The sequence below is a fragment of the Peristeroidobacter soli genome (assembly GCF_004138485.1).
GTDB lineage: Bacteria > Pseudomonadota > Gammaproteobacteria > Steroidobacterales > Steroidobacteraceae > Steroidobacter > Steroidobacter soli.
The window spans coordinates 288,358-346,028 of the sequence record NZ_RYEV01000006.1 but is presented as its reverse complement, the minus strand read 5'-3'; the positions used below and the strand labels follow the sequence as shown (position 1 = coordinate 346,028).

The following is a 57,671-nucleotide window of genomic DNA, read 5'->3' as shown; positions in this document are numbered from 1 at the left end:
CTCCCAAGGCATATCCGAGCTGACGGTCGCTTCGTCGTAAACGAGCCAGCCCATGGCGCCGTTCTCATGTTCCAGCACCGCGTACTCCGTGCTCATCCTGGCGCCGCTGTAATTGCCACGGCCCAGCACTCGACGGATCGAGCTGCCCAGAATCCAGGGAAAGATGTCGAGCAGATGCACGCCGTGATCGAACATGCCGAAGCCGCCACCACCCGGAGTGCCTTCTGGATAATGCGCACTCGACATCGGCGTGAACTGGTCCGCGCCGGCGCCAGTCACACCGCGTTCTTCGATCAACACCACGTCGCCGATCACGCCGCTCGCAATCAGCTCACGAGCGCGGACTATCGTCGGCAGGTAGCGATAGGACGAGCCGTACATAAATTGCACGCCGTTGCGTTCGCAGACCTGAACCATCGCGAGCGCATCCTGCAGATTGTTGGTCATCGGCTTCTCGCACAGGACGTGCGCACCGGCGTTCGCGAGCAGTTCGGTATTGGGGCGATGGGACGCGACCGTCGACAGCACGCAGCCGATGGCCGGCCGAACGTGCCGAAGCATTTCTTCGCAGCTGGTGAAGCCCGGCACCGACAGCTTCTCGGCAACTTCGCGCGTTCGCTCGGCTCGCGGATCGACCACCGCTGCGATTCGAACGTCCGGCAACTCACGATAAGCAGCAATGTGCCCATCGGCAACCATGCCGAGGCCGACGATGGCAATGGGAACAGGAGACTTCGTCATGCGCTCAGCGTCGCATCGGTCGGAGTAAGCAGCATCCCGTGCAGGTAACGTGCTCATGGCTCACCTCGCGTGGCGGCCTTCACGGCATTCGCGATGCCAGATTCGATGCGTGCCCGATCGCCGACCGCCACGACCACCACCTTGGACGGCTGCAGATATTGCCGGGCGACGCGCTGGATATCCGCCGCGGTCGTCGCGCCGATACGAGCGGGCAGCGCCTGGTAGTAATCGAGTGGCAGCTCGTAAGTGAACAGCTGTCCGACCGTGCTCGCCATCCTGCCAGTGCTTTCGAACAAGCTGACCAGTGAGCTTTCGTAGGCCGTCCTGGCAAAGCGCATTTCCGCGTCCGACACCGGCTCCTCACGCAGCCGGCTCATCTCGTTGAACAACTCCTGCAAGGCCGGCACGGTGACATCCGTGCGCACGTTGGTGCCGACGACGAACGGTCCGGGCTCACGACGAAACGCAAACTGTGAGCGAGCCATGTAGGTGTAGTTGTGCTTCACGCGCAAGTTGGCCGTGATCCGGCTCTCGAAGATCTCACCGAACACGAAGTTCAGCAGACGCAGCGGCACGAGATCCTGACTGGTCCTCGCCGCCCCCACCGTTCCAACGCGAAGTGCCGTTTGAGATGCGTTGCCAGCGTTCTCGACGAGATAATGCTCCTTGGGCGCGCCAGCCGCTGCACGTGCCACCTGCGCGGCCTTGCCTCGCCATGCACCGAAATACTTCGTCGCTAGCTCCCGCAGCTCTGCAAGCGACGCATCGCCCGCCACGACCAATGCGGTGTTGTCCGGCGTATAGCCTTCCTTCCAGAACCGGGCGACCTCGCCGCGAGTCATCGCTCGCAGCGATTCTTCCGTGCCAATCTCGTCGTAACCGTAGTTATGAGTTCGCGCAAACAAGTCGTCGTTGAACAAGCCGCTGCGACGATACGGCCCTGCTCCGCCGTACAACGTATCGGTAAACAGATAACTCGCTCGCGTATCTACGTTGCTGCGTGCCTGAGCGATCCGAGCCAGCTCTTCCGCTCGCAGCGAATCGAGCTCAGCCTGCGAGAACGAGGGATTCATCGCCGCATCCGACAGCAACCCCAATGCTCGCGGCAGGTTCTGCTTCAACACACGGATGCCCAGCGCGGCCGCATCGCTGCTGATGTCGGCTTCCACCTTGGTCCCGAGCTGCGCCGCTTCGAGGGCGAACTCGCGCGAAGTGCGATCTCGCGTTCCTCTCAACAGGAGTTTGGTCGTGACGGCCGCGAGACCGGCGCGATCCGCAGGACTGTCGCCACTGCCTCGACGTACGATCAAGTGTGCGGAGATCGCCGGGATCTGGTGCTGTTCAACGAGCCACACCTGGAAGCCGTTGTGGAGCACGACTCTCTGCGGCGCAGGCGGCTTCACTGTCGATGGCGATCCGAGGGGCGGCATTTCGAATTTGTCGTGCTCGGCCAGATGTGACGACGCCGACACGACTTCAGCCGAGGGCACCTCATCGACCACCTTCTCGCCCGGCACGGCGTAGATGACGACACCCGAGCTGGGCGTCAACGTGGCCGCGGCCTGGCGAAGCGAATCCGGCGTGACCGCGCCAAAACGCCTCATCACTTCACGCAGACATCCGGGATCGCTCATCAACACGTTGCATTGATTCAGCTGCTCTGCGACGCCGCCATAGGCTGCATCCATCGTGAAGTCGCCGAATCCATTGATCTCGCCGAGCTTCTCCAGGCCCCGAACGATACTCAGCAGGGTCGCGTTACGCGCCTGCTCGAGTTCGCTCTCGGATGGGCCGGCTTTCTGAAACGCAGCCATCTCGGCGGCGATGGCATTCTCGAGACGCTGCAAGGTCACGCCGGGAGCGGCAGCCGCTTTGATCGTCAGCACCGAGCCTCGCGCGAACGGCAGGTGCTCCACCACGATGCTGTTGGCCAATTTCTCCTGTCGCACGAGGCGGTCGTACAGTCGGCTCGACGAACTGCCGAGCATCGCGGACAGCATTTCTATTTCAGCATTGCCAGGCTGATACCAACCGGGCGTGGCCCATGCGACGGTGACTCTCGGCACCTCGACCCGATCAGTTACCGTGATCCGCTTCTGTCCGCCGACACGCGCCGCTGCCGCTTTCGCACGCGGCGGAACGGTGCCCGCCTTGATGTTTCCAAAGTACTTTTCAACCAAAACCCGCGCGTGCGCCTTATCGATGTCGCCGGCGATCACCAGACTGGCATTGCCCGGCACGTAGTACCGCGTGAAGAACTCACGCATGTCCTCGAGACGTGCAGCCTCGACACCTGCATGCGTACCCAGATATTTCCAATGATAGGGATGGCCGGTCGGGAACAATTGCAGGAACACCGCCTCGTCTGCGAGTCCGTACGGCTGGTTCTCGATGTTGAGGCGACGCTCATTGCGCACATTGGAGCGCTCTTTCGTCAGCAGCGACGCATTCAACCGTCGCGGAAAGTTGCGCCAGCGCTCGCTCTCGAGCGCGAGCAACGTTTCCAGCCGATCGGACGGCGCGGTCGTGTAATAAGTGGTCCGGTCGGGATCGGTCGTGGCGCCGTCCTGAGTGGCACCGATGGATTGCGGACTCGGGATGCTCTCCGGCGGCGAGAACGCATAGAGATGCTCGAACAGGTGGGCGAAGCCGGGCTTGCCGGCCGGGTCGTCACCCGATCCGACCTGGAATCGCAGGTTGGTCGCCACCACCGGCAAGCGCCGGTCCTGCACCAGGATTACCTGCAGTCCGTTCGGCAACGTCAGCTTTTCGAACGACAGGTTCAGCTCGACAGCGGGCGCAGCGGGCTGCGCGGGTGAGACACCCGCGACAGCACACAACGCCAACGTCAGAAGCCCGTGCCTCAGACGCATGTCGCGCTCCGTTAGTAGCTGATAGTGAGACGGAGGAAGGCGCTACGCGGCGCGCCGTAATAGTTGCCGAAACGCGGATCGCGAATGTTCTCGTAATACGTCTCGTCGAACAGGTTGTTGATGTTCAACGTGATCAGCGCGCTATCGGAGATCTGATATCCGCCCCGCAAGCTGGCCACGACGTACGAATCCTGAACCACGCCAACCCCGGTCGACTCGCTATTCCAGGTGAGCCCGCCACCGACGCTGAAGCCGGCGAGCGCGCCTGCGTCGATTGCATAGTTGGTGAACAGCTTCACGCTGTTTTCGGGAATCACGGGAATGAACTGCGTGCCCACCAGCGACGGATCGGTGTCACGCAGGGTTTTGTTCTTGTTGTAGGTGTAGCCGCCTTCGAGCGTCCACGAGCGCGTCAGCTTGCCGTTGGCCTCGAGCTCGAAGCCCTCGCTCTGCACGAGGCCGGAGCCGACCGAGAAGTTCGGATCGTTCGGGTCCGCGACCGCGCGGTTGCTCTGCCGGATGCGATACAGCGCGCCCGACAACAGCAATCGTCCGCCGATCAGATTGCCCTTCATGCCCACTTCATACTGCTTGCCGATCACCGGGCCGACCGGCGCGAAGTCGGCTTTGCGCTCGGCCTGCGGCTGAAACACGTCCGCGAAGCTGGCGTACGCGTTCCACTGCTGAGTGAAGTCATAGACCAGGCCGACGTACGGCGACACCTTGGCATCCACCGAGTAGACACCGGTGGGAATGGCATCGAACTCCTGGTAGTCGTACTTCACCCAGGCCACGCGAGCACCCAGCACGCCGGTGAGCTTGTCGGCGAGCGACAGACGCGTCTGACCATAGATGCCGTATTGAGTCTGCACTTCCTTGCCCGAGAAATATTCTTCGCCGCCCGGCGTCAGCGGCAGATCCGGCTGCGTCGGAATCACTGGATTGTAGTAGTCGAAGGTCAGCCCGGTGGCGGAGTCGGAGTTCGAGCGATACTCCCATTCGGACCGCTGATAGTCCGCGCCGAACAGCACACCGTGCTCGCGACCGAACAGCTCGAACGCACCCACCACGTTCAGATCGGCGGAGAACAGATTTGCATCGTGTGCACCGTGGTAACCGGACAGCGCGATGGTTCCGTTGGTCGCCGTGATGGGACCGCGCCCCCACAGGTACTCCTCTTCACGATCGAGCTTGGTGTACTGCACGTTGAGTCGCGCATTCCAGGTCTCGGTCAAGCGCTGCGCGAGCTCGGCGTACACCTGGCTCGACTTGGTTTCGAAGTAGTTCTCGTTGCCGCCCGCATAACTATCGCGCGGCAGATCGATCAATCCGACGCCGGCGATACCGGGCAAGCCCACCTGCACAGTCGATCGATACTGATCGTAGTGCGCGCCAGTCGTGAGCGTGGTGCTGTCGGTGATATCGAACGCCACCGAGCCGAAGAACAGTTTGCGATCTTTCTGATAGTGATCGATGAATTCGCCCGCGTCCTGCCAGGCCGCGCCCGCTCTGCCGCGGATGCTGCCGTCGTCATTGAGCGGACTGTTCACGTCGAACTCCGCCCGCATGAAATCCCAAGAGCCGCCTTCCACTGCCGAGGTCAGCGCAAAATCCTTGCCCGGCCGCTTGCGGGCCAGATTCAAGCTGCCGCCCGGGCTGCCCGAGCCGCTGAACAATGCCGACGGTCCGCGCAACAGCTCGACGCGCTCGAACAGAAACAAATCAGGCACCGAATACGGTGCATTCACACCGCTGCTGCCCGGCACACCGTCGACCAGAAAGCTGGAGATCTCGAAGCCACGCGCGAAGAACTTCGGATACGCGGACACCGTCTTGGTCGTGGTGACGCCGGGCATCTCGCGAAACAGATCTTCCACCGACACCAGTCGCTGCAACAGGAAGCGCTCGGAGTCGACGACCGTCAGCGAGCTCGGTGTCTCGAATACGGGCGTGAGGTCTTTGGCGCCGGCGAATTGATCGCTGCGTCGGCCCAGCACCAGGATCTCGGCGATCTGGCTCTTACCATCGGCCTGGTCGGAGTCGGCTTCGGCGGCGTGGCCGATGGGCAGCTGCGCATTCGCGGCCAGCAATGCCGAGAGGATCGAAACTTTCTTCAGCAATACATTGGACATTCGCTTTCTCCCCGTGCGGTCCGCGGACGAACGTGGCCTCGTCGCGGTACTCTGTCGATGCCACGGGAGCTTCACATCGGTACCAGTAAGCCGCATCCCTCGCGGGTAAGCGTGCTCGCGAAATCATGCGGGGACAGTGGTCATGCCTCGACTGCGGACCAATGTCTGGAAAGAAGGCTCGGCACGCAATGCCGCCAGCATCGGCAACATCGGCGTGCACAGCGCCCAAGCGGCGCCGTGAGAGGTTGCCACTCGGAAGTATTCGACGGCGCGTTTCAGCTGACCGAGTGTAGTCGCAATGAGCATCGCGCCCTCTGCGAATGCAGCCGATTGGCCCGCGCTCGCTTCGAGTGCGTGCAACTGTTGTAGAGCACGATCTCGCTCGCCCGAAACGGCGAGCACACTGCCGTAAACGCCGCGATAAAAAGGTGCGCCCGGCGCAAGATCGACGGCACGTCGCGAGTATTCGATCGCGCCGGGCTTGCCGCTCATGATGAAGTTCATTGCCAGCATGCTGTACGAGCCCGCGGCCGAAGGGTCCATCGCGATCACTCGCTCGAGCTGCACCTGAGCTTCCTCGTAGCGGCCCGCCAGGTGCAGTAACTGACCCAGCTGCGCATTGACCACCACGCATGCTGGCGCACGAGCCACGGCCAGATGACCGACGTGCACCGCTTCACGCAAGCGACCTTGTGAAGCCAGGAAGTCGGTGTACCAGTGCAAGGTCAACGCGCTCGAATCATCGAGCCGCATAGCTTCGAGCAACGCCCGCTCGGCACTGTCGAACCGAAGTTGAGCGAGATGAATCAGGCCGCGCGTCGAATAGGCGTCGGCGAGATTCGCGTCGAGGACCAAGGCTCGATCGATATAGGCAGTGGCTCGCTCCGCCGCGGCCACCGGCTCCACACCGCCGTAGAACGCTTCGAGGATGTCACAATGAGCCATGCCGACCAGCGCCGGCGCGCAGCTGGGATCCAGCTGCAGTGCCTGGCGAAATCTTGCTCTTGCGCCCGGAAATGACGTCGCGTCGCGAGCCGCAACCAATCGCTGGCCTTCCAACAACGCGTCGAATCCGGAAGACTGCCGATAATGTTTCCAGGTCTGACGCCCCCAGAAACCAGACTCAGTCGACTGCAACTCTCGCAGCAGCCGGCCGCACAATCGCGTCTCGGCTTCCAACGCATCGACCAGCGGCGCTCGCTCACTGGCGGCCCAACATATTTCCTGACTACGTGGATCCACACAGCGCACGCTCAGCAGCACTTCCCGCTTCACGACGCGCACGGACGATTGAATGATGAACGTGAACCCATCGGCATCGGTGCCGAGCGACGCCTCGCGCGTGCTCACCTTCAATTGGGGTGCGCTGCCGAGCGTGTTCAACAGCGTGTCGCGAAAACAGGCACCGAGTTCGACAGCGCGAGGCCCGGATGACAACAAGGTCGGGGCGGCCAGGGCAATAGTCATGCCCGTGCGCGTCATCGTGCTGTTGGCAAGCTCGGAGGGAAAATCGCACGGCTCGTAGGGCACGGACAGGCCGTAGCCATGGCCCGGCACGGTATGGATCGTTTCCTGACCCGAGAAGAACGGCGCCAGCGCGCGACGCAGCTCCACCACCAGCATGGAGAGCGCCTTGTCGCTCACGTCCCGATCGGACCACAATCCTTCGAGCAGGGTGTCGCGCCCGACCGGCTTGCTGCCGGCGTGGCCGAGCATGATCAGCAGCTCCAGCGCTTTGCGACTGACTTCGAGGCGCACGGCCCCTTGCATGAGCGCCGGCTTGCGCTCATCGACGATCAATGCACCCAGCCTGGCTTTCACTGCTTCGCCCTCGAGCAGTCCCGCTTATCTCCAGACCTGCGAGCAGATACGCAGGTAGTTGCGGCCCAGAATGTCCTCGACTGCGCTCTCAGAGTAGCCGTTCGCGAGCATCACGCCAATCAATTCGACGATCTGCTCGGGTACCGCGTAATTGAAGCCGGGCCAGGCCGGATCCTTGGCCATCGGCCATTCCTCGGGCCGTGCCCGCACGAAGGCATTGACCGGCTCGGCGTTGAAAATCACATCGAACCCCAGCCCCACGTGCGCCGGCCCCAGCAACTGAACGTAATGATCCAGGTGCCGGAACAACGTCTGCGTGCGGCACTTCGGGTCGCCGAGGTATTCGCTCGAGCCGGAGATGCCCACCAGACCGCCGGTGGCCGCGCAAGCGCGCGCCTGCTCATCGTCGATGTTACGGAAGGACGAATGGATGGCATTGGCATTGGAGTGGCTGAACACCATCGGCTGTTGCGCGATGGCCAGCGCATCGAGCGAGGTCCGCCGGCCGACATGACTCAGATCGACGAGCATGCCGATGCGTTCGGCTTCACGCACGAAGCGCCGGCCGTAAGGCGTGAGCCCACCGTCTGCCGGTTCGGCGCAGCCGCTGCCGGCGCAGTTGGCGCTATTGAATGCGAGCAGCGTCTGACGCACACCGAGTGCATAGAAGGCGTCGATGAGATTCAAATCGCGTTCGAAACAGCGCGTACCTTCGAACTGCAATACCACCGCGAGCTGGCCGGCGCGTTTCGCGGACACGATGTCCTCGACTTTCTCGACCAACTTCAGCAACGAAGATCGCGACTGCAGCTCGTGGCGTGCCCAGGCCGTGATACGCAATGCCTCGGCGCTGTTGTGAGTGTCGCCGGCGAGTGTGACGCCGACTGCGCTGACCCCCGCCCTGGCGAACCGTTCGAGCTGTTCCCAACCGTTATCGGCACTGCCCAGGCCCGGCAGATCCACCGGCCAGACGTTGTCCCAGACGACGGCGGACTGCAGCAGACGCTGCGCGGCGGAGACGTGAATTTGTTCAGGATGCATAAGCTGGACTCTTCGATCTCATCATCCAAAGGAACGTGCCCGCGACCACCGCCAGCACGACAATGCCAAATTCGGGCGCCATCCAGCCGGTCTCGGCGACAGCGGAGATCAAGGTGTAGGCGGACATCGAGCCTGCAACGCCCGCACCAAGTCCAGCGACGCAGCGTTGGCGCAGCGTCGCCGCGTGCCGCCACGCTGCCAGGCTGACCAGGAAATACACCAGCCCGAAACAAAGCGCCGCGACGTTGACGATTGGCACGAGCGCCGCGCGACCCGCGAGAGCGAGAATCACCGCAAGGGTTGTGATGAACATCGTCGCCGAGCGGGGTTCCGCAGCCCGACCGCTCAGCTGCTTACGCAATTGATTCAACACCCGCACCGACGCGGCGAAACAGGCGATCCAGGCAGAGCAGATGCCCAGCAGTCCCGAGATCAGCACCAGGTTGGCAAACGTCGCACTCGACAGCCCATTACGGAAAGCAGTCGCCGCCGGCAGCGGCGCGGCAATCAGCGTTTGCCAGGGCACGACATAGGACGCCGCGAGCACGACGCACACATAAAACATGCAGGCCGCCACGATCGCGACTCGCATCACCCAGCCAACATCGGTCAAACGGACGCTATCGGCACGCTCGTTGGAAAGAATGGCGACCACGTGAAAGCCCGCGAACCACAGAGGCATGGTCGCGACCAGCGTCGCAATGCCGGTGTAGATCGGCTGACCGTCGGTGGCTGCCGGCAGCAGCGGCAACAGGTTGCTTGCTTTGCCAGCCATGACGCCGGCAAGGATGAATACCGAAGTGACGCCGAGCTTCACGAACACGATGATGTTTTGCGCCCGGGCCATTTTGACGATGGGCCGGAGATTCAAAATGGCCACGATCGCGGTTCCGGCCAGCGCGATCGCCAGCGTTCCAGCATGCACGTCGCGCCCGAAGACTCGATACAACGGCGCGCCTTCCAGCGCGGGGAAGATGGTCACCGCGATCCATCCGGCCGACACCGCCTCGAACGCGACGATGCTGATCGTCGCCAGACACAGGGCCAACGTCACGATGAACGCCGCGCGTGGACCGAGCGATGCGGCGACCGCCCCGATCTCGCCGCCTCTCGCGAACAAATCGTTCCGGGCCAGCGACGCGTAGTTGGTAGCGACGAGCAGTACCGCCCCCGCCCCCATCAGCAGCGCGACGACGCTGCCGCCCGGCCCGGCGAGCGAAAGCCATTGACCGAGAATGGTGATCCAGCCCACGCCGACGATGGATCCGAAACTCATCATGAACAGCTGCAACCGGGTCAGGCCACGCGCCGTGCGCTCGGCGGAGACCGGCATCGACATGGCAAAGGGGTTGCTCATGAACGACAGAGTGGCATCGTTGCTAGTAAGTGCGCATCCGGTACGGGTAACCCACCTACTTTCGCGCGATCACGGGCAGAATCAGTCGCGACGGGTAGGACGCCGAGTGGTGCACGCTATTGCGTGCCGGCACTCCGTCCTTTTGCTCGGAGTTGGCTCCGCCCCGGTTCATGTTTCGTTCCCAACGTGGGAAATTGCTGCTCGACACTTCGAGACGGACCCGATGGCCCGGCAGGAACACATTGCTGGTGGCTCCCATCGGAATGGTCAGTTCGTAGACCTCACCGGGCCGCATCCACACCTCTTTATCCAGACCTTCGCGGAACCGGGCGCGCAGCACGCTCTCCAGCACGTTGAATGCCCGGCCGTCGGCATCGACGTCAATGAGCTTGGCCGTGAAGTCCGTGTCCACCGCGTCCGACGACACATACAAAACGACCTTCACGTCGCCGGTGACTTCGAGCTCCTGCTTCAGGACTTCGGAGCTGAACACCAGCACGTCGTCCCGCGCTTCGACCGGTCTCTGATCGAGCGCGCCTGGCACGGCATCCGGCGTCCCGGTGCAACAGATCGCTCCGCCCCGGGACGGCACGGGATCGTTTGGATCGTAGCTGTAGGAGCTGGACGTCGTTGCTGGTTTGGAGGAGCGCCGGCTCAACGTGCCATTGCCGGTGAGACCGTTCGCCCGGCCGCCGCTGCCCAGATAAAAATTTTGCGACGACGTTGCCGGCAACGGCCACGCCGACGCGCTCTGCCAACGATTGCGCCCCATGGCGTAGTAACGAAGGCGCGGCCACTCCTGGATGCGACGCCTGGCCGCGGCATCGTCTTTCAGCCACGCATCGAACCAGGTCAGGTACTGACTGCGGTAATCGAAGCGTGTATCGCCCATGTCACGTTCGCCGATGCGCGTGTTCTCGCTCGCCTCGCGCTCGAACGCACAGTGCGTGTGAGGACTCATGATGGCGAACTGATTGTCACGCGCCAGCTTCGACGCCGAGCGTTGACGCAGATGGTTCATCTCGAACAACGTCATGTCGGCGCCGAAGTCATACCACGAGTTGACGAACAACGCCGGCACGTCGGAGACGTAGCTCTCCGTCATGTACGGCAGCTTCTGCCAGTAGGGATCGGTGTTGGGGCGAGCGACGGTGTCTTCGAAATCCGTCCCGGTCATGCCCTGCGCGGCGAGCGCGTCTTTGGTCGGCAAGTGATGCCAGGCTTTTTTGAGATCGATGATCGGCGGCCGGCGCGTGATGTCCCAGAGCGCGGCGTTGGCGTTGTATTCGTCATGCGGCAAATCGACCGGCAGCTTCGGAAAGACTTTTTCTCCGTATTGGGCAAACCAGCCGACCACGCCGACCCACTCGGGCACGCCGCCCACTCTCGCGCCCCAATAGCGATAGTGACCGCCGAGCGAACCGACTGCGCTACCGGACGCCATTGGAATGAGCGCCTTCAATGCCGGCGGCCGCGCGCCCGCCATGAACAATTGAATGTCGCCTTCATAGGAACATCCAACAGCGCCGACTTTGCCGTTGGACCACGGCTGTTTGCTCAACCAATCGACGGTGTCGTAGCCATCCTCGGCATCGCCGCCCGAGACGACGTAAATGCCTTCCGAGCGATGACGGCCGCGCTTGTCCTGAACGGCAACGGCATATCCATTCGACACAAAGAACCGAAGCAGCGAGGCCGGCTGCGTCGACTGCGGCGTGTAGCGCACGTCCTTGCCATAGGGCGTGCGAATCAGAACGACGGGGACCGGCCCGCTCGCGGTCTTTCCCGGCAAATAAAGATCGGTCGCCAGGCGCGTGCCGTCCCGCATCGTTACGAACACATTGCGATCGACCCGAAACTCATCGGTCGAGTCCGCATTGACGAGGCAAGGCGCCCAGCCCGCAATGACCGCGGCGAAAACCACACGGAGTTTTTTCATTCGAGTTACTGCAGCGGCCGCGCTGGCCAGTCACGCATCAGAGGAGGATGATTTGGATAGAGCTGCTCGGCGCGTCGATAGAACGCAGCCGCCTGTTCGGGCCGTCCCTGCTGGTCGAGAAAATTCCCCATCCACGACAGCATCGCGCGCGAGGGACGCAGCGGATAGCCATAGATTCGTTGCAGCCCGGCGTAGTGCGACTCGACACCCGCCAGTCCCTGCGACAGAAGCGCAGCGTCCGAGACTTGCAGATCGGCGAACACCATCTGTAACCCGGCGTAGGTGCTCGGCAAGTGACTCGACATGTGATTCTCGTTCGCCAGGTAGTCATAGCGCCAGCGCAATCCGGCCGGCTGACTTTGCCCCAAGAGCCGTGCCATGCGCGCTGTCGGCTCGGTGATCTCGACGGACTCGTGCCCGGCCGAGAGATACAGGAAGCGCGTCGCCTTGCCGGCCTTCAGTGCTCGCAGTTTTGCCGGCGCTTCCTGGACCAGCGCTTGATCGTCCCACCAAAGCGCGGGACTCAATGCGAGATACGCGTTGAAGGTGTCGGGCGCGTTCAAGAATGTGTAGAGCGTGAACAGTCCGCCGCGCGAATGCCCCACGATGATACGAAACGGCTCGGTGCGGTACTGAGCATCGACCCAGGGGATCAGATCCTGCTCCAGGAATTGGAGGAATCGATCCGCGTCGTACCGCGCCTCATCCGCCTTCGGCTTGCGCTTCGGTGGCGCCAGCTCCTGGGCGCGCGCCACGTTGGGAATGGCGACGACGATGGTCTCGGGAATGCGCCCGGAAGATTCACCGAGCTGACGCACGATGCCGGCAACCGACAGGTAATAAGCATCGCCATCGAGCAGATACAGCACCGGATAGCGGGCCTGCGAAGTGCCGTAGCTCGACGGCAAATAAACCTGGACGCGCCGTTGTTGTTTGAAGACTTCGGAGCGCACCCAGTGCTCATCTCCGACCCTGATGGGGCTGTCGTCAGCCTCGGCGAGCGCGAGCCCGCCCCAGATCGCCAACGTCAACAGCAACGTGAATGCGCGAACCATCATCCCCACTCATGCTCATCGTTGGGCAGGCGCCGTTATGACCGAAGCATCGGGCTCCGGTCAGTAAACGGCATCCTGTGATGGTAACGCGCGGGTTATCAGAATTCCTGCCAGCCGTTGCCGCCGCTGGCCTGCCGGGCTGGAGCGCGGACTGCCTCGAATTTCCGCTTGACCGGAGGCGCGGCATTGCTGGAAGCAGCGTTGCGCAGGGCCTTGCAGGAAAGCGCCCTGGTGCGCGATCTCGAAGCCGCGAGCTGCCGGCGGAACAGACAGCGCTGCTGTTCGCCCCTCGCGTAGTCAGCGCGCGACCCGCATGAGATTGCATCGAAAGTAAGCTACGCTCCACGGGACCCTCGCCACCGTGGAGCAGCCATGGCCCGCATCTTCATCACCGGCTCATCGCAAGGCCTCGGCCTGATGACCGGCCAGTTACTCGCCGACCAAGGGCACTCGGTCGTACTACACGCGCGTAACGAAGCGCGCATGAAGGAAGCTCAGGCCGAGGCACCTCGGTCGACGCAATGGGTGATTGGCGACGTTGCCACGCTGGACGCGATGCGCAGTGTGGCCGAGCAAGCGAACAAGTTCGGCCCGTTCGACGCGGTCGTTCATAACGTCGGCATCGGTTATCGCGAGGCTCGCCGGATCGAGACCGTCGACGGCCTTTCGCAGCTCTGGGCAATCAATGTGCTCGCTCCGTATGTGCTGACCGCGCTCATGCCGAAGCCGAAACGTTTGGTTTATCTCAGCTCCGGCATGCACCTCGGCGCCCATTCAGACCTCGACGACCTGCAGTGGTCCCAGCGCAAGTGGGATGGCAGTCAGGCCTATGCCGATACCAAACTGCACGACGTCCTGCTGGCGTTCGCAGTCGCTCGACATTGGCCCGACGTTCTCAGCAACGCGGTCTCGCCCGGATGGGTGCAGACACGCATGGGCGGCGCGGGGGCGAACGACGACCTCGATCAGGGACATCGCACTCAGGCCTGGCTCGCCGTGAGCGACGACAAAGAGGCGCGTACCACGGGCGGCTTCTTCTATCACAAGCAACCCGGGCGTTTGAATCCAGTGGCGCGGGATGAAGCGCTTCAGGAAGCACTCATCGATTACTGTCGCAAGGTTTCCGGTATAGGGCTGCCATAGAGCAAGATCGACTTCTGCGACGACAGCGTCTGCTGCGAGCTGATCATTCCGGCGACCCGCCGGGAATGAACTCACATCTGACGGAACAGGTGCAGGTAGCCGCGACTGACGGGCAGCACCTCGTCACGCCCCTTCATATGAATGTCGGCGGTTTCGTTCGGCCCCCGCGTGACATGGCTGATAGCTCGGAGGTTGACGACGACGGAGCGATGGACCTGCGCGAACTGGGTGGGGTCGAGCTGCGGGATCAGCTCTTTGAGCGGGGTGCGGACCACAGCGTCGCGGGACTGGCCGGCATCGTCGCGCCATGCGACTCGGGTGTACTTCTCTTCCGAACGCAGATAGTCGATATCGTCCACCGCGATCAGGCGGACGGTCTGGCCAACGGAGGCCCGCATCCAACGCAAGGTCGCTGGTGGTCTGGTTCGTTCGAGGCTGGCGGCGAGTTGCCGTAGCAGAGCATCGGTATTCAATGCCGGCTGAGCCGCCTGCAACCGCTCCTTCAGCCGCGCGACGGTCTCGGCCAATCGCTCCGGCTCGACCGGCTTCACCAGGTAATCGAGCACGCCCTGAGCAAACGCCTGCACGGCGTATTGATCATGAGCAGTGACGAACACCAGATGCGCACGACGGCCAATGTGCTGCGCGGCCTCGACCCCCGTTTTCCCGGGCATTTGCACGTCCAGAAAACAGATCCCGGGGCGATGCGTTTCGAACAGATCGATGGCTTCGCGACCGTTACGCGCCTGAGCCACGATCTGCAACTCGGGCCAGAGCTGCGACAGCATGCGTTCGAGCGCATCCCGCAACAGCGGCTCGTCGTCGGCGATGAGTGCGGTGGGATTCATTGTCGGGCCGGAAAGCTCAGCTCAGCACAGACACCATGCGGCTCGATCTCGGTCAGAGTCAGTCGAGCGTCGCCGCCAAATGCGAGCTGCATTCGCTCGCGCAACGTCGAAAGCCCGGTGCCGAGCCCGCTGCCCTGTGTTTTCAGACCCACGCCTGTATCCACGACGCGCAGGAGACAACGGCCGTCGCGCAACCAGACATCGACGTCGATACGCCCGCCCTCCTCGCCTGGATCGATGCCATGTTGAACGGCATTCTCGACCAGCGTCAGCACAGTCATGGGCGGACATTGAAACTTCGCGGCCGTCGGCTCGATATGCAACGCGAACTGCAGTCGGTCGGGCATGCGCATTTGCATCAGCTCCAGGTATGCGCGCGCCAGCTCCATCTCTTGATCCAACGTCGTCGTCTGCACCTGCATGCGAGGCACGGCCGCGCGCAGATAGGCAATCAGATTCGTCAGCACCTTTGAAGCTTGCGGTGAGCCCGCATTCACCAGCGCCTGCACATTGGCGAGCGTGTTGAACAGAAAGTGAGGTTTCACTTGCGCCTGTAACAGTCGCAGTCGCGCATCGAGGGCTTTGCGTTCGAGCTCACTGCGCTCGAGCTCGAATGCCAGCGCCTGGTCGCGGGCAAAGACATCGCGTTGACGAAGCATTGCACCCAGCGCGATCCACGGCCCGAACAGAAGCCCTTCCACGATGAGCGCGAGGAGTCCTTTCATCTGCGGCGTCTGGTGCGCCGTATGAATGTCGACGGCCATCGAGATCGAATGAGCGAGTAGCGCGCCCGCTGGAACGGCGATGACCACCCCGCCGACTTGAAGCACCCAACGCGGCAGCCAGGGCGGCAATCGAACCGGGCGCTGTTCGAACAGCCCGAACGCCAGCGCGGCCACCAGACTGACGACGACGGCATGGCCGATGGTGACATCGATCGTCGGCGCCGTGGACGACAGGCTATTCGCAGCGCCGAACACGATCCCGAGGCTCAGCGCCAGCACCAGTCGACGCCAGCCAAACACGAGCGCCAGGCCTCGCGGCCGCGCCTGCGTGATCTGCTGATGGCCCATCGCGGATGACATGGAGCCACTATAAATCGTGCCCGGCGCGCGCGCCCGCACTTTACCCCCTGCAAAGCGCGCCCCTTCCGCCATTCGTCCGCCGGAATCGTCATTCGGGCCGCCGGGACCGGCATCCGTCGCATGCGCTCGTTTTCTCGGCGGCCCACTTTCATAGTCCGTCCGAAACCGACAGGGAGAATCCCCATGACTCTGAGCAAACGCATCGTCCTCGGCGTAGCCACGGTCTTCGCGCTGGCCGTCGTATCGCTCGCAATCATGCTGAGCCACGACTCGCCGTGCCCCGCGCCGCCGACCACGACCACCGGCTCGCAATTCAAGATGAAGGCAGTAATGCAGCGCTGCTATGGCTCGCCCGACATCCTCAGCTTTGAAGACATCGACAGACCGACGCCGGCCAACGACGAGGTTCTGGTTCGAGTCCGAGCGGCCGCGGTCAATCCGCTCGATTGGCACAGCGTCGCAGGCTGGCCGTACGTCATGCGTCTTTCGGGTGGATTGGGCGCACCGAACGATCCGAGCGTAGGCGTCGACTTCGCGGGCATCGTCGAGGCTGTCGGGAAGGATGTCACGCGATTCAAGCCCGGCGATGAAGTGTTCGGTGGACGCAGCGGCGCTTTCGCGGAGTACGTGACCGTGCGCGAAGCTCGCGCCATTGCAAGCAAACCGGCCAATCTCACATTTGAACAGGCCGCAGCGATTCCCATCGCCGCCGTGACCGCTCTGCAAGCACTGCGGGATCAAGGCCACGTGCGTGCCGGCCAGAAAGTCTTGATCAACGGCGCATCGGGTGGCGTCGGCACTTATGCCGTGCAAATCGCCAAATCATTCGGCGCCGATGTCACAGGCGTATGCAGCACCAAGAACGTCGAGCTCGTACGCTCGCTCGGCGCGGACCATGTCGTCGACTACAAGAAAGAAGACTTCACGTCCGCGAGCGAACGCTATGACGTCATCATCGACAACGTCGGCAATCGCTCGCCTCTGGATCTGCGCCGCGCGCTCACACCGGGCGGTATCGTGGTCATCGTCGGCGCGCCGAAAGAAGGCCCGTGGGTCGGCATGTTCTGGGGAGTCATCCGCGGCCTGGCGCTATCGTGGTTCGTCGATGAGAAGTTCGTGTTCTTTGTCGCACAACTGAACCCCGACGATCTGAGCTTCCTCGCCGATCTCGCGCGCGATGGCAAGCTCACCTCGGTCATCGACCGCAGCTTTGCGCTCGACGAAACATCGAAGGCCATCGAGTATCTGGCGGGATGGCATGCGCGGGGCAAAGTTGTCGTACACGTCCCCGCGCGATCGGCGGACGGCACTTGAGGCGTCTGCGTCTAACCGATCCGGTCGATCTTCACGCCCGTGACTTTTTCGCCGTACTCGACCTGCTGCTCGACGCGAACGTGACCTCGGATCAACGTGCCGATGTCCGCGCCGGTCAGGTCGTGCGCGATCCGGACCTTTTGCACAACGTCAACGATGGGCCCGGCGTCCTTGACCAGCTTGCTCAACTCGGCGGCGAACGTCGGGTCCTTGGCCAAGTCCAGGGCCAGCATATCGGCCAGAATCTTGGAGTAGGTGGCCGGCGCCTGCGGCAGACTTTTGACCGCTGCCGCGGCCACGTCGTTCTTGTTCCACCACTTGGCCAGGCGATCGACCAGCGCCTTGACCCCGGCAAAGGATTGTTTACCGGCCTCCTCGGCGAAGGCCTCGCCGCCTTTGACGAGGTAAGGAACCAGGACACTGATGACTGTAGCGATGAGCGCTTCCATAATCATCCTTCATGGCCAGCCGGGATGGCGCGGATTGTCGCACGAATCGATACAAACAAACCATCGTATGAACAACACCGTGGGATTCGTCGGGCGCGACTGGGTATTCCAGGCCATCGAGCAATGGCTGGCCTCGGCCGACGGCCCGCGTTTCATGATCCTGACCGGCGAGCCCGGCTCCGGCAAAACCGCGATCGCCGAGGAGTTGCGGCGACGCATGGCAGCGCCGCTGTCCGCCAATGTGAGATCGACGATTCAAGATGCACTGCGGGCAGTGCATTTCTGTACGGCGCGAAAAAGCTCCTCGATCGATGCCATCGGTTTCGTTCGATCCATCTCCCTGCAACTTGCCAATGCCGTACCGGCTTTTTACCAGGCACTGGCCGCGACACAGGAGCCCTACGTGCGCATCGACGTGACACAAACGGTGGGCACGGCACAGCAAGTGACCGCGATCGCCGACCTGCATCTGTCCGGCCCCTCCGCCAGACGATCCTTTGTCGTCGCCCTGATCCACCCGCTGCTGCACATGGCGACGTCGCCCGATCGTCCCGTGTCGCTGGCGCTGCTGGTGGACGGGCTCGACGAAAGTTTCAGCACCGATGAACCCACCATCACGGACCTGCTCGGCAGCGCCGAAGAACTGCCTGGCTGGGTCAGGATCATCGCGACGACTCGTCCGCTGGAGCGGGTCTTTCTCAGCTTGCGACATCATCGGACGATCGACCTGTCGTCGGAGCAAAGCGCCGCGCTCAATCGAACCGATCTGAGCTCATACGTGTCCGCCGCTTTGAGTGAGATCCCGACCGTCGCATCGAATGGCACATCGGCGCAGCAGCTGGCAGCCGCAATCGAGCGCAACGCCGCCGGCAACTTCCTCTATTGCAAGCTGCTGCTGGACGACGTCGCCGCCGGGCGCCTCGATCAGCAAAGCATCGATCGCCTGCCCTCGGGCCTGCATGGATACTTTCATGCCGCGCTCACTCGGGCTGCGGGCAGTTCGTGGAACGATAGTAGTCAGGTTTGGAGCGTGCTGGTCGCGGCACGCGAGCCGCTGACGCGACAACATGCCGAGCGAGTAGCTCAGATCGACAGCGCGGAATTCAGAAAATTCGTCGCAAGATTCGAGCCGTTCCTGGAGCGGACGCAGTCCGAGGGAGCGCAGCCCACTTTCAGTTTGTTTCATCAATCGTTGCGCGACTTCCTCGCGCTCGACCAATTGACGGTGGCGGATCGAAGCATCGACAACCCGCATCATCTGGACCCGCGCCTCGGCCATTGCATCTTCAGCGCCTTCTATGGCGGGATCGTCGACGTTGCGGCGACGATCGACTGGGCCGCTGTCGATGACTACGGCCTGCGCCATCTGCCCCTGCACTTGATGGCCGGTGGCTTCGCGGAACGAATCGAGCCCTTGCTGATGAGCCAGTTCCTGCGGGCGAAGATCGAGCGCTTTCACGACTATCGATCCATACGCCAGGACCTGCTGCGCGGCGTGCAGGCTGCCGAGGCAACCGCCAACTCCGCAGCGATGCTTCGCTTCAGCCTCACAGTCGACTCGTTTCGCGCTCGCATCGGCGCCGACATCCCACGCCAGTTCGCGCCGCTGTACGCCGTTGCAGGCCAAGTCGAGCGTGCCGTAGATCTGGCTGAGCTCGCGTCCGCCCAATGGGTTCGAGCGGTAGCACTACGCAGTATCGTCGCTGCTATCGCCGTCAAAGATCCGGAGAAGGCACTGTGGGTTGCAAATCGCCAGACGTCCTCGGACGCCCGAGCCGAAAGCCTCGTGCTATTGCTGAAAGGACACCTCGTCAGGGACGGCGGCCTGCATGACTCTCTGGATCTGCTTCAAACCCTGGTTGCGAACGTCGAAACAATGTCGACGTTCGCGCACCGCAGTCTCATCTATCGAGAGCTGTTTGCAACGCTGCTGCCGGTCGCGCCTCCCCAGGCGCAGGAGATGTTCGAGAACGCCGCGAGGACGGCGCGCGAGGAGCCGGACGCTCAACAGCGCGCCCTCGCGTTCTGGCACCTGAGCCAGGCCGGCGAATCGCAACCGCAAGCCATCCGCATCGGGTTGCTGGTGGAATCGCTGCAGGCGTTGCTGGCCATGCATGAAGGCGACTGGCGAGCGAAAAAATTCGGCACAGTCGTCTCGGATCTTGCATCGTTTGACGTGAATGAAGCGCTCGCGAACGCCCGGGCCGCGCGCGATCCGCATTGCCGTTGCTATGGTCTGCTCAGTGCCAGCGTGCATCTGGCGGCCATCAATCAAGACACGGCTCACGAAGTGCTGGCGGAGGCCGAGCAGGATATTTATCTGATCGGCATCGCGAAGGCCGAGGGTTACGGATGGAAAGCCGCGGTCGCCAGAGCAGCAAAGACTGCGGCGAAAGAAATTGCTCTCATTGCAGGCGGCCAGAAACCGGCGCCTGCCCGTACGCAGTTCGAAACTGTGATCAAGCTCATGACTCCTCGCGCATCGACCGACGGCGAGAATGCGATACGTCAGATCGAGTCGAAGATCCGCGAGGCCGCCACGCCCAATCCCGATGATCTCTGGCGCAAGACACTGGAAGCGAAGCTGTTGGCCGCAGTTGCGGAGGAAAGCCCGGATCGAGCGCTGGAGTTGGCGGAGTCACTGCCTGCCGGGCGGGCCGAAGCCATGGAAGTCGTCATCGAAGCGTTCGGTCGAGTCGATCTGAATCGGGCCTTGCAGCTGCTGGGCACTTCTGCCCCGGACAACGAATGGGGCAAGATCAATGTCCTCGCCGAGCTGCTTCTGCAAGCCACCGCACACGAACACCCGCAGTTGACTGAGATATTGATCACGCTGGTGGACGAATGTCGCGCGACCGACCACGTCAGGCCGCCCGATGCCGACAGCATCCATGGGGTCTTTCAATGGCTCGCAGAGACTCGCCCCATCCTGTCCGGCTCGGATGTCCTGTGCAACACGTTCGCTGCGGCGGGCGCCATCGTCGCGAGGCGCTCCCCTGAACTCGCCAGGGTGTTTCTTGGTTTCGTTCTCGACCAGTTGCAAGGCGATCATCGGTGCGTGGGCCGGGCCATCGCGGACATCGCCAAATTCAACCCCCATCTTGCCTGGGAGACTGCGGCGAATGCTCGTCGCGCGTACGAAGTCGTCGAGTACCGCGGTGAATGGTTTCGCAACGAAGGCCTGCGGGAAGTTGCAGTTGCAATCGCACCCTACGCGTCCGAATTTGCGCTCGACACGATCGAACATTCCATGAGCCATGCCGACTGCCGCGCGGTTGGTTACTCAGCGCTCGCGAGAGCTTACAGCTCCCAGGACAGAGCGCTCGCCGATCTATTCCTCGCCAAGGCACGTCATTTCGCACTCAGCAGCGAATCCGACTGGCGAAAGGTGGATGCCCTGTTGCGCATGGCGGCGGATTGCGCTCAATGGAACCGAGCTGCTGTCGACGAACTGCTGGACAGCGCGTTGTCGATTGCACGCGCACCAACAGAAGGGCAAGTACAGCTCGCCCGCTCATACGCGAACGCCGCCGAGCTTCTGTTCACACTCGACGGCGACAAGCGGCGCGCACGAGAACTGCTCGAGAAATCATGCGATCGGGTGCGCGAGCCGGACACGAGCAGCCCCGAGATCGAAGCGATCGTTGCGGCCGCCCTGCTCGACAGTCCCGAGCAGGCGCTCAAGACAGCAGCGAAGCTGTTGCAAGCGCTCGCCGAGCGTGATGCATCAATGGATGGTTCGCCCTTGCACGATCACGTCACCGAGATCGCGCCGCTATTGATTCATGCACACGCTCAACGAGCGCAAACCGCCGAGACGCTGCTCCAGAACATTGCGATCGCCGACGATCTCTCGGCACGAATCTTCATCGGCTGAGCCCGGCCCGACGGGCCGTTCCGGCCCCGGGCACGGGCTGATCGACTTCGCTCAGAACTGGAAGCCCACGCCGAACGTCGTCTCGAACGTGTTCAAGGAATCGTCGTAACGATCGATCACCTTGTCGAGATAACGATAGCGCGCGTCCAGGCGCAGCGAGACCGTGTCGGTGATGAAGTACTTCGCGCCGACGCCGGCGTTCAATGTGAAGCCGTTGTCGTCGCTGATGCGCACCGGCCCGCCGCCGTTGACTGTGCCCGTGATCGGACGATCGAGGTCCGCGCTGGCATAGCCGATACCCGCGAGCACATAAGGCACGAAGCGGCTGCCCGGGTTGAAGTGATAAACCGCATCGACATCGAACGTCGTCAGATCCAGATCGATGTCGCGCGTGGACAGACCCGTGACCGAGGTATTGGTCTGACCCAGCGACAATTCAAGGCCCCAGGCGTCGGTAAAGTGGTAACCGTAGCGCAGGCCATAGGTGAGATCGTCATCGAGCTCGGGAGTCCGTCCGTTGATCTTGCGATCGCTCAGATCGTCGCCGAACGCCTCGCCTACATATGCGCCAACTTCCTGGCTGCCCGCGGTCACCTGCGCCATCGCCGGCACAGCCGTGGCGGCAAGTACGCCAGCGGTTGCTAATCCAATCAGTCTTTTGGTCGTCAACATCATCATCTCCTAAACTTTTATTCACCATCGCATTGCTGCGACGTGGGGAGCAGCTTGCGCTCGCCATGCCGGTCGAATAAACCGGCCGGCGCGTAACAACGTGTTGCTTCGAATTCAGCAATGCGCGGGGAACTTGCACCAAGTTGCGCACCCCTCGTCCTATCGGTGCGTGCCAGCAATTGCGCGAACGAGCAATCGGCGCGCATGAATCATGCTGATGCCGCGTCACTCTTAATCTCATTCGCAAAAAAGTGGTTTAGCCCCACGTGTAGGCTCCGTGCGAGCCACTTACCAACAACTGTTTCGAGGACCGCTCGATGACAAGAAACAACAACCCTGGTATCGCGAATGCCGTGAAGAAAGCGCTGCTGTCGCTGACGGCTGTCGCCGCGGCAATGGCTGGCCCGGCGATGGCCAAAGACGTGGTCATTCATGCCGGCACGCTCATCGACGGCATCGCCACCGCACCGAAAAGCAAAGTCTCCATCGTCATCAAGGACCAGCGCATCGTGTCGGTGCAGAATGGTTTCGTGACGCCCGCCGGCGCCGAGGTGATCGATCTTTCCTCGGCTACGGTGCTGCCGGGTTTCATCGAATCTCACGATCACATTTCTTCCAGTGGCGATCGCCGCCCGCTGAATCGTTTCACTCAGAGCGAGGGCGACGCGGTGATTTCCGGCACGCTCAACGCGCGTCGCGAAGTGGAACTGGGATTCACGACGGTGCGCGATCTGGGCTCGGGCCCGCTCACCGCGCCGGCACTGATTCGCGCCATCGAATCGGGCAAGATCGTCGGACCTCGCTTATGGACCGCGCTCGAGCCACTCGGGCCGACCGGCGGACATTCGGATCGCGCCAACGGCCTGCGCCCGGATCTGGTTTTCGAAGGACGCGAAGCATCCATCGTCGACAGCGCGGAACAAGCTCGCGTCAAAGTTCGTGAGCATCGCCGTCGTGGCGCGACGGTCATCAAGATCATGCCGAGCGGCGGCGTCGGCTCCATCGGCGACGATCCGCATCACATGACCATGACCGACGAGGAAATGAAGACCGTCATCGAGACCGCACACGAGCTCGGCCTCAAGGTCGCCGCGCATGCGCACGGCAAGAAGGCCATCGACCACGCCATCCTCGCCGGCGTGGATTCCATCGAGCACGGCACCTACGCCGACGCGGAGAGCTACAAGCTGATGAAACAGCACGGCACGTTCCTGGTGCCGACGCTGCTGGTCGCCGATGCGATCTATCAGACTGCGATCAAAACGCCGGACCTGTTGCCACCGACCGTGGCGGAAAAAGCCATCGCCGTCACGCCAACCATGATCGGCAACGCCGGCCGTGCTTATAAGGCGGGTGTGAAGATCGCGTTCGGCACCGACCAGGGGGCCACGTCGAATCGCAACAAGGCCGAGGAATTCGCGCTGCTCGTGAAAGCAGGCCTGACGCCGATGGATGCGATCTTCACCGCGACTCGTAACGCCGCCGAGCTCGTCGGCAGCCCCGAAGACATCGGTTCGGTACAGGCTGGTCGTTACGCAGACATCGTCGCCGTGCAAGGCGACCCGCTGAATGACATCACGGTGCTCCAGAAAGTTGAGTTCGTGATGAAGGGCGGCGAAGTGATCAAGCGCGACGGCAAGATGCAGCGCTGAGTCGATCCGCGGTGGCGTCGCTCAGTGCGGCGCCATCGCGTCAGTTGACGAGCGCTGCCTCGCTGACCGCGCGTTGTAGGCGAAGCCGACGATTGCAGCGAGCGCCACGATCGCTTGTAACAACAGCGTCTGGACGGAAGGGTACAGGCCCACCAGCTCGATTCGCGGCAGGGGCAATGTCTGGACCGACAATATTCCCGCCTCTTGCAACGCTGCCGCGCCTTTGCCAGCCAGCACCACCGCCAGCACCGCAATGAATATCGAGCTGACCGAGAAGAATTTTGCGATCGGTAACCGCGCGCTGAACTTCAACATCGCGGTCGCGGTGAGCGCCAGCACTGCCGAGCCAGCCACGAATCCCGCCAGAGCCGCGGCTCCATTGCCTTCACTGCCGAGCGCCGCGTAGAACAGAATGGTCTCGAACACTTCTCGATAGACCATCAGGAACGCGAGACCGGCGAGCAACCACGCCGAACGCCCTCGCAGAATCCCGGACAGGTTGTTCTGGAAATAGCGCTGCCAATGGCCGGCGACGCTCTTCTGATGCATCCACAAACCGACGGTCAACAGGATGAACGCGGCGAAGAGCGACGCATATCCTTCGGTAAGCTCACGGCTCGCGCCGCTGATGTCGATCAGATATCTGGCGACGAGCCAGGTGACTCCGCCAGCGACGAGCGCCGAGATCCAACCGCCGTGGACATACGGCATCAATTCCTGCCGGCCCGACTTGCGCAGGAACGCGACGATGGCGACGACCAGCAACAGCGCCTCCAATCCTTCGCGCACCAGAATGGTAAAGCTGGCGATGAATGTCGTCGCCGCACCGGTGTTGCCTTGATCGAGAACGTTGCTCGCATCGTTCAGCACTGCCTCGACCGCCGCGAGCTGCTCCCTCATTTCGGCAGGTGTGGCGCCCCGCTCGATCCGAGCCCGATACTCCGCCATCACGCCTTCAATGCGTCGCAGAACCTTTTCGTCTCGCGCGGCCAGGCGCGGCTCGATGGGCTCGACGCCATCGAGGTACGACGACAATGCCAATCGAGCGGCCTCCTGCTTGTTGCCGGATTCATAGGCCGCGATGCTCTGATGCAGACGAGCGCGCGCCAGCGCCACGCCGGTCTCTTGAACCAGCGCCGATGGCGTCGCACGCAGATAAGCGAGTACGGCCGATGCGCGACTGGCGCCCAAGTCGGTGGAAAGCTCGTTCTCGTTCTGGCGGACCAGCGTTTCGAGATCGGGGATGCGATCACGCAGCGTCGGATCTTGTTTCCAAAGTCTGGCACCGGCCTGACGCGTCGCCTCGGGATAGGCCAGCGTTCCGACGTAGAAGCTCAATGCCCAGCGATCTTCGGGTGACAGCGTCGCGAAGCTCGGCATCGCCGTGCCGCCGACACCTTGGCTGATCGCTTCGAACAAAGAATAAAGGCTGCGCGCACGCGCTCGAGCTGCATCGGTGAAAGCAACCGGCGGCGGATCGAGCTGAGCCGCGGCGGGACCATCGCCATGACCGGCGGCGCCATGACAAGCGCCACACTGTTCTTGATACAGCGCCGCGCCGCGAGCGATATCGGGCACTGCCTTCGGCGCGATCGGCACCGGATAGGCCGCCAGCAATTGATTCGCAAGCGTGTGCGCGAGCTGCGCGACCCTGGCCGCATCCGCCTGTTGAGAAACTGCCGTTTCGAGCAACTGACTCTGCTGGGCAAGTTGCTCGCGGCCGTCACGCGCCGGCAGCGACTTCAAGCGCTCCCGAATCGTCGCCGTGAACTCCCTCATCTCCTTGAATTCACCCGCGTTGGTGACCTGCCCGCCGCTCACGGCACCGGCATAGTCCACCGCGACATAATCAATGAGCTGCCACAGCTGGCGAACCTGCAGGTCGAGCTTGTCATCTTCCGCTGACAACGCCGGGCCCGCGCCAAACATCACCAGCCACGCTATCGAGACCATCACCCACGAGCGCCATTGCCCGTGGGCCGATGAGAATGAGAACCGCTTCATGGTCGCAGGTTAGCGACCGGCGCCCGTCGAATCAAATGAAGAAGGCTACATGGAGCTGGGGCAAATTGACTCAGTGGCTGGCATTCCGGCCATCCAAGGACAGATTCAGCAGCAACACGTTGACCCGGGGCTCACCGAGGACTCCGAACGTCCGGCCCTCCGTTGCCTGTTTCACCAGGGTTCGTCTCTCCGCCTCCGGCCGGTTGCGCAACCGAGCGACCCGAGGAACCTGATACTCCGCGGCCGCCGGTGAGATATGTGGATCGAGTCCACTGCCAGATGCGGTCACCAGGTCGATGAGCACGAGCGACGCCATCTTCACTTCGTAGGCTTCGATCTTCTTGCCCAGATATTCCGGCGTGCGGCCCACCATCAAGCCGGCAATGAACATCGCGACGATGGCGAACGTCAACATTCCATACAAACCGCTGCCGGCGCCGTGGAGATTGAACGACAGGCGGCGCCGGGTGCACGATAGGCCCCTCGCGGCGTCGCTAACGGGAGCAAACGATGATCAAAGTAAGCGTGATGTATCCGAACAAAGCAGGCGCTCGCTTCGACCACGCCTATTACCGGGACAAGCACATGCCGCTGGTGCAGGCCCGCATGGGAGCCGCGTGCCGTTTCTATACCGTGGACAAAGGGTTGGCCGGCGGCGCGCCCGGTGAGCCGCCGACCTATGTGGCGATGTGCCACATCTATTGCGATTCAGTCGAAGCCTTCCAGGCGGGATTCGGCCCGCATGCCAAGGAGATTCTGGCCGACATCCCGAACTACACCGATCTGGCGCCGGTGCTGCAGATCAGTGATGTCGTGGTCGGCCAGCCTTGAGAAACAGGCGGCACGCGCGGCCGAGTGTTACCAGCCTTTGACTTTGGTCCGCAGCCGAACCAGGTTCTTATCCGCGGTGATATACAACGTGCCGCCGTCGTCGCCGAACGTCAGATTGGCGGTCGGCACGCCGGTGGCCAATGTGCCCAGATGTTTGCCGGCCGGCGAATAAACGAGGATGCCGCCCGGCGCGGTTGCCCACAGCGTGCCGTCGCGACTGACTTTCATGCCGTCGGGGAGGCCGGGTTTCTTTTCCTTCGCGGCCGCGGTCACGTCGAAGAAGACTTTGCCAGCGCCGAGCGTGCCGTCGCTCTTGACCGGATACGCCATCACGATCGCCTTGTCCGGATCGGAGTTGGCGACGTAGAGCGTCTGTTCATCCGGTGAGAACGCCAGGCCATTGGGACGGCTCAGCTCGCGGGTCAGCAGCGTCAGCTCGCCACGCGCATTCAATCGATACACACCCTGGAATTCCAGCTCCTTGCGCGGATCGTCCGCGCCTTTCGGCAACCCATACGGCGGATCGGTGAAATAAAGGTCGCCGTTCGACTTGAACACCAGATCGTTGGGGCTGTTGAGACGCTTGCCCTGATAGTTATCGGCCAGCGTCACGAACTTGCCGCCGCTCAGCCGGGCGATACGACGATCGCCGTGCTGACACAGCACGAGCTCGCCGGCCTTGTTGAACGTCAATCCGTTCGAGCCCGGCTCCCGACCCGTGAATGCATCGGCGCCGGTGTAACCGGACGGCTGCAGGAATTTCTTCAAGCCACCGGCTTCGGACCATTCCCAGATCATGTTCCGGGGGATGTCCGAGAACAGCAGACGTTGCCTGGGCGCGTCCCAGATCGGGCCTTCCGACCATTCGAATTTTTTCTCGGCGAGCACTTCGATGACGGCCCCCGGCTCGACCCGCTGGTCGAACGCCGGATCGAGACGCTCGATCTTGCCCAGCACCGGAACCTCTTTCGCCATCACCCCGTCCCCCGACCCGATCCACAGACCAAGCGCCAAGGGTATCGCAAGCACCAAGCGACGCATCATCGACTCGCCCCCTCCTGGTTTGAACGGCAATGATACCGCTACCGGCAGTCATGGGTGCAACGGGATTCCGGCGGGAACCGTCGCGCCCCTGCGCCGTTTGAAATCCGGAGGCGCACGCAAAGAAGTGAAGACCACCGTCTGGACCCTCGGTCATTCCACCCATTCCTGGCCGGAGTTCATCAGCTTGCTGGAAGCCTATGAGCTGCAAGCCGTCGCCGACGTGCGCCGCCTGCCCGGCTCGCGACGCCTGCCACAGTTCGATCAGGACACGATGACCAAAGCGCTGGAACGCAGCGGCATCGCCTATCGATGGTTTCCGAAACTGGGCGGCCGCCGCCGTGCGCACAAGGACTCACCCAATACGGGTTGGCGCAATCTTTCTTTCCGGGGCTACGCGGATTACCTCGCGTCCGAGGAATTCGCTGACGGACTCGCGGAGCTGATCGACCTCGCCAGACAGGAGCGCACGACGCTGATGTGCGCCGAGGCTGTCTGGTGGCGCTGTCACCGCCGCTTGATTGCAGACGTGCTGCTGCTGAAAGGCATCGAGGTAGTTCACATCCTCGACGCCACGCATTCCACACCTCACACGCATACGCCGCCGGCGAAAGTGGTCGGAGGCAAGCTTACTTATCCAGACGAAGAATGATGCTATTCGAGCAACGGCTCGATGATCGATTTCGCCTGCCGCACACATCGATCGAACTCCAATCGCCCACCGATCGCATCGATCTCCGCAAACTGGCGCCGAAGCACGTCCTCCCCTTCGGCCAACGCTTGCATAAATTTCTTGCCATGCCTGGCCATGAACGGTTCAGCCAACTTCAGTTGCGCCGGCTCGGCGGCCGCGACGGCGCACAGGTCGTACAGATCCCGCGCCTTGGCACGATCACCCCTATGCCACATTTTCTTGGCGATGATTTCCGCGGAAGTTTCGACGCGAATCATGCGGCCACGGTATTCGACCATTTCGTACGGGGCTGCAGTCAAGGGCGTGCCGACGACCACATCGATCTCACCCTCCCGAAGAAAAAGCTTGATGAACTCGGCAGCTTCTTCGTAGTCGGTACTGATGCTCTCGGCAACATCGCTGAGCCGTGGATTCACGTAACCGAGGTACTGTGGGTCCGGGACGAACAGATCGATGTCTTTGCTCTGCCGATGCGCGATTCGCAGCATGAGCACCGTGCCTCCGCCGAATGACCAGTGCGCGTCGGAGATCTGTCGCTCCAGGTGCGCCATGAGTTTCAGCGCCCGAGGAAACAATGACGTCCATGCACCCGGCCGGTTCAGGTTGAGCGTGCTCATCCCCAAATATCACGTCGGCTCTTCACCTGGCGTGCCAGATTGCGGTAGTTCTTCCACACAGCTTCACGACTCAACTTCGCCTCATCGTGAAGTTGCTCGGCCACGGCGCCGAGCAAGGAGACCGGTGCATCGTCCAGAAGCGCATGTACGTGCGGGATGTACTTCTCCGGGAGTTCGCCGGAAGCAAGGATGCGTTCCAAAGCTGGTCGTGCAAGCCTCCGCCTGAAGCTCACGCTGGCGGTCGCTGCTGCTCGGGCCAGCGCCGACATTTTTGCCGCCTTGCTGGATCCAGGCCGACCCGCGTCGACACGCAGAACCAGGCCCAGCACGCCGGCCAATCGCTCGGCCTTGTTCAGCCCCAGATCCGGAGCAGCGCCGGTCTCGATCTGATTGACCGTCTGACGAGAGAGGCCACTGAGCGCGGCAACCTGGGCCTGACTCAAGCCCATGTCGGTTCTTCGCGCGCGCAGCGCATGCCCCAATTCGTGGATTGCACCCATGAAGCCATCATAGGCCCGCCGCCGTCAATGTCAAATATATGCGACATCTGTCGCGGCTTGAATTGGCTGCGAGTCCACCAATGGCACTGGACCTCAACAATCGACCGATTTACGCCGGCTCGTTCATCAAGACTCTACTTCCAACGTTGTGTCTGAGCTTTTTCATCGTGCCGAGTGACACTACAGAGGGGCTTCGCAACCACGCGAATGGAAAGCGATGCTCAGGCACGGTTGCTGGCAACTCGCCGTAGCGGCGAGCAGGCTGAGCCCCGACAACCAGGATGATATGCACTGCAGGGGCCAACTCTTTGGCATGGACCGATCAATCGAGTCGAGGCAGCTCAAGTAATGACACATCCTGACAGCAATACGAGATCCGCACTGCAGGAAGCAGCCGGTTATTACCTGTCGCTCTCGGACCCGAGCACTACCGAACATGAGCGGGAGCAGGCCATTGCCTGGCTAAAGGGAAGCCCCGAGAATGTGGCAGAAATCCTAAAGATCGTGGAAATAAATGAGCTCTATCGGAAGAGCGCAATATGGTCCACCTTGCAGGAAGCTCCGGGTCGCGCGCCCCCCCAACAGCAGCCACGATCACAGTCTAAGCCGTACGCGCCTATTTCAACTGCATATCTTCAACACCTGAAGGCCGCACACCTTCTTTGCAAGTGGGCTCTGAGCCTGACAGGTTTTGGGTTTGTCGCAGCAGCGTTCCTGATGGGCAAAGTAGAACTGGTCGCTCTATCTGTCACCCCGCTAACGCTGTTGGGCTTATTCAGCATGAAAGAACGGATATTGGAATATCGCATTTCACGTGGCTTCTACGGCAGCAACACGGCCGAGGCGCGCGACTTGATTCAATTCATTATCGAGCACGGCGACCGTATTGATTTCAACGATGGTAGCGGCCTGCGCCGTCCATCTCTGGTCTCGTATCCCGATGACTGTGCTGCCCGTCGGACGCGAGTTCCCGCGGGAGCAACTGCGAAATGAATCCAAACTTACTGGATCGCGTGTCGCTGTGGGTTGATCGCTGCATCGACGTGATACTTATGAAGTATCCCGCTCGCACTGGACTCGGCGTCATTCTAGGCATGGCACTGCATTTCGTCGCCGAACGTCTGCATCCCGCCCTTGAGGCATTTCGCTTCGTCGATTTCAATGATGTTACATGGTGGCAATGGCTGGCGCCCGGTCTCATAATCATGCATCTACCGACGATAGCGCTGCTCTTCAAACAGCCATCAATTGGAAATCCCCAGATCGATCAGGCATTGGAGCTTATCGAGCGCGGAAATTTCTCTCCAACCGAGAGACGTCGCCAGTATCGCCGCCTCATCGATAATGTCGTTGGTCAGACCATCGAAGCGAGAGAGTCTCAGGGAAAGGTACGAACGGGCTGAAAGACTGCAACACCAACATCGCAGCTACGCGCAATCCCATTGTCGCGCTGTACGTGCGAAGAGAAACATAGAAACGCCTTCATAGGGCAGTCGGTCCGCTCGCAGGCGTTTCACTCCGCCGGCTGCTCCACCGGCTTGTACCCCGGCGCCAGCCAATGCACGACCAGCAGCGCCAGCAAGTAAACCGAGCCGCAAACCATGAAGATCGGCGTGTAGTCGCCGACGGTCTGCAACACCTGGCCGACGAACTGAGCAAACAACATTCCACCGACACCGCCCAACATGCCGCCGATGCCGATGACCGTGCCCACTGCGGAACGCGGAAAAACGTCACCCGGCAGCGTATATAGATTCGCGGAGAAACCTTGATGGGCAGCGGTCGCCAGGCTGATGAGTGCGACGGCCGCCCACAAGCTCTCGACCTTGGTAGCGAACACGATCGGCAAGGCGCAAAGCGCGCACACCAGCATTGCCGTCTTACGTGCGCTGGCCAACGATCGACCTCGCGACAAGAGTCGCGATGACAACCAGCCACCGGCGACCGAACCTACGTCGGAGGCGAGATACACTGCCACGATGGGAATACCGAAGGATTTGAGATCGAGGCCGCGCGTGCGAGACAGGAAGTCCGGCAGCCAGAATAGAAACATCCACCACACCGGATCGATCAGGAACTTGCCGAGCGCATAGGCCCAGGTCTGGCGCATGCGTAGCACGGCCATGAACGGCATCTTGGCACCGGCGGCATCGGGCGGATCGCTTTCGATCAGCGCCAGCTCCGCCGCATTCACATTTTTATTTTCACGAGGCGCCGTGTACAGCAGCCACCACGCCGGCAGCCACAGCAGCGTGGCCACGCCGACGATCACGAAGCTCGCGCGCCAGCCCATCGCCAGATCGACCACGATGAAGGGCACCAGCAACGGCGTCACGATCGCGCCGATATTGGTGCCGGCGTTGAAGACACCGGTAGCAAGCGCCCGCTCTTTTTTCGGAAACCACTCGGTGACAGCCTTGATGCTGGCGGGGAAACCGCCACCCTCGCCGATGCCGAGCAGGACGCGCACCATGATGAAGTGCGTGATGTTACGAGCGGCCGCGTGCGAGATGTGCGCGAGCGTCCAGATCGTGAACGCGATCCCCAGGCCCCACTTCGCGCCGATGCGATCGACGAAGCGGCCGAAGAACAGATACGACAACGCATATGCCGCCTGGAACCAGGTGACGATGTTGGCGTAGTCACGCTCGCTCCAGCCGAACTCCGGCTGCAGATAACCGGGCTTCAACACACCGATCATCTGACGATCGACGTAGTTGATGACCATCGCCAGGAACAACAGCGCGACCACCACCCATCGATAGCGTCCCGGACCGAACGCCGACTGCTTTTCAGACATTCCTGATCCCCTGCCTGCCCTTGCCAAAATCCGCGTCGCTCAGCGCGCCGCCGGCGCGCTGTTGCTCTCGACCAGTTCGTCAATGTGGAACCGCCGGCCGCGCCAATGGCTGGCGCATCGAGCCCCACAGCCATCCGCAATTCGGTCAAATCGTATTCGTGCGCGGCGGTGCTGGGCTCATGACGGTCGCAACCGATCGCCGGCCGTTCAGCAGCCCGAGCGTGCTGATCGTGCCAGTCAACACGGTGCACGGCTTCGAATATGGCATGGATTCGGACGGCTGGGTACTCACCGTCGCCGAACCCTGCCTGCGAACTTGCTGGACCGGATCGAAGTCATCCGGGTGATGGTCGGCCGGCATCATGATCGCCGCAGGCATCACGATCCATGCTAATACGGCATGGATCGATGCCACAAACGTGGCCTCCCAGGCCGGTGGCATTGCGTGGCATTCCGGTCAGTGGCATCAAGTTCTGCGCGCCGACCCGGTTATCCCGCCGCGTATTGTTGAATCCCGGGCGCTCGCCATGAATCCGATGCGACAGGCCAGCGACCTGCCTCACGAATCGGCGGATCAGCTCCGATCAGACGATGCGGACTCGATTCTCCTGAGCCGGCGAGGACTGCGAGCGTGCCGACATGGATCGCTGCCAGGTCCCCACGGACTCTCCGGTCCACTCACGGAAGGCACGCCTGAAGCTACCGACATCCTTGAAGCCCAGCATGTAGGCGATCTCTTTGACGTTCGGGCGCTTCTCTCGCAACAGCAGCTTCGCGTGACGAATGCGATAGCGTTTGACGAGCTCCTGATAGCCGATGCCCGCGGCGCTCAATTCGCGTTGCAGGGAACGGATGCTGGTGCCGAGCGCCGACGCCATTTCTTCCAGCGACGGGATGCTGCCCACCGAGGCGCGCATCAGATCTTCGAGTCGTTCGCAGGTCGAGCGCGTGCTGGTCAACTCGGCGAGAAACTCGTCGCATTGGCGCAGAAACATTTCGCTCACGTCCACATCCGAGGACGGGATCGGCCGGTCCAGATCGCGTCGCTTGCCGTAGTACGTGGTGGACTCCTGGTTGAAACGGACATTCCGGGTGCGGAAGATGCCGTACGCCCCTTTGGTCGCGGGACGCTCCGAGGAGAAGTCGATCGCGAGCGTGCCGGGAGGACTGTCGGTGAGCTCTTCGATCACGGGCTCGAGCGCCGCGATCGACGTCTCGACACAAAAGTGCTGAGCCGCGGTCGACATCCGGCAGCGAGGCCGGAAATCCATGCGCCACTCATCGCCGTGCTCGCTGATCGAGGTGATGATCGGGTCGCCGGACACCAGGTAGTAGCGACTCCAGTAATCGAACGCGTGCCGCAACGTGGGCATGCTCATCGTGGCGAAGCCCACGATGCCATAGTTGCGCACTTTCGATTCGTAGCCGGCCCGGATCGCGAACCCGGGCGGCGTGCGACGGGCCAGGTAATCGAACAGCAAGGCAATGGTGTCCAGATCGAGTGGCTGCAGCGACTCGATCTCCCGCCAGCTGATACCGCTGCCATCGAGAATCTCGTCCGGGCAATAGCCGGCTTGCTGGGCTTGCAACAGGTGCGTGCGCAGCTTCGACGGTCTGAACATGGGCCAAGCTCCCCCGTGCTGTCGGGCGTCGTTGTGGTGTCATCACGACTTTGCGCGACATTTGAGCAACCCGCTTGGCACCCTGTCAATCAACCGGCGGCGGGCGACAACTCCAGTCCGGCCAGGTCGGCTTTTTGTCGCCAATTGTCAAGCACACGAATGTAGGCCATGGGTCCGGGAGCGTAGAAATCGTTGAGCGCCACGTGGCGCGGGCGCTGGCCCTCGTAGTTGTAGTACCCCGGGGTGCAGGTTTCGAGAAACGCCTGTCGGGCGGCGGCGCCGTCGGCAATCTGCTGGACCCACTCGTTCTGCGCTTCGAGCGTCGGTTGCAGTGTCGCCACATCGCGCCGTAACGCTTCGGTGATCATGTGCACGATGGTCTTGGTCTGTTCATCGGCGATGTGCACGTAGTTCACCGCCGCCCCCGCCTGCGCGATGCTCACCATGAAGAAGTTCGGAAAGCCGCGGGTCATGATGCCGTAGAGCGTTCGACGGCCCTGCTCCCAATGCTTGGAGAGCGTCACCGCGCCCGGGCCGGTCACTTCCATGCCCGCTTCACGGCAGTACTCGGTCAGAAAGTCGAAGCCCGTCGCGAAGATCAGGCAGTCGAGCGGATATTCCCGCCCCTGCACGACCACGCCGCGCGCGGTAATCCGTTCGACACCTTTGCCCTGCGTGTCGATCAGCGACACATTGGGGCGATTGAAGGCCTCGAGATACTCGTCATGAAAGCACGGCCGCTTGCAGAAGTAATGGAAGTAAGGCTTGAGCGCTTCAGCGGTGGCCTTGTCCTTCACGATCGCCTCGACGCGCCGGCGCACGCCTTCCATCTTGCTCATTTCCGCGAGCTTCACTGCGTCCGCATCCGCAACGGGCGTGCCATTCTCGAGACGAGGCATCACATTGCGAATGATGTCCGTCCAGCTGTCCTGCACGAGATCGACGGGCACATACTCTCCACCGACGAGCGCGGTGAAGTTGTCACGGCGTTCGCGCTGCCAGCCGGGTTGGAACGTTTCCATCAATCGTGGATCGGTCGGTCCGTTATTACGGACATCGACGGAGGATGGCGTGCGCTGAAACACATAGAGGTGTCCAGCCGCGGCGGCGAGTTGCGGAATGACCTGAATGCCGGTCGAGCCGGTGCCGATGATGCCGACTCGCTTGTTCGCAAGGCCGGTCATATTGCCGCGCTCATCGCCGCCCGTGTAACCGTAGTCCCAGCGGCTGGTGTGGAAGGCATGACCTTCGAAATCTTCGATGCCGGGAATGCCGGGCAGCTTCGGATTGCTGAGCAAGCCGGTGCAGGACACGACGAAGCGCGCGGAAATCGAGTCGCCTCGATCGGTGCGAACGTCCCAGCGTCCTCGTTGCTCATCCCACTGCACGCTCGACACTTGCGTCTGGAATAGCGCGGACGGATAGAGATCGAAGCGCTCGGCGAGCTTGTGACAGTGCTCGCGGATTTCGGGCGCGTTGGGATAGCGCTGCGAGGGCAGATAGCCCAGCTCTTCGAGCATCGGCAAGTAGATGTACGACTCAACGTCGCAGGCGGCACCCGGATAGCGATTCCAATACCAGGTGCCGCCAAAGTCGGCGCCCTTCTCCACGATCCGGATTCGCTTCACGCCACGCTCGCGCAGCCGGCCGCCCGCCAGCAAGCCCGCGAAGCCGCCGCCGATGATCAATACATCGACGTCTTCTTTCAAAGCGTCGCGCTTGAAGTCCGGGTTGGCATGCGGATCCTTGGCAAAGTCCGCGAAGCGTCCCTGCAGCGCTTGAAACTGCGCCATCGCATCGGTGCGCCGACGCTTCTCGCGCTCCTCGGCGTATTTCCGCTCCAGCGCGTCGACATCGATGCCGATGTTCTCCGAACTGGAACTCACGTCGCTACCTCGATCGCTCACGGCTGCGTCGCAGTCGGTTGCTGGGCCGATACGCTCGCGGCGATCTTCGCCTTCAACGCAATGTAGGAGCGAATGTCCTCAACTTGCTCCGGCGACAGCCAGCGAGAGAACCCGATCATGCCTCTCGATTCGAGCGCGCCGTCTCTCACGATCGCGCGCCACGCGTCGCGACTGGCCAGTGCGCCGGAGCGACGCAGGTCCGGAAGCACGCCCGCCGATTGAGCGCCGGCGCCGTGGCAGCGATAGCAGTTCTGGGTGTAGAGCAGTCGGCCGCTGTTCACTTGCGTGTCGGTGAAACGTTCCGTCGGCGGATTCAACGGTGCAATCCCACCCTCGACCTTGGGCAATTGCGCCTGACCCTCGAGACGAAACGCCAGCACGCGACCATTGGGCCGGAACGTCGGCTTCTCCGCGCCTTCGCCGATACCGAAGCCGCCGCCGTAGCCGGCCACGACCGCGACGTACTGGGTGCCACCGATCTCATAGCTCACCGGGCCGGCGATGATTCCGTCCTGAGCCTGGAAATTCCACAGCAATTGACCGTCGTTGGCGCGACGAGCTTCGAAGCGTCCGGCGCCCGTGCCTTGGAACACCAGATTGCCCGCCGTGGCCAACACGCCGCCGTTCTGCAAACTGTCGTGCGCGATCGACCAGACTTCTTTTTGCGCGACCGGATCCCACGCGACCAGGCGGCCCTGGAAACTCGACGTCGCATTCTTCAATTCGAGCGGATCGTCCGGCGGCGTTTGCAGCTCCGAACTGATCGCCGTATTCCACGTGCCCGGTCGGAACGTGAACATCGGATCGTTGCCGTACATCATCACGAACTGATACGTCGGCAGGTAGACGATCTGAGTGCGTGGATCGAACGCCATCGGATGCCAGCTGTGTCCGCCGAGCGCCGACGGATACATGGCGAAGGGCTTCTCGTCGTAGCGGGCGGCTGGATTCTCGATGGGGCGACCGGTGGTCAGGTCGATGCCACTTGCCCAATTCACCGACACATAATTCCTGGCGGAAACCAGTTTTCCGCTGACCCGATCGATGACATAGAAAAAGCCGTTCTTCGGTGCCTGCATCAACACCTTGCGGTCGCGGCCTTCGAGCTTCAGCGTCGCGAGGATGATGGGCTGCGTGGCGGTGAAGTCCCAGCTCTCAGCGGGCGTTTGCTGGTAATGCCACTTGTACGCGCCGGTGTTTGGATCGAGCGCAACCACCGACGACAGAAACAAATTGTCGCCCTTGCCCTCCGAGCGCACTTTGTGATTCCACGGACTGCCGTTGCCGACGCCGATGTAGAGTTGATCGAGCTCCGGGTCGTAAACGATGGCGTCCCACACAGTGCCGCCGCCGCCATAGTCATACCAGCGGCCATTCCAGGTGCTCAGTGCCGCCTTCTTCAGAATGGCATCGGACGCGGCGCCGTCGGGAGGCGCTTTCGGATCGCCGGGCACGGTATAGAAACGCCACAGCTGTTTGCCCGTGGCGATCGAGTACGCAGTGACATAGCCGCGCACGCCGTATTCGGCACCGGCATTGCCGATGATCACTTTGTCTTTCACGACGCGTGGGGCGCCGGTGATCGTGTACGGCTTCGCGGGATCGGTGGTCTGCGCGGACCAAGCCGGCTTGCCCGTCTTCGCATCGAGCGCGATCAATCGGCCATCGAGCGCAGCCAGGAACACGCGCCCGTTTGCCACGGCCACACCGCGGGTAACGACGTCACAACAAGCATCGAATCCGACCTTGCCCGCGATCTTGGGATCGTAGCGCCACAGCTCACGGCCGGTGACTGCATCGATCGCATACACGCGCGACCACGCAGTCGATACATACATCACACCGCCGGTCACGATGGGCGTGGCTTCCTGCCCTCGATTCGAATCGAACTCGACCGACCACGCGAGACCGAGCTTGCCGACGTTGTCGGCATTGATCTGCTTGATCGGACTGAAGCGCTGTTCGAGATCGGTCCCACCATGGACGGGCCAATCGACCGACGGTTGATCGGCGTGTGCGCTGGTTGCGAGCCACAGGCTCAACAGCGCGACGCCGCCGGAAAGAGTACGGACGCGGGATATCGGCATGGCGGAGATCATCAATAGCGGTGCTGAAAGGGCCGCACTTCCGGAGGCTCGCTGACCAGCTCGTCGAGCTGCTGTAGAAAGCGCGCGACGTAGGGTTGTTTCATGTGGCTGTCGAACGCCGCCTGCCCGGCCCAGCGTTCGTACACCATCCAGGTATTCGGCTCGTCGCCCGATTGGTTCAATTCACAGATCGCGCAGCCTGGCTCCTGACGCGTCGGCTTCACGAGTTCCCGCAAGGCCGCGCCGAGCTGATCGGATTTGCCAGCGCGGGCTTTCAGCAGAACGATGTTCGATAGATCCGTCATGGCACGATCTCAGAATTCCGTGCGAATGGCGATGCCGTAGGTGCGCGGCATGCCGAACGTGGCGGATTCCACCGAGAAATTCTGCGCGCCCGCCGAGCCGCCGGTGTAGTACAGCTTCTCGGTCAGGTTCTTGCCGTACAGGCTGACCTTGATCCGGCTGCCGAACATCTCGGCCCAATCGATGCGCATGTTCAACAGCGTGTACGAGGGCAGCTTGGTGCCAGGCTGAATCGTGCCGCCGAGATTTGAGAAATAGAACGACGACTGGTTGTAAACATCGACGTGATAGCTGAGCGAGCCTTTGTCGTTCGGCAGGTGCCAGGTCGCATCGGCATAGATCGAGCTGGAGAACTCCGGCACGTCGCCGAACGGACCGTAGGTCACCGTGCTGCCGAACAGACGCGAATCCGCGTCGGTGAACTCGGCATTGGTATAGGTGACCGAACCGCCCAGACGCAGCCAGTCGAGTGCGTGCACATCCACGTCCGTCTCGACGCCCCAGATCTCGGTCTTCGGCACGTTGATGGTGGCGGACGACGCCGTGCCGCCGATCACGACATAGGCCGTCTTCTGAATGTCCTTCACCCAGCTCTTGTACACGGCGAGGTTGGCACGCACCGGCACGTCGGCAATGCCGCCGTCGAACTTGACGCCGCCTTCCAGGTCACGCACTTCTTCCGGCTCGAAGTAGTTGCCGCCCGGATCGTTGGCCGCGGTCAGCGGCGTTGCGGTCGGCGGATTGAACGGATTGAAACCGCCGCGACGCCAGCTGCCGCGCGTCGTTGCATAGACCAGCACATCGGGGTTGATGCGATAGTCGAGCGACACGGTCCAGCTCGGATCTTCCTGCGTCACTTCCTGCGGATTGCCCGCGCCGAACAGCGAGCGGGCGTCCTGCCGCATCGTGATCTTCTCCGACGTGTAGCGGCCACCGAGCGTGAAATTCAACCGGTCGGTGAGCTTGTACGTGCCCTGCGCGAAACCTGCGTAAGTTTCGTTGCCGGTGGTGGCGTTATAAGCCACGGCGACGTTCGCGGCCCCGAGCCACAGCGGCGAGAAGTACGTTTCCTTCGAGTCGAGATAGAACACACCGACCAGATATTCCAGCCGCTCATCGAACGCCGTGCCCTGCAGCTGCAGCTCGTCCGAATATGTTTTGGTGGTGCTGGTTTCGATCGGCAGCTCGCCGCCGGTCAGCGGCGCGCTCGGCGAGTACTGCTGGATGAACGGATACGGCGAGTAGTCCGTGTCGTAGCTGATGGCGTTCTTCGAGTACGAGTAACCGAAGATGTTCTTGATCGAAACCTTGGGCGACACTTCCAGCGTGGTCTTGTTGATGACCATGTCGCTGTTGGCTTCGTGCGTGAAGTCGCCGTTCTGATTGATGACGTACTTGCCTTGCGAACGCTGGAACTCCGGCAACGATTGGAAGCCGCCCGGGTAGACGTAGCCGTTCGGGTAGCCGGGGAACAGCGCGCCGCTCAACAGATCGTTGAAGAACGGCTGGTTGGCCGGCGAATAGGTGCACGAGTTGAAGCCGGACGGCTCACCGCACGGAATCGTGTAATACGCCGTGTTCGGCGCATTGGTGCCGGTCGTCTTGCCCAGCTGCACCGTCGTCACGTTGCTCAAGCCATCGAACGGCCGCGCATCGATAGTGATGCGACCCGAGCGTTCCTGCTTGTCGCCCAGCTTCTGGTTGTCGTAGAGATTGCGCACAAAGGCGCCGCCCGACGTCACCGTGCCGGCGAAACGCACCAGCAACTTGTCGGCGACCAGCGGCGCGTCGAGTGCTGCTTCGCTGATCATGCGATCGAAATTGCCGTACTGAACCGACGCGTACCCGCCGAACTCACTGCCGGGCGTCGCCGTCTGGAACAGCACCGCGCCACCGGTCGAGTTGCGACCGAACAGCGTGCCTTGCGGACCTTTCACAGCCTGCACGCTCTGCAGATCGTAGAACGGCGTGGACGACATCACCGGAAACGGCACTTCGTTGATGTACGGCTGCACACCCGGCGGCGAACCGGAGTACGCGTCGACCGACTCGCCTCGAATCACGTAGTTCAGCTGATTGCTGTTGTTCGACGAACGCACGACGACGCCCGGCATGGCCAGCTGCAGGTCGGCCTCAGTCTTGATCCCTCGCGTCTCCAGCGCGGCCGCGCTCAACACGGAAACCGCCACCGGCACATCCGCCAGCGCTTCCGCCCGGCGCCGGGCCGTCACGACGACCTGCTCCAGTTCCCCGCCGCTATCGACCGCCGCGCCCGCAGTCTCCTGGGCCATGACCGCCGTCGACCCCAGCAACCCGGCCAATGACCCCACCGCCAAGCCAAACGAAACGCCCGTCCGCATCCGAAAATCTCCCCGTAACAACCTCGTAGCCGCCCCGGCCCCGAGGTCCGGCGCACGACTCATTTGTAGCGGGCAGTTTGGCCCATCCGGCTGGGCCAGGAGGGTGCGGGGGGAGGCGGATCACGCCACGATTGGTGCGCGACGTGACAGGGGGTGGGATTGGGGCGGTTTCGGCGGAAAGGTCAGCGTGGAACTCGGCTCACTCCAAGTCCTCCCACTCGACCTCAACTTCTCGTGATTCCTGCTGGTTGTACGCAGTGAGGCGTGCCGATACGTGTTGCCCGGCCCAGTCGATACTCGAGACGACATACCTGTACTCAGCCCCGTGCTGCTCAGCCGCCAGACGCATCGCCTTTTCAGCCGTCTCACCCTTCAATGTGAATTGAAGCAACCCTGCCATGGCGATTGCCAATGCCCCACCCGCAGCGAAGGCCGACTTCGGCACGCCGATGCTTTGTCCCGCCGCTGCGCGAGCTGCGAGAACCGGCGGAGCGCGCAGCGTCCGATACACCCAAAAGAACGCTACCAGCATCGCGGTGATCAGAACGATCGCGAGGAAGGAACCGACCGGCGCCTGACGAAGGGTGAACTGCCAATAATCCAACGGCCACATCCATGGGAGCACGAATAGGATTCCGAGCACAAAGCCTGAAAGCATGAAAGCACTGAACCAGCACACCAGGCGCGCCGCGCTCAGGCTGCCTCTCAGCAGAAAGATGCCGGCCACGACAGCGAAGATATTCAGACTCGACGAGTAGCTGAGCCCGTTGACGATGCAGTAGATCATGAAGCCGATATCCAGCAGCCCGATGACCACCAGGGTCCAACCGACGCGGCGAAGTATCTGCAGATGCTCTGACACTTCGTTCAGCCCCCTCTGTCCTGGTCCATCATCCATTCAAGCCAGATCATGAGATCTCCGTGGTCACTGTTCCGTGCCGGTTCCGCACCAACTCTGCAAGCTCATGCCACCGCTCAACCTGCCACCAGCGACGAGCCGCACCGGACGGTGACGGCAGCACGAATAACATCGACGAACCGATAGTTTCTTCGAGCAGACCGTACTCGACCGGCCTTTCGAGGAACTCCTCCGCCGCGCGCTTGCTGGTGAACGCGACAACCGCCGGCTCGAACTTCAAGACCTTCTGACGTAATGCATCTCTGCCGAAATGCTCTTGCCGAAGGATCACGTCATTCCCGGAAACATTTTTGGCCAGATCCGTGAAGCCAATCCCCAACGCCGCGGCCCTCAGATATTGCTCGGGCTCAAACCGGCTGGGCGTGAGCCCGATCTCATGCAGCGTTCTCCAGAACGCATTACCGACACCCGCATAGTAAGCACCCCGAAGCGCCGATCGGGTGCCAACCGCCGTGCCACAGAACACCACCGCCATGCGAAGCTCGAGGCTGTCTTTCAGAATCTCCGTCATGGTGCGCTCATGGCAATCAGCTCGCTGATGAAAGCGGAGGCTTATTCTCCACAGTCCTCCCGATACGAGACAGGTTTGAATCGCGGGACCTGTCCGGGATGCCTGGCCCGAAGTTCGATCGATTTCAACTCCAGGGATTTCGCCGTCTCGACGTCTGCCGACGCTCGCGAGGCGGCGGCATAGATCCACAGAAAATCGGCGTAGGCAACCGGATCTGTTTGCTCGATGCCCAGACTTTCGAGTCTGGGCATCGCCTTGGCGAAGTATGTAACGGCCTCCGCGGGCCGCTTGGTCGCAACCAGGAACCGACCGAACTCGATCCAGTTTTGCGTCAGGTATGCTTTGTTCGGATCCTCTGGAATGCTCGCTCGCATCGAGATCGATTCGCGAAACAAAGCATCCGCTTCAGCCGTCCTGCATAGCTGCGCATTCGATCGCGCCAGTCCGTAGGTTGCTATGGCCCGGTACTGCGCATCACCCGCTTTCTCCGCGAGACCCAGCGCGTTCTGATACTTCTCCACGGCCAGCTCGTATCTCGCTGCGTCATAGGCACGATTGCCTTCGGTATTCGCCTTTATCACCGCTCTCGTCTGCGCCTGCACGCTGATTGCAAGCATGAGTGAGAAGACCACGAAAAACACCACGCGAAACCTGGTCATTCTTCCCTCTCTCCCGAACTCCATTCACGCCCCACCAACAAAGCATCGACCAGCGCCGCGATCAGAATCCCAACGCCATAAGCCACGATGTCGCCCCACGAAAAAGTGGAGCCAAGCGCCAGGTGACCGAGCGTCGTAGCTCGAATCGCGTTGAGCCATGGCGCCTGATAGAGCTGCAGGAACTCTACGGCACACGAGATGGCAAAAGCGAGAACCGCAAGACCGGCAGTCGAGGCTCTGGGCTTGATGAAAGCCAGCCCGACAAAAACCATCATCGCCCACAGCGCATCGCCGGGATACTTACCGAGGACCGCGGGAAACAAAGATGGGAACCGCCGCGAAGCCAGTCCCAGCGCAATAACCGCGACCACGCAGACGAGCAGCCACAACCGGCTGCGGGATGTTTCAATCGATTTCAATCGCTACAGCTCGTGTGCGTAAACGATAAAGCCCTGGTGCTCGGCGACCTTATCGTACAGCGCCCGACCCTTGTCATTGGATGTGTGCGTCTGCCAGTACACACGCGAGCACCCCGCCTCGCGGGCCGCTTCGTAGACCGCCAGGATGAGCTTGCGGCCGACGCCCTGGGCCGTGAAGAAACGTTCCCACGTGGCGGCAGTAATCGACTCGGCCAGCGCCGTCTCCCCAACCCGGCCATAGAACGCGTTATAGCCATCCCAAAGCGGCCGCCAGCCAGCATAGTCGGGCCGCTCGATGGGCGAACGAGAATGGAGTCGCGCATGGAGTGATTCGACCGACGAGACGAACAGACTCGCCGGCGAAGCTATCCCGAGCACAACTCCGCGTCAACGCAGCTGAGCGATGTGCCGGCTGGAAGTCACTCCCACTTCATGCTCAGCTTCCGATCCGACTGGGCGCAATCCCTCAGATACAAATTGATGAGGTTCTGATACGGAATGCCGTTCTTCTCGGCCAAACCGCGAAAGTAGTCGATAGTGTCTTCGTCCAAGCGAATGGTGAGCTGCTTCTTCGGCTTGCGAAGGTATGGATTCTTTACGGATTTCGAGAAGTCGTAACGTTTCTTCATCGCAGCCACCAACGATACTGATGTTGTTCCTCCCGGTCTGCTTTCCGAGCGGAAATGATGCGTATGACCGACTCATCTTCCCGATAGCAGTGGCACACGACAAGAATGCGCAGAGCTGAGCTCAGACCAAGCAGAACGAAGCGATCCTCTTCGTCCGAATGCTCAGGGTCAGGTATGACCCGGGCATTCTCGTCAAGAAAGGCACTGCGTGCCTCCTCGAATGAGATCCCGTGCTTCTTACGATTTGCACGGCTCTTTCCCTCATCCCATTCGAACACCAAGTCGGTCATGGGCGGATCCACTATAACTACAGTGTAACTACATGTCCAGTCCGTGCCTTCCGTGCATAGTTAACCCGCCTGCTCGAATGGAAGTGCCTGAACAAAAGCGGCTAAGCGAGTCGCCTCGCCTCTGGTGAGGTCCGTCGGTAACTCCAGCGTAATGACCATATCTGGACGGAGAACAAATGAGTGCTCCAGCAACTCAACGTCCTCAGCCAGGACATCACCGTTCTCCACTGGGTCTCGTTCCAGTGCCTGCTTACCCCTGGCGGCAGCCGACACCTCGAGAGTCTTGACCTCCCAAACGAACCTCGATGGCCAGCCGTGACGGCCCTCGACATATTGCCCACATCCCGATTCCTCGAGTGCTCGGAATGCCGCGATCACCTCGCTCTTCTTCAGGTCAAAACCGTCATTTGCCAAGTGTCGAAGCATACGATGCAGCTTGGTCTCGTTCTGGTTCTTGTCTCGCTCTGCGAGGTGGTCACAGATCGCTTGCACAACCTTGTTTTGTGCATAAGCGGCCTTTAGCTTCTCGGTTTCCATTCTTTTCTTACGCCTGCGCAAACCTTAACGTTTCGGCAGGATAGACGGACTGAGCTGGCCCGGTGTACCTATACCAGGGTGGAATCCCTCTTCTCCGCTACCTCCCGGGACCGCCCTCCGAATCCTGCAACAGCTCGATCAGATGCTGTTCCCACACCTTGGCGATCGTATGCGTACCATGCCCGACCGTGTCGGGGCCGAGTGGAATGAGGATGGCCTTAGCGTTGGGGACGCGCTTGATTTCGCGCTCCAGAATCTGCAGTTCCGGCGGATTGATCAGATCATCCGCGGAGTTGATCGCGACCAGCGGCGCCCGGATCTTCTCGAGCGACGGCGAGGGGTCGTAGTCCTGCGACGCCGAGAGTTGATACAGAACATCGTTGGCATCGGCTGTCTTGAATGCATCGGCGACATACGCATCGAGCACTGCATCGCTGCGCTGGAGCGTCGGCATGTTCTGCTGACGGATCACTGGATTGCTGCCCATCAGGAACAGCATCTGCTCCGCCGTCCGCAGCGATTGCGGCTGTTGTTTGTAATTGCCCTGCTGCCATTGCGGATCGTTGCGAATGGCATCGATGATCACGCGGCGCCAGACCCGGTTGCGACCGGAGATCGGCCCGGGCAGGCTGGCCAGCGGCATGAGCGCATCCATGAAGTGCGGGTACTGCTCGCCCCACAGCCAGGTCTGCATGCCGCCCATCGAGGTGCCCATCACCAGGCGCAGATGATTGACGCCCAGTTCCTGCAGCAGTCGATGCTGAGCCTCGACCATGTCGCGATAGCCGTACTTCGGAAAGCCGGCGCGCAGGCCGTCACTGGGTTTGCTGGATTTGCCGTGCCCGATGCCGTCCGGCAGAACGATGAAATATCGGGTCGCGTCGAGGACGCCGCCGGCACGAAACAATCGTTCCGAGAAATCCGGGCGCAGAAATTGAGCGCCGCTGCCGCCCGTGCCGTGCATGACCAGCACGGCGTTCTTCGCCTTGCCCTGCGCATCGCGCTCGAGCTTGCCGACCGTTCGGTAATGCAGCCGCAACTCGGGCAGCACTTCGTTCGACTGGAACCGGAAATTCTTGACGACCACGTCGCCTTCGACCGGCGCCGGAACGCTCGTCTGCGCGAAGGCGCCTGGTAACGCCAACCAGCTCAGCAGCAACAACAATCCAGGTCGAGTCATGAGGCCGCTCCGATAGAGACCCGCGGGCGGTCTCTATCGTGCCGGGCTCATCCCGACCTGGCAACGCCGGTGCGCCAGCTCAGCCGCGAATGAACTTCAACAAGTCTTCGTTGATGATGTCCGGATGCGTCGTGCACATGCCGTGCGGCAGACCCGGGTACACTTTCAAGGTGCCGTTCTTCAACAGCTTCGACGACAGCAGCGCCGAGTCCGCAATCGGCACGATCTGATCGTCGTCACCATGCATGACGAACACCGGGCACTCGATCTTCTTCAGATCCTCGGTGAAGTCGGTCTCGGAGAAGGCCTTGATGCAATCGTACTGGGCCTTGATGCCGCCGATCATGCCCTGACGCCACCAGTTGCCGATCACACCCTCGGAAACTTTCGCACCCGGACGATTGAAACCGTAGAACGGACCGGACGGCACGTCGCGATAGAACTGCGCCCGGTTCGCCACCAGGGCGGCGCGAAAACCGTCGAACACTTCGAGCGGCAGACCGCCGGGATTCTTGTCCGACTTGACCATGACCGGCGGCACCGCGCCGATCAGGACGGCTTTGGCCACACGTCCACCACCGCCGTAACGGGCCACGTAGCGCGCGACTTCACCGCCGCCAGTGGAGTGACCGATATGCACCGCCCCTTTGAGGCCGAGATGATCGGCCAGCGCGGCAACGTCGGCCGCATAGGTGTCCATCTCATTGCCGTCGAACGTTTGCGACGAACGACCGTGACCGCGGCGATCGTGAGCAATGACCCGATAACCCTTGCTCAGGAAGAACATCATCTGGTTGTCCCAATCGTCCGCGCTCAGCGGCCAGCCGTGATGGAATACCAGAGGCTGTCCGGTGCCCCAGTCTTTGTAAAAAATCTCGGTGCCGTCTTTGACTGTGATCTTGCTCATGATGTGGCTCACTTGCGCAGGTTGAGGAAGGGAGAGTAGAAGCAGGGCCGGACACTACAGTCTGAGAGCGTGTTCCGACTCAGCGCAATGCCAGCGTCGCTGCTCCCGCGACCGCGCCCTGATTCTTACGCTGGAGTATTACAGCCACAACACTAGCATCGCGCGGCAGGTCCGCGAGCGACACTACCTTGCGTTGCGGCCGCCCGTTCCACGTACCCAACTGCTTGAACGAGCGCACCACGTTGAAATGTTTCAGGGTGCGATGGGCGTTTTCGCCGCTCTCGACCCGGGCGGTCGCTTCCTTCAGATAGCCGACCAGGTACACGTCCATGGCTTCGCGCCAGGCTTCCAGGAAGTGGATGTACAGCGTGTCGCCTTCCTTCGCCAGCGACAGCCGCAGCGAATCCCGATCGCCTTTGACGGCACGCTCCACTTCGGTGCGATTCGAGCCCACCAGACTGGTATCGCCGCTCACCACGATCTGTGGAGTAAAGGCGCCGCTCCGGGACAAGCGCCGGACGTAACCGCGCTGACGCTGGGTGGCTTCGGGAATCGAGAATGGGTCCTGCCAGCCCTGGTCGTCCCAATAGTCGACGTGATAGGCCAGCGCGATGATGCCGGGCTTTCTGGCCAGCTCGCCCAACAAGGCATCGGCCGGCGGACACGAGCTGCACCCCTCCGAAGTAAACAGCTCCACGACCACCGGTTGCGCCGGCGCACCCGCCGACACAACCAGGCCGAACCCGGCCAGCCACGCCTTGACTAGGCTTCTCACGAATCGGTCCCGGTGATCCCCCGCCGGTCCATCAACGCCCGATGCCGGCACCTTGTTGCATCTGAAGCCGCACGGGCTCCGTCGTCTCTATACACCCAAAGCGTCGATCCCGGCGCGAGAACTCGGCAAGCGCCGCCTGAAAATCCTCCTCGTCGAAGTCCGGCCACGCCCGCGCCACGAAATGCAGCTCGGCGTATGCGCACTCCCACAACAGGAAATCGCTCATGCGCTGCTCGCCGCCGGTGCGGATCAGCAGGTCGACCGCGCCGACCGGAATGGAATTGTCGACCACCGCGAGCTGGCGCGCGAAGCGCTCGTGATCGGTGGAAACGAGCAGACCGAACGAGCGGCACACCTGCATCAAACTCCATTGCGCGGAGTAGTCGATCGCGATGCGCAGAATCATTCCGGTGCAATGGGCCGTGGCCTGCTCGGACGCCTGGATGAGCGCCAGCAAGCGAGACTCGAGCCGGTCGCGCCGGCCGATGATGTTCAGGCGGATCGACTGTTCCAGACAGCGACTGGTCTGCTCCTTCAAATAGCGGCGAAACAGCCCGAACAACGCCCGCACTTCCCCTCGCGGCCGCTGCCAGTTCGCCTGCGAGAATGCGTACAGCGTCAGCACGTCGACCCCCTGGCGCGCCGCCGCCGTGACGACGCGATCGACGGCTTGCGCTCCAGCGCGATGCCCCGCCGTTCGCGGCAGACCGCGTTGGGTCGCCCAACGTCCGTTGCCGTCCATGATGATTGCCACATGCATTGGCGAGTACTCTACATTACAGAGCGAATGAACCGGAAATCAGCCGCGGGTCGCGCGAATGACCGCTTCCACGTGATCGAGATAGCGATTCAACGCCGCCCTGCCCTGCGCGGTGATTTGATACGCGGTGCGCGGCCGGCGGTCTTCGAACGACTTGGTGCAGCTCAGATAACCCGCATCCTCGAGCTTGCGGGCGTGCCCGCCGAGGTTGCCGTCGCTGATGTCGAACAGGCTCTTGAGCTCGTTGAACGTCATTTCTTCGCGAACCGCGAGCGCGCTCATGATGCCCAGCCGGACCCGTTCGTAGATCAGACGATCGAATTTCGACTCGCCGCCGTCGCGCGTCGTCGATGCCACCGTGGCGAGCTTGCGTTGTTGATGCGCGCTCGCGCCGGCGGGCGTTCGTGCTTTAGCTTTAGCGGCCATGGACGTCTCGACCGATCAGGATGCCGAACAGGATGTGCAGGCCGCCGAAGCCCAGTCCGAGCAGTGGGATGTGAAACGACGCCGGCACCATGAAGGCGATGACGCCCAACACGACGAAACAGACGCCCATCCACGCCACGATCATCTTGATGAAGGCGCTCGCCGAAATCAGCGAGCATCCATACAACAGCAGCCAGGCGCCCGGGATGGCGGCGATGTCATTCGCCTTCCACAGCACGCCGCTCAGCACGGCGCCGGCGAACAGACAGGGAATCAGCCCGAGCAACAGCTTGCGACCCGGCGTGCCCATGGCGATGAAAGAAACGACCGAGGTCGAGCGGGTCATCAGCAGTGCGCCCGCGAGCGCGGCGATAGGACCCGCCGCCACCCAGATGGCGAACCAGTGAGGCGCCAGATCCGGCAACAACGACATGACCGTCGCCGCCAGTCCCACCATGCCCATGGCGATCCCGGCCGAGCCCGGCACCGCAACACAGCCCGCCGCATCCATCGATTCCCGGATGTATCGCAGCGTCGCCATCGCGTGAGAATCCAGACTGACGGTTTTCGCTGACGGCATGGTTGCAGCCTCGCAAGTGCGCTCGCCGTCCAAATTACGAGCGCGGCCCGCAAGCCGTCAAGTACTCTGCGGTGCAGAGTTTATGATCAATTGTGGCAGCTGCCCGCGACCGTAAGCTGTCTGCGCCTCGCGACTGGGAACTTATCGGCGTCGCGAGCAACTTAAACCTACTGGCAAGATTTACGGGGCGCGGCGGGTGAGGTCGACACAGCATCAATACAGTGCACTGGCAGCGCCGCCGGCCGCGGTTTCATCGAACAAAGTCATCGCAGGCTGGGCGGCGCTGGTGGCGATCGGCCTGACATTGCTGGTCAGCTATCTCGATCCCGCCCTGCCCTGGCCGATCTCGTTTTCGCGCGCCGAGCCGTGGGCGCTGGTGTTCCTCAATCTGGTTCCCGTCTTGATCCTGCACGGGGCGCTGCTGATCGTCACGCGTCGCCTGCTGCTCTCGTGCTGGCTCACCGTGCTCGCGCTCGGTGCGCTGTACTTCATCAACTATATAAAGCTCAAAGAGCTCGCAACGCCCCTGCTGCCGGACGATTTTCACTTCTTGAAGGCCATCGGCGTCAACTATGCCTTCTTTGCTCAGTACCTCGCCTCGTCACGGTTGCAACTGCTGTTCGCGATCGGTGTTCTCGCGGTCACGTTGCTGCTGTATCGGGAGCGGCCGATCGGCTCGATCAAGGGCGGTGTTCGCTGGGGCGCGGCGGTCCTGACCGTCATTCTGTGGAGCACGCTGGTCCAAGGCAGCGCGCCGTGGAAAACCGTTTACTACCCCGGGCAATTGCAGTTCGAACCCTGGGCGCCACGTGATAGCGCCGCGCGTACCGGCCTCATCACCAACATGATTCTGTTGCATTGGGAGTTGCGCGGCGACTCGCAACTGCAACCGAATCTCGATGCATCCATCCAGCTGCTGCGTGATTACGGACTCACGTCGATGCCTGCGGCGTTACAGGCGCGCTCGCCGCTGCCGGACATCATCGTCGTGCAGAGCGAATCGTTGTTCGATGTGACGCGACTGAAAGGCATCGACACCGACGTCATGCCGACCCTGCGTGCGGCCGCGAGCCGAGGTTGGTCCGGCGAGCTGCGAGTGCCGACCTTCGGCGGCGGCACGATCCGCACCGAGTTCGAGTTCCTCACCGGGTTGCCGCTCGCCGCATTTCCACACGTGAGATACCCCTACCTGCAGCTCGCCCATGCCGAGATCCCGAGCATCGTGCGAGAGCTGCGCTCGAATGGCTATCGCACAGTGGCCATCCATCCGAACGGCGGCGCGTTCTGGAATCGCAATCATGCGTTTCGCGCGCTGGGCTTCGATCAGTTCCTCGATGCCGACGCGTTCGAAGGCGCGGAGCGCTATGGTTGGTATGTCAGCGACTCATCGCTCGTGGATCGCGTCATCGCCGAGCTGCGCGACGACGATCCGCCGCAGATGATCATGGCGATCAGCATTCAGAATCACGGCCCGTATGAAACGGTGCCGCTGCCCTCCCCGGAAAACCCCGGACGGGTCCAGGCGAGCCTCGACGCTTCCTCCACCCACGCACTGGAAACCTACATGACGCTGGTTCGAGCGTCCGACCAGGCGCTCGCCCGCCTGCTCGAGTTCGTCGACAACCGCTCGCGCGACACGATCCTGCTGGTCTATGGCGATCACCTGCCGGCGATGAACGATGTGTACGCGCAGCTCGGCTTTCGCGATGGCCGCCGGCCGGAGGAACAACCGGTGCCCTGGCTGCTCATCGACAATCGTTCGCGCGAGCCACGTGTCCAGGAGGGCCCGGCCTGGTTGCTGCCGACCTTGCTGATCGAAAAGACCGGCCTCGCCACGTCCCGCTATTTCTCGGAGCTCACCGACCTGGGATTTTCGGACGCCGAGAGTCGCGTGCCGTTCGATGTCCTGAAAGTGCTCGCCCGGCTGCAATTCGACAGCCGCCTCGGTCTGCTCGACACTTTGAACTGACCCTGCTCCTCCGATTCGAATCGGGTCGACCGCCTATGCCGCCGTCGCCCGAGTACGTCGCCCAGCCGTGCGCATAGATGCCCCAGCCCTCGGCTATTCCAGCTTCAACTCCATCCGCACCCGGTTGGATTCGGATTTTCCTTCGCTACGCTCGGCGGTGATGAAGACACGCTCGGGATTCAATTCGGTGTTGGCGAGCAACGTGTCTTGCACGGCCCGGGCCCGTTGCTGAGCCAGCGCCGTCAACGCCGCATCGTCGGGCTTCATGCGATCGAGCAGCGACTGTTCCAGGAATTTCAGCCGCGCGTCGAAGTCGATGCCTTGGTCGGTTTGAGTCTCCGGCGGATACGCCGGCGCCGACCTGGTCGCTTCCTTGTAGACCTTCTCCATCGCCGTGATTCGCCGACGTTTCGCAGCGTCGTCTTTCAGCTCCTCGACGGGCGGCAGCTTTTCGTTCAAGGCGGCGCGAGCGATCGCTTCACTGTCCTGCGCGGAAACGACAGTCAGCGGCACGCTGAGCTTCAACTGAGGACGCTCGACCAACGCCTTGGCGAGCTTGTTCAGGTTCTCGGTTTGTGACACCTGCAGCTCGGCCTTGCCCGGGTCGAAGTCGACAAACTGCATCTCCTCGCCGCCGCCGAACAGAGCGCCGAGCGCGGCGAACGGCGCGGTCACGATCTTGGTCAGCAGATTCAATACTGCTTTCCAAATGATGGGACCGAGGCGGAACTTGGGATCGTCGAGCGTACCGCTCACCGGCAGGTTGAGATCGATGATGCCGTGACGGTCTTTCAGCAACGCCACCGCGAGCTTCAATGGAATGGGCGCGGCGTCCTTGGAGTCGGTCTTGTCGCCGAACTCCAGATTGTCGATGACGACGTGATGAGCCGCGTCGAGCTTGCGATCCTGCACCAGGTATTTCAGCTCGGTCGACAGTTTGCCCTTGCTGATGTTGTAGCCGGCGAACTTGCCCGAATAGGGATTGAACGTGGTCAGCTCCATGTTACGGAAGTTCATGGAGAGATCGGTGAACGCGGTCGCCGACAGCAGGTTGACCTCGCCGTTGATGTCCACCGGCGCGTACTTGTCGACCTTGCCATCGAGCTTCACCTTGGCGCGCGACTTCGGGTCGCTCGACAGGCCGGTGACGGTGCCGTTGAGTTCGAGAATGCCGGTGGCGAAGGAGGGTTCGATGGAGTAGTCGGCGAAGTTCGCCGAGCCGTCGATGAATTGGACGGTCTTGATGCGGACGGGGAACATCGGCCCCGAGGCCGCGTCGTTGCCAGCAGCCACCGCAGACTTCTTCGACGCCGCGCCGTCGCGCTTCACATCGCTGCCGCTGGCAGCCTCTTTCGCCGCGGCCTGCTTCGCAGCCGCTTGCTTCTCGTTCGGCTGCTTACCGGCAGGCCGCTTCGCGGCCGCCTGTTTGCTGTCGGACTTATCGTCAGCTGTGTTCGCGGTCGCCTGTTGGGTGGCCTTGGAGTTTTCGTCAGCCTTCGTCGATGCCGCCTTTTCGGTGATCGTGGAGTTCTCGTCAGCTTTCGTGGCAGCGGCCTGTTTGCCCGTGCCTGAGCCGTCATCGGTTTGTTGATCCTCGTTTGCCGGCGCCGGCGTACCGTTCGGACTCAGCACCTTGGTCACATTCAGCGTCTGATCCCTCGCGATCACCACCTTGCCATACGGCTGCCGGGCCACGATCCGATTGATATCCAGCTTGTCCGGGTTGTGCGAGAAGTCGATGCCGGTCACAGCCAGGCTGCGCCACTTGACGAAGTCTTCGTTGACCAGCTCATCCGTGGTACGCACATCGGCGACCAGCACCTCGCCTTTGAATTTCATCGGTGGCGCCGACTCCGGCATCGCGGCGTATGACACATTGCCCTTGGCGCCGAGGCGACCGGAATGCAACGTCATCGCCGTCATCTCATTGAGATACGACTGGATCGCAGGCAGCTCGAAGTCCTTCAAGTCCACCGCAAGCTCCGCGCTCAGCGGCTCCAACTGCACGTCGCCCTTGCCGAGAAACTTGCCCTTCTTGTTTATCGTCACATCCGCGTCGACCTGCACCTTCGCCGCCGCATCCGTACTCCAGCCGTTGACCGTGAGCGCAATCGGTGTGAGCTCGAACTTCGCGACCGGCTTCACGCTGCGGTCCTCGGCAAGCACCGTGCCCTCGCTCAACTGGATGGTCTCGGCGTGAATGCGCCAATCGCCATCGTCAGCCTGCGAACCGAGCGGCGCTGGCTCTTTCGCTGATATCGATGAGTCAGGGTTCGCGGCCGCCGGCTTCGCACTCGCCGTTTGCGCACCATTCTTACCCGACGCCTCACCGAACAAACGCATCAAGCTGATCGACCCATCCGGCTCGAGCGCCACGTCGACGTGTGCGCCCCGCACATCGATCCGCTTCATCCCCACGTCGCGCTTTTCATAAGAAAGAGCAACATCATGAATATCCAACGCCGGCAATTTTATCGGCGTCTCCTTCGCCTTGCGCTGCTTGATCGACAAATCCCGAACCTGCAACGAAGGCAGCGCGGCTTCGAGGCTGAGCGTCGGCGTCATCGCCAGACGATAGCTGCCATCGAGCGTGGCATGACCGGAGGCGAGCTGAAACGGCAGCATGTCCTCGGCATAAGAATCGATGGTCGCCGCTTTGAGACCAGCGACCCGGAACTTGCCGGTCGATCCCAACGGCTGCACCGTAAAGAGGCCGGCCCACGACAGCTGCTCGCCGGACATCGTGGTCCCGGAGAAGTCATAGACATTCTCGTAGTTCAGATCGGTCTTGAAATCCGTGAGCGTGAACTTGATCGGCGCGATGACCGCGGTGAACGGGTCCGCGCGCGTGTTATCGGTGAAGCCGATGCGACCGTCGCGAATGGCCAGCTTTCCGATCCGCACTTTCGGCAGCGGCGTTTCCGCCTCTTCGCTCGGCGGCTCCTTGGACTCCGGAGTCAGCTTCGCGAGATTCACGGTGCCGTCCTTGGCGATGATTGCGTTGATGTCCGGCGCGGAAAGCTCCACTTCCTTCAAGACCACCGCGCGCTGCCAGAGCGACGACGCCAGCTCGGCGTTGACATAAAGGTGCCGGAAAGAGACGACCGGCGAGCCGTCGGCCTCACGCAGCGTCAGACCGGCGACGCTGGTATCGAAAGCAAAGGGATTGAAACGGATCTCGCCCACCGACACTTGGCGATGCAACTGTTCGGTGACGTAGCTCTCCAGTTGCGCGCGAGCAATTCGCGGGACTGCGAAAAAGCCCAGCAGCGTGTACAGCATCACCAGGGTCACAACGATCATGACCGCGACCAGGTGCAGCCGGAGCAGGGCAATGAGGGGCGCGGCCAGCCGCTTGACGGTACTCATGGCCGGCATTTTCACCGACGTTGCCCTGCAGCCGCCACCCTAAAGCGGGCATGAAATGTAACCGGACGCGGCGTCAATACGTTCCGCGTGTTCGAATTCGTGCCCCGACTACAGCAGCGCGTTCAGCAGCAGTACGAAAACCAGCCCGAGACTGCCCACCAATGTTTCCATCAGGGTCCAGGAACGGAAGGTGTCGCGCAGGCTGACCTGGAAATACTCCTTGAACATCCAGAACGCCGAATCGTTGACGTGCGAACACATCAAGCTGCCGGCCCCGACCGCCAGCACCATCAGATTCGCGTCGACACCGCTGATTTCGATCAGCGGCGCAACGATGCCCGCCGCTGTCAGGCCCGCGACGGTCGCCGAGCCGAGCGCGATCCGGATGGCGAAGGCCACCAGCCAGCCCAGCACCAAGGGATGAATCGGCGCGTTGGCGAGCAAATTCCCCAGCTCTGTGTTGACGCCGCTGTCGACGAACACCTGCTTCAGCGCGCCGGCACCGGCGATGATGAGCAGGATGCCCGCGATGTCGCGAATGGCATGACCGTAGCCATCCATCAATTGCCCGAGCTTCCGGCCCCGCGCCACGCCGAGCGTGATCGAGCCGACGAACAACGACACCAGCATCACCAGCATCGGATTGCCCAGAAACTCGATGAGCGTGCGCGTCGTTGCATCGACGTTCGCGTAACTGAGTGCCGTCGCGCCGCTGATCAACACCACCGGCAGCAACGCGCAGGCGAAACTGTTGAACGCGCCGGGCAGCTGGTCATCGGCGAGCGTCGTCGGTTTGAACAGCTCCGAGGGACCGCCCGCGATTTTGGTCAAAGTACGTGCGAACAACGGACCGGCGATGAGCAGCGTCGGGATGCTGATCAAACAGCCATACATCAATGTCATTCCCATGTCGGCGCCGAACTGCGCCACCAGCGCGGTCGGCGATGGATGGGGCGGCAGAAAGCCATGCGCGATCGACAGGCCGGTCAGCATCGGAATGCCCACCAGCATCGGCGGCAGCCTGGAGCGATAAACCACCGAAAACACCAGCGGCACCATCAGCACGAAGCCGACGTTGTAGAACAGCGGAATGCCGACGATGAAGCCGGTGAGCGCCATTGCGAGCGGCACGCGGCTGGGACCGAACAAATGCATCAGCGTCTCGGAAATCCGCTGCGCGGCGCCGCTGTCCGCGATCAACTTGCCGAACATCGCACCCAGGCAGATCACGATCGACAGCGAGCCCAGCATGTCGCCGATGCCACGCTCGATGGTCTTGGGAATTTTCTCGATCGGCAGGCCCAGCACCAGGGCCGCGATCAACGACGTCACGATGAACGCGACGAAAGGCTGAACCCGCAGGATCGCGATCAAGGCGATCAGCAGCGCCACTGCGAATACCACACCGAGAATCGTCATGCGCGCGCGGCGCTCGTCTGAATCGTGCGCAAAAGGTCTCCCCCGCTCGATGTTTCCTGCAGTTGTGGCCCGGCTCGACCGGCCGGTTCCGTGGCCATGATGATACCGCTACCAGTCACAGTCAATCGGTGCTAGCGTTGGCCGGCCAAAGCGCCCGATCAACGCGACCAAACCATTCTGGGGGATCAGTCATGAGCATGGATTTTCGTGCGTTCCTTGGTGCGTTTGTAATCTTGGCCGTGCCGCTCACCGCGGCGGCGCAGACCGAGCCCATCGTCGTCGAAGCGGAATCCGCCAGCATCAGCCCCGCCTATAGCATCGGCAGTACCGAAGGCACCACTTACGTCACCATCGTCAACGATTCGCCCGGCTTCGGTCCACCCGCGACTGCCGACGGTGCGCTCACCTACTCAGTCACGTTTCCAGCGGCCGGAAATTATGACCTATATGCGCGCTTCCGCGTCGGCCCCGGAGGCGGCAGCGACGATAGTTTCTATGTCGGCAATGGATTTGGCGACAAGGTCGGCACCAGCCAGTGGGTGCTGATCAATCAAGTGGACGGCGGCGGCTTCACCGCGCCCGCCGACACTGTTCGCAACGGCGGGCCGGCAACGACCAACGTGTTCAAGTGGTTCAGGATCACGGGCTTCGCGGGCCCCGCGACCTGGACCGTGCCTGAGGGCGCGCTCACCCACACGCTTTCCATCGGCGGTCGCGAAACCGGCAACTTCATCGACAAGTTTACATTCGGCCGGCAAGGCTCGTGGTACACGGTCAACGATCTGGACACGGGCTCGGCCGCCACCGGCACACCGCCCCCTCCGCCGCCGCCACCCTACACGCCGCCTGGCCCGCCCATCGCGACGGGCAAGCCGAAATATCTGGGCAGCGCGCACAGCCCGGCGCAAACACCCAACTTCGCCGCGTATTGGAATCAAGTCACGCCGGAAAACGGCGGCAAGTGGGCCACGGTCGAAAGCACCCGCGACGTGATGGACTGGACGCAGTCGGATGCGGCTCATCAAATGGCGCGCACCCATGGGTTCACCTTCAAGTGGCACGTGCTCGTGTGGGGCAATCAGCAACCGGAATGGCTGCAGAACCTGCCGCCGGCCGAACAACTCGAAGAACTGCACGAATGGTTCGCAGCCATCGCCGAGCGTTATCCCGATCTGGAGCAGATCGAAGTCGTGAACGAGCCGCTGCACGATCCGCCGCTGACCCCGGCGAATACACCGCCCGGCCAATCCTGCGGCGGTTGTGGCAACTACTATGAAGCCCTGGGCGGCGCTGGAGCCACGGGCTGGGATTGGATCATCAACGCATTCGCCCTGGCGCGGCAGTATTTTCCAAACGCCAGGCTGATGCTCAACGACTACAGCATCACCAACGATCGGCATGCCACGGAGAGTTATCTCGGCATCATCAAGTTGCTGAAGGCTCGCGGCCTGATCGATCTGGTCGGCATCCAGGGCCACGCGTTCTCCACCACCGAGCCGGCGCCGATGCCGAATTTCCGCGCCAATCTCGACTATCTGGCGAACAAGTCGCAACTGC

General features: G+C 62.0%; 50 protein-coding genes (2 of these 50 only partly in view). 11 read left to right on the top strand and 39 right to left on the bottom strand.

Annotated elements, in window-relative coordinates; translation table 11 throughout:
* The 8 genes from EKO19_RS28005 to EKO19_RS27970 form a co-directional block, all read right to left on the bottom strand.
* Positions 1 to 741 carry the 5' portion of a Gfo/Idh/MocA family protein gene (locus tag EKO19_RS28005; protein WP_175597220.1) on the bottom strand. It extends 354 nt beyond the left edge of the window, so 741 of the gene's 1,095 nt are visible here — the first part of the coding sequence; it begins with the start codon at positions 739 to 741; its stop codon lies off the left edge, out of view.
* Positions 742 to 794: 53 nt separating this feature from the next.
* Positions 795 to 3,614, bottom strand: a complete 2,820-nt coding sequence (locus EKO19_RS28000) for a M16 family metallopeptidase (protein WP_129780686.1) — start codon at positions 3,612 to 3,614, stop codon at positions 795 to 797.
* An 11-nt stretch (positions 3,615 to 3,625) separates the two neighbouring features.
* Positions 3,626 to 5,746, bottom strand: a complete 2,121-nt coding sequence (locus tag EKO19_RS27995) for a TonB-dependent siderophore receptor (protein WP_157995468.1) — start codon at positions 5,744 to 5,746, stop codon at positions 3,626 to 3,628.
* A gap of 123 nt (positions 5,747 to 5,869) precedes the next feature.
* Positions 5,870 to 7,567, bottom strand: coding sequence for a winged helix-turn-helix domain-containing protein (locus EKO19_RS27990; RefSeq protein WP_129780684.1), 1,698 nt, complete (start codon positions 7,565 to 7,567; stop codon positions 5,870 to 5,872).
* A gap of 24 nt (positions 7,568 to 7,591) precedes the next feature.
* Positions 7,592 to 8,608, bottom strand: coding sequence for a dipeptidase (locus tag EKO19_RS27985; protein WP_129780683.1), 1,017 nt, complete (start codon positions 8,606 to 8,608; stop codon positions 7,592 to 7,594).
* Positions 8,598 to 9,965 carry an APC family permease gene (locus tag EKO19_RS27980; protein WP_129780682.1) on the bottom strand — a complete coding sequence of 456 codons (1,368 nt, stop codon included), beginning with the start codon at positions 9,963 to 9,965 and terminating at the stop codon, positions 8,598 to 8,600. The genes EKO19_RS27985 and EKO19_RS27980 overlap by 11 nt, the downstream gene beginning before the upstream one ends.
* A gap of 55 nt (positions 9,966 to 10,020) precedes the next feature.
* Entirely contained in the window at positions 10,021 to 11,904 is a 1,884-nt protein-coding gene (locus EKO19_RS27975; RefSeq protein ID WP_129780681.1) for a CocE/NonD family hydrolase, read from the bottom strand.
* A 5-nt stretch (positions 11,905 to 11,909) separates the two neighbouring features.
* Positions 11,910 to 12,962: an alpha/beta hydrolase gene (locus EKO19_RS27970; RefSeq protein WP_129780680.1), complete on the bottom strand. Its 1,053-nt coding sequence runs from the start codon at positions 12,960 to 12,962 to the stop codon at positions 11,910 to 11,912.
* Between the two features lie 369 nt (positions 12,963 to 13,331).
* On the opposite strand from EKO19_RS27970, the gene EKO19_RS27965 reads away from it, so the two are divergent.
* Positions 13,332 to 14,102, top strand: coding sequence for an SDR family NAD(P)-dependent oxidoreductase (locus EKO19_RS27965; protein ID WP_129780679.1), 771 nt, complete (start codon positions 13,332 to 13,334; stop codon positions 14,100 to 14,102).
* 71 nt (positions 14,103 to 14,173) lie between these two features.
* Here EKO19_RS27965 and EKO19_RS27960 read toward each other — a convergent pair whose 3' ends face one another.
* Both EKO19_RS27960 and EKO19_RS27955 read right to left on the bottom strand, forming a co-directional pair.
* Positions 14,174 to 14,950: a LytR/AlgR family response regulator transcription factor gene (locus EKO19_RS27960; RefSeq protein WP_129780678.1), complete on the bottom strand. Its 777-nt coding sequence runs from the start codon at positions 14,948 to 14,950 to the stop codon at positions 14,174 to 14,176.
* Positions 14,947 to 16,035 (bottom strand): sensor histidine kinase, encoded by a 1,089-nt coding sequence (locus tag EKO19_RS27955; protein ID WP_217705657.1) that lies wholly within the window; start codon positions 16,033 to 16,035, stop codon positions 14,947 to 14,949. Before EKO19_RS27955 ends, EKO19_RS27960 begins: the two co-directional genes overlap by 4 nt.
* 318 nt (positions 16,036 to 16,353) lie before the next feature.
* Here EKO19_RS27955 and EKO19_RS27950 point away from each other — a divergent pair, with 318 nt between their 5' ends.
* Positions 16,354 to 17,349 carry an NAD(P)-dependent alcohol dehydrogenase gene (locus tag EKO19_RS27950; protein WP_129780970.1) on the top strand — a complete coding sequence of 332 codons (996 nt, stop codon included), beginning with the start codon at positions 16,354 to 16,356 and terminating at the stop codon, positions 17,347 to 17,349.
* Positions 17,350 to 17,360: 11 nt separating this feature from the next.
* On the opposite strand, the gene EKO19_RS27945 is transcribed toward EKO19_RS27950, so the two are convergent.
* Complete coding sequence (locus EKO19_RS27945) at positions 17,361 to 17,798, bottom strand: hypothetical protein (protein ID WP_129780677.1); 438 nt, start codon at positions 17,796 to 17,798, stop codon at positions 17,361 to 17,363.
* Between the two features lie 67 nt (positions 17,799 to 17,865).
* Between EKO19_RS27945 and EKO19_RS27940 the strand changes: the two genes are divergently transcribed.
* Entirely contained in the window at positions 17,866 to 21,675 is a 3,810-nt protein-coding gene (locus EKO19_RS27940; RefSeq protein WP_157995467.1) for an ATP-binding protein, read from the top strand.
* Positions 21,676 to 21,726: 51 nt separating this feature from the next.
* Here EKO19_RS27940 and EKO19_RS27935 read toward each other — a convergent pair whose 3' ends face one another.
* Positions 21,727 to 22,347 carry a porin family protein gene (locus EKO19_RS27935; protein WP_157995466.1) on the bottom strand — a complete coding sequence of 207 codons (621 nt, stop codon included), beginning with the start codon at positions 22,345 to 22,347 and terminating at the stop codon, positions 21,727 to 21,729.
* Positions 22,348 to 22,664: 317 nt separating this feature from the next.
* Here EKO19_RS27935 and EKO19_RS27930 point away from each other — a divergent pair, with 317 nt between their 5' ends.
* Complete coding sequence (locus EKO19_RS27930; protein ID WP_129780674.1) at positions 22,665 to 23,999, top strand: metal-dependent hydrolase family protein; 1,335 nt, start codon at positions 22,665 to 22,667, stop codon at positions 23,997 to 23,999.
* A 21-nt stretch (positions 24,000 to 24,020) separates the two neighbouring features.
* Here EKO19_RS27930 and EKO19_RS27925 read toward each other — a convergent pair whose 3' ends face one another.
* Together EKO19_RS27925 and EKO19_RS27920 are read right to left on the bottom strand one after the other, a co-directional pair.
* A complete protein-coding gene (locus EKO19_RS27925; RefSeq protein ID WP_217705655.1) occupies positions 24,021 to 26,003 on the bottom strand; it encodes a cytochrome c/FTR1 family iron permease in 1,983 nt (660 codons plus the stop codon).
* 70 nt (positions 26,004 to 26,073) lie between these two features.
* The gene (locus EKO19_RS27920) at positions 26,074 to 26,460 is read right to left on the bottom strand and encodes a potassium-transporting ATPase subunit C (RefSeq protein WP_281281128.1); all 387 of its coding nucleotides are present in this window, start codon (positions 26,458 to 26,460) and stop codon (positions 26,074 to 26,076) included.
* Positions 26,461 to 26,513: 53 nt separating this feature from the next.
* Between EKO19_RS27920 and EKO19_RS27915 the strand changes: the two genes are divergently transcribed.
* Positions 26,514 to 26,834: an EthD family reductase gene (locus EKO19_RS27915; protein WP_129780672.1), complete on the top strand. Its 321-nt coding sequence runs from the start codon at positions 26,514 to 26,516 to the stop codon at positions 26,832 to 26,834.
* 27 nt (positions 26,835 to 26,861) lie between these two features.
* Here EKO19_RS27915 and EKO19_RS27910 read toward each other — a convergent pair whose 3' ends face one another.
* Positions 26,862 to 27,809, bottom strand: coding sequence for an SMP-30/gluconolactonase/LRE family protein (locus EKO19_RS27910; protein WP_217705654.1), 948 nt, complete (start codon positions 27,807 to 27,809; stop codon positions 26,862 to 26,864).
* A gap of 193 nt (positions 27,810 to 28,002) precedes the next feature.
* Between EKO19_RS27910 and EKO19_RS27905 the strand changes: the two genes are divergently transcribed.
* Positions 28,003 to 28,527 (top strand): DUF488 domain-containing protein, encoded by a 525-nt coding sequence (locus tag EKO19_RS27905; RefSeq protein ID WP_129780671.1) that lies wholly within the window; start codon positions 28,003 to 28,005, stop codon positions 28,525 to 28,527.
* A gap of 2 nt (positions 28,528 to 28,529) precedes the next feature.
* Here the strand turns inward: EKO19_RS27905 and EKO19_RS27900 are convergent, their stop codons facing one another.
* The gene (locus tag EKO19_RS27900) at positions 28,530 to 29,186 is read right to left on the bottom strand and encodes a nucleotidyl transferase AbiEii/AbiGii toxin family protein (RefSeq protein WP_129780670.1); all 657 of its coding nucleotides are present in this window, start codon (positions 29,184 to 29,186) and stop codon (positions 28,530 to 28,532) included.
* A complete protein-coding gene (locus EKO19_RS27895) occupies positions 29,183 to 29,686 on the bottom strand; it encodes a helix-turn-helix transcriptional regulator (protein ID WP_129780669.1) in 504 nt (167 codons plus the stop codon). Before EKO19_RS27895 ends, EKO19_RS27900 begins: the two co-directional genes overlap by 4 nt.
* 348 nt (positions 29,687 to 30,034) lie before the next feature.
* Here EKO19_RS27895 and EKO19_RS27890 point away from each other — a divergent pair, with 348 nt between their 5' ends.
* A complete protein-coding gene (locus EKO19_RS27890; RefSeq protein ID WP_129780668.1) occupies positions 30,035 to 30,679 on the top strand; it encodes a hypothetical protein in 645 nt (214 codons plus the stop codon).
* Entirely contained in the window at positions 30,676 to 31,089 is a 414-nt protein-coding gene (locus EKO19_RS27885; RefSeq protein WP_129780667.1) for a hypothetical protein, read from the top strand. The genes EKO19_RS27890 and EKO19_RS27885 overlap by 4 nt, the downstream gene beginning before the upstream one ends.
* Before the next feature lie 110 nt (positions 31,090 to 31,199).
* Here EKO19_RS27885 and EKO19_RS27880 read toward each other — a convergent pair whose 3' ends face one another.
* Positions 31,200 to 32,486 carry an MFS transporter gene (locus EKO19_RS27880; RefSeq protein WP_129780666.1) on the bottom strand — a complete coding sequence of 429 codons (1,287 nt, stop codon included), beginning with the start codon at positions 32,484 to 32,486 and terminating at the stop codon, positions 31,200 to 31,202.
* A 20-nt stretch (positions 32,487 to 32,506) separates the two neighbouring features.
* Here EKO19_RS27880 and EKO19_RS27875 point away from each other — a divergent pair, with 20 nt between their 5' ends.
* A complete protein-coding gene (locus EKO19_RS27875) occupies positions 32,507 to 32,833 on the top strand; it encodes an AraC family ligand binding domain-containing protein (RefSeq protein ID WP_157995465.1) in 327 nt (108 codons plus the stop codon).
* Between the two features lie 237 nt (positions 32,834 to 33,070).
* On the opposite strand, the gene EKO19_RS27870 is transcribed toward EKO19_RS27875, so the two are convergent.
* The 19 genes from EKO19_RS27870 to EKO19_RS27780 all read right to left on the bottom strand — a co-directional run bounded on the left by EKO19_RS27870 (position 33,071) and on the right by EKO19_RS27780 (position 49,357).
* Positions 33,071 to 34,108, bottom strand: a complete 1,038-nt coding sequence (locus EKO19_RS27870) for an AraC family transcriptional regulator (protein WP_129780664.1) — start codon at positions 34,106 to 34,108, stop codon at positions 33,071 to 33,073.
* Positions 34,109 to 34,197: 89 nt separating this feature from the next.
* Positions 34,198 to 35,994, bottom strand: coding sequence for a flavin-containing monooxygenase (locus EKO19_RS27865; protein WP_217705653.1), 1,797 nt, complete (start codon positions 35,992 to 35,994; stop codon positions 34,198 to 34,200).
* A gap of 17 nt (positions 35,995 to 36,011) precedes the next feature.
* Positions 36,012 to 38,102: a PQQ-dependent dehydrogenase, methanol/ethanol family gene (locus EKO19_RS27860; RefSeq protein ID WP_246038981.1), complete on the bottom strand. Its 2,091-nt coding sequence runs from the start codon at positions 38,100 to 38,102 to the stop codon at positions 36,012 to 36,014.
* 11 nt (positions 38,103 to 38,113) lie between these two features.
* Positions 38,114 to 38,407 carry a putative quinol monooxygenase gene (locus EKO19_RS27855; protein WP_129780662.1) on the bottom strand — a complete coding sequence of 98 codons (294 nt, stop codon included), beginning with the start codon at positions 38,405 to 38,407 and terminating at the stop codon, positions 38,114 to 38,116.
* 9 nt (positions 38,408 to 38,416) lie between these two features.
* Positions 38,417 to 40,696: a TonB-dependent receptor gene (locus EKO19_RS27850; protein ID WP_129780661.1), complete on the bottom strand. Its 2,280-nt coding sequence runs from the start codon at positions 40,694 to 40,696 to the stop codon at positions 38,417 to 38,419.
* Positions 40,697 to 40,964: 268 nt separating this feature from the next.
* A complete protein-coding gene (locus EKO19_RS27845) occupies positions 40,965 to 41,663 on the bottom strand; it encodes a hypothetical protein (RefSeq protein ID WP_129780660.1) in 699 nt (232 codons plus the stop codon).
* 10 nt (positions 41,664 to 41,673) lie between these two features.
* Positions 41,674 to 42,159, bottom strand: a complete 486-nt coding sequence (locus EKO19_RS27840) for a mismatch-specific DNA-glycosylase (protein WP_217705652.1) — start codon at positions 42,157 to 42,159, stop codon at positions 41,674 to 41,676.
* Positions 42,160 to 42,236: 77 nt separating this feature from the next.
* Entirely contained in the window at positions 42,237 to 42,854 is a 618-nt protein-coding gene (locus tag EKO19_RS27835) for a hypothetical protein (protein ID WP_129780658.1), read from the bottom strand.
* The gene (locus tag EKO19_RS27830) at positions 42,851 to 43,273 is read right to left on the bottom strand and encodes a ribosomal maturation YjgA family protein (RefSeq protein WP_217705651.1); all 423 of its coding nucleotides are present in this window, start codon (positions 43,271 to 43,273) and stop codon (positions 42,851 to 42,853) included. Before EKO19_RS27830 ends, EKO19_RS27835 begins: the two co-directional genes overlap by 4 nt.
* 3 nt (positions 43,274 to 43,276) lie before the next feature.
* A complete protein-coding gene (locus tag EKO19_RS27825) occupies positions 43,277 to 43,624 on the bottom strand; it encodes a GNAT family N-acetyltransferase (RefSeq protein ID WP_129780965.1) in 348 nt (115 codons plus the stop codon).
* 68 nt (positions 43,625 to 43,692) lie between these two features.
* Positions 43,693 to 43,902 (bottom strand): BrnA antitoxin family protein, encoded by a 210-nt coding sequence (locus tag EKO19_RS27820; protein ID WP_129780657.1) that lies wholly within the window; start codon positions 43,900 to 43,902, stop codon positions 43,693 to 43,695.
* Positions 43,899 to 44,192 carry a BrnT family toxin gene (locus EKO19_RS27815; protein ID WP_129780656.1) on the bottom strand — a complete coding sequence of 98 codons (294 nt, stop codon included), beginning with the start codon at positions 44,190 to 44,192 and terminating at the stop codon, positions 43,899 to 43,901. Before EKO19_RS27815 ends, EKO19_RS27820 begins: the two co-directional genes overlap by 4 nt.
* Positions 44,193 to 44,252: 60 nt before the next feature.
* Positions 44,253 to 44,729, bottom strand: coding sequence for a hypothetical protein (locus tag EKO19_RS27810; protein ID WP_129780655.1), 477 nt, complete (start codon positions 44,727 to 44,729; stop codon positions 44,253 to 44,255).
* Positions 44,730 to 44,826: 97 nt separating this feature from the next.
* The gene (locus EKO19_RS27805) at positions 44,827 to 45,909 is read right to left on the bottom strand and encodes an alpha/beta fold hydrolase (RefSeq protein WP_129780654.1); all 1,083 of its coding nucleotides are present in this window, start codon (positions 45,907 to 45,909) and stop codon (positions 44,827 to 44,829) included.
* Positions 45,910 to 45,988: 79 nt separating this feature from the next.
* Positions 45,989 to 46,816 carry an alpha/beta fold hydrolase gene (locus EKO19_RS27800; protein ID WP_129780653.1) on the bottom strand — a complete coding sequence of 276 codons (828 nt, stop codon included), beginning with the start codon at positions 46,814 to 46,816 and terminating at the stop codon, positions 45,989 to 45,991.
* Positions 46,817 to 46,895: 79 nt separating this feature from the next.
* Positions 46,896 to 47,591, bottom strand: a complete 696-nt coding sequence (locus tag EKO19_RS27795) for a DUF1223 domain-containing protein (RefSeq protein ID WP_157995464.1) — start codon at positions 47,589 to 47,591, stop codon at positions 46,896 to 46,898.
* Between the two features lie 31 nt (positions 47,592 to 47,622).
* Positions 47,623 to 48,351, bottom strand: a complete 729-nt coding sequence (gene uppS / locus EKO19_RS27790; protein ID WP_129780651.1) for a polyprenyl diphosphate synthase — start codon at positions 48,349 to 48,351, stop codon at positions 47,623 to 47,625.
* A 39-nt stretch (positions 48,352 to 48,390) separates the two neighbouring features.
* Entirely contained in the window at positions 48,391 to 48,777 is a 387-nt protein-coding gene (locus EKO19_RS27785) for a winged helix-turn-helix domain-containing protein (RefSeq protein ID WP_129780650.1), read from the bottom strand.
* Complete coding sequence (locus EKO19_RS27780) at positions 48,767 to 49,357, bottom strand: hypothetical protein (RefSeq protein ID WP_129780649.1); 591 nt, start codon at positions 49,355 to 49,357, stop codon at positions 48,767 to 48,769. The genes EKO19_RS27785 and EKO19_RS27780 overlap by 11 nt, the downstream gene beginning before the upstream one ends.
* A 196-nt stretch (positions 49,358 to 49,553) precedes the next feature.
* On the opposite strand from EKO19_RS27780, the gene EKO19_RS27775 reads away from it, so the two are divergent.
* Positions 49,554 to 51,326, top strand: a complete 1,773-nt coding sequence (locus tag EKO19_RS27775) for an LTA synthase family protein (RefSeq protein WP_129780648.1) — start codon at positions 49,554 to 49,556, stop codon at positions 51,324 to 51,326.
* A gap of 93 nt (positions 51,327 to 51,419) precedes the next feature.
* Here EKO19_RS27775 and EKO19_RS27770 read toward each other — a convergent pair whose 3' ends face one another.
* Together EKO19_RS27770 and EKO19_RS27765 are read right to left on the bottom strand one after the other, a co-directional pair.
* Positions 51,420 to 54,695 (bottom strand): DUF748 domain-containing protein, encoded by a 3,276-nt coding sequence (locus EKO19_RS27770; protein WP_175597219.1) that lies wholly within the window; start codon positions 54,693 to 54,695, stop codon positions 51,420 to 51,422.
* 108 nt (positions 54,696 to 54,803) lie between these two features.
* Positions 54,804 to 56,114, bottom strand: coding sequence for a gluconate:H+ symporter (locus EKO19_RS27765; RefSeq protein WP_129780646.1), 1,311 nt, complete (start codon positions 56,112 to 56,114; stop codon positions 54,804 to 54,806).
* A gap of 191 nt (positions 56,115 to 56,305) precedes the next feature.
* Here EKO19_RS27765 and EKO19_RS27760 point away from each other — a divergent pair, with 191 nt between their 5' ends.
* Positions 56,306 to 57,671, top strand: the 5' portion of a protein-coding gene (locus tag EKO19_RS27760) for an endo-1,4-beta-xylanase (RefSeq protein ID WP_129780645.1). 521 nt of this gene lie beyond the right edge of the window; only the first 1,366 of its 1,887 coding nucleotides appear in the window; the start codon lies at positions 56,306 to 56,308; its stop codon lies off the right edge, out of view.

What these genes read in the sequence shown, in the direction of transcription:
- EKO19_RS27995 (WP_157995468.1), bottom strand. Translation starts at nt 5,746, where the DNA reads ATGTCCAATGTATTGCTGAAGAAAGTTTCGATCCTCTCGGCATTGCTG.
- EKO19_RS27950 (WP_129780970.1), top strand. Translation starts at nt 16,354, where the DNA reads ATGAAGGCAGTAATGCAGCGCTGCTATGGCTCGCCCGACATCCTCAGC.
- EKO19_RS27765 (WP_129780646.1), bottom strand. Translation starts at nt 56,114, where the DNA reads ATGACGATTCTCGGTGTGGTATTCGCAGTGGCGCTGCTGATCGCCTTG.
- EKO19_RS27915 (WP_129780672.1), top strand. Translation starts at nt 26,514, where the DNA reads ATGATCAAAGTAAGCGTGATGTATCCGAACAAAGCAGGCGCTCGCTTC.
- EKO19_RS27820 (WP_129780657.1), bottom strand. Translation starts at nt 43,902, where the DNA reads ATGAAGAAACGTTACGACTTCTCGAAATCCGTAAAGAATCCATACCTT.
- EKO19_RS27935 (WP_157995466.1), bottom strand. Translation starts at nt 22,347, where the DNA reads ATGTTGACGACCAAAAGACTGATTGGATTAGCAACCGCTGGCGTACTT.
- EKO19_RS28000 (WP_129780686.1), bottom strand. Translation starts at nt 3,614, where the DNA reads ATGCGTCTGAGGCACGGGCTTCTGACGTTGGCGTTGTGTGCTGTCGCG.
- uppS (WP_129780651.1), bottom strand. Translation starts at nt 48,351, where the DNA reads ATGCATGTGGCAATCATCATGGACGGCAACGGACGTTGGGCGACCCAA.
- EKO19_RS27815 (WP_129780656.1), bottom strand. Translation starts at nt 44,192, where the DNA reads ATGACCGACTTGGTGTTCGAATGGGATGAGGGAAAGAGCCGTGCAAAT.
- EKO19_RS27845 (WP_129780660.1), bottom strand. Translation starts at nt 41,663, where the DNA reads ATGGATGATGGACCAGGACAGAGGGGGCTGAACGAAGTGTCAGAGCAT.
- EKO19_RS27900 (WP_129780670.1), bottom strand. Translation starts at nt 29,186, where the DNA reads ATGAGCACGCTCAACCTGAACCGGCCGGGTGCATGGACGTCATTGTTT.
- EKO19_RS27805 (WP_129780654.1), bottom strand. Translation starts at nt 45,909, where the DNA reads ATGACTCGACCTGGATTGTTGTTGCTGCTGAGCTGGTTGGCGTTACCA.
- EKO19_RS27980 (WP_129780682.1), bottom strand. Translation starts at nt 9,965, where the DNA reads ATGAGCAACCCCTTTGCCATGTCGATGCCGGTCTCCGCCGAGCGCACG.
- EKO19_RS27955 (WP_217705657.1), bottom strand. Translation starts at nt 16,035, where the DNA reads ATGTCATCCGCGATGGGCCATCAGCAGATCACGCAGGCGCGGCCGCGA.
- EKO19_RS27800 (WP_129780653.1), bottom strand. Translation starts at nt 46,816, where the DNA reads ATGAGCAAGATCACAGTCAAAGACGGCACCGAGATTTTTTACAAAGAC.
- EKO19_RS27850 (WP_129780661.1), bottom strand. Translation starts at nt 40,696, where the DNA reads ATGGCCCAGGAGACTGCGGGCGCGGCGGTCGATAGCGGCGGGGAACTG.
- EKO19_RS27895 (WP_129780669.1), bottom strand. Translation starts at nt 29,686, where the DNA reads ATGGGTGCAATCCACGAATTGGGGCATGCGCTGCGCGCGCGAAGAACC.
- EKO19_RS27840 (WP_217705652.1), bottom strand. Translation starts at nt 42,159, where the DNA reads ATGGCGGTGGTGTTCTGTGGCACGGCGGTTGGCACCCGATCGGCGCTT.
- EKO19_RS27945 (WP_129780677.1), bottom strand. Translation starts at nt 17,798, where the DNA reads ATGGAAGCGCTCATCGCTACAGTCATCAGTGTCCTGGTTCCTTACCTC.
- EKO19_RS27985 (WP_129780683.1), bottom strand. Translation starts at nt 8,608, where the DNA reads ATGCATCCTGAACAAATTCACGTCTCCGCCGCGCAGCGTCTGCTGCAG.
- EKO19_RS27870 (WP_129780664.1), bottom strand. Translation starts at nt 34,108, where the DNA reads ATGTTCAGACCGTCGAAGCTGCGCACGCACCTGTTGCAAGCCCAGCAA.
- EKO19_RS27855 (WP_129780662.1), bottom strand. Translation starts at nt 38,407, where the DNA reads ATGACGGATCTATCGAACATCGTTCTGCTGAAAGCCCGCGCTGGCAAA.
- EKO19_RS27810 (WP_129780655.1), bottom strand. Translation starts at nt 44,729, where the DNA reads ATGGAAACCGAGAAGCTAAAGGCCGCTTATGCACAAAACAAGGTTGTG.
- EKO19_RS27925 (WP_217705655.1), bottom strand. Translation starts at nt 26,003, where the DNA reads ATGAAGCGGTTCTCATTCTCATCGGCCCACGGGCAATGGCGCTCGTGG.
- EKO19_RS27965 (WP_129780679.1), top strand. Translation starts at nt 13,332, where the DNA reads ATGGCCCGCATCTTCATCACCGGCTCATCGCAAGGCCTCGGCCTGATG.
- EKO19_RS27880 (WP_129780666.1), bottom strand. Translation starts at nt 32,486, where the DNA reads ATGTCTGAAAAGCAGTCGGCGTTCGGTCCGGGACGCTATCGATGGGTG.
- EKO19_RS27835 (WP_129780658.1), bottom strand. Translation starts at nt 42,854, where the DNA reads ATGACCAGGTTTCGCGTGGTGTTTTTCGTGGTCTTCTCACTCATGCTT.
- EKO19_RS27890 (WP_129780668.1), top strand. Translation starts at nt 30,035, where the DNA reads ATGACACATCCTGACAGCAATACGAGATCCGCACTGCAGGAAGCAGCC.
- EKO19_RS27960 (WP_129780678.1), bottom strand. Translation starts at nt 14,950, where the DNA reads ATGAATCCCACCGCACTCATCGCCGACGACGAGCCGCTGTTGCGGGAT.
- EKO19_RS27885 (WP_129780667.1), top strand. Translation starts at nt 30,676, where the DNA reads ATGAATCCAAACTTACTGGATCGCGTGTCGCTGTGGGTTGATCGCTGC.
- EKO19_RS27970 (WP_129780680.1), bottom strand. Translation starts at nt 12,962, where the DNA reads ATGATGGTTCGCGCATTCACGTTGCTGTTGACGTTGGCGATCTGGGGC.
- EKO19_RS27940 (WP_157995467.1), top strand. Translation starts at nt 17,866, where the DNA reads ATGAACAACACCGTGGGATTCGTCGGGCGCGACTGGGTATTCCAGGCC.
- EKO19_RS27975 (WP_129780681.1), bottom strand. Translation starts at nt 11,904, where the DNA reads ATGAAAAAACTCCGTGTGGTTTTCGCCGCGGTCATTGCGGGCTGGGCG.
- EKO19_RS27930 (WP_129780674.1), top strand. Translation starts at nt 22,665, where the DNA reads ATGACAAGAAACAACAACCCTGGTATCGCGAATGCCGTGAAGAAAGCG.
- EKO19_RS27785 (WP_129780650.1), bottom strand. Translation starts at nt 48,777, where the DNA reads ATGGCCGCTAAAGCTAAAGCACGAACGCCCGCCGGCGCGAGCGCGCAT.
- EKO19_RS27860 (WP_246038981.1), bottom strand. Translation starts at nt 38,102, where the DNA reads ATGCCGATATCCCGCGTCCGTACTCTTTCCGGCGGCGTCGCGCTGTTG.
- EKO19_RS27780 (WP_129780649.1), bottom strand. Translation starts at nt 49,357, where the DNA reads ATGCCGTCAGCGAAAACCGTCAGTCTGGATTCTCACGCGATGGCGACG.
- EKO19_RS27910 (WP_217705654.1), bottom strand. Translation starts at nt 27,809, where the DNA reads ATGGCGAAAGAGGTTCCGGTGCTGGGCAAGATCGAGCGTCTCGATCCG.
- EKO19_RS27770 (WP_175597219.1), bottom strand. Translation starts at nt 54,695, where the DNA reads ATGAGTACCGTCAAGCGGCTGGCCGCGCCCCTCATTGCCCTGCTCCGG.